General features: G+C 61.7%; 54 protein-coding genes and 2 pseudogenes (1 of these 56 cut by a window edge). 41 read left to right on the top strand and 15 right to left on the bottom strand.

Translation table 11 applies throughout. From position 1 onward, the window contains the following. The 21 genes from VDP79_RS08720 to dinD form a co-directional block, all read left to right on the top strand. On the top strand, positions 1-209 hold the 3' portion of the coding sequence (locus VDP79_RS08720; RefSeq protein ID WP_323017819.1) for an AglZ/HisF2 family acetamidino modification protein. 556 nt of this gene lie to the left of the window's left edge; only the last 209 of its 765 coding nucleotides appear in the window; its start codon lies beyond the left edge, outside the window; the stop codon is at positions 207-209. Further along, positions 206-1,354, top strand: a complete 1,149-nt coding sequence (locus VDP79_RS08715; RefSeq protein ID WP_323017818.1) for an N-acetyl sugar amidotransferase — start codon at positions 206-208, stop codon at positions 1,352-1,354. The genes VDP79_RS08720 and VDP79_RS08715 overlap by 4 nt, the downstream gene beginning before the upstream one ends. Before the next feature lie 101 nt (positions 1,355-1,455). Next, positions 1,456-2,589, top strand: coding sequence for a glycosyltransferase family 4 protein (locus VDP79_RS08710; RefSeq protein WP_323017817.1), 1,134 nt, complete (start codon positions 1,456-1,458; stop codon positions 2,587-2,589). 38 nt (positions 2,590-2,627) lie between these two features. Then, positions 2,628-4,445, top strand: a complete 1,818-nt coding sequence (locus VDP79_RS08705) for a glucosamine 6-phosphate synthetase (protein WP_323017816.1) — start codon at positions 2,628-2,630, stop codon at positions 4,443-4,445. Between the two features lie 86 nt (positions 4,446-4,531). After that, positions 4,532-5,677 (top strand): glycosyltransferase family 4 protein, encoded by a 1,146-nt coding sequence (locus tag VDP79_RS08700; protein WP_323017815.1) that lies wholly within the window; start codon positions 4,532-4,534, stop codon positions 5,675-5,677. Between the two features lie 84 nt (positions 5,678-5,761). Beyond that, the gene (locus VDP79_RS08695; RefSeq protein WP_323017814.1) at positions 5,762-6,358 is read left to right on the top strand and encodes a sugar transferase; all 597 of its coding nucleotides are present in this window, start codon (positions 5,762-5,764) and stop codon (positions 6,356-6,358) included. After that, positions 6,351-6,989: an acetyltransferase gene (locus VDP79_RS08690; protein WP_323017813.1), complete on the top strand. Its 639-nt coding sequence runs from the start codon at positions 6,351-6,353 to the stop codon at positions 6,987-6,989. The genes VDP79_RS08695 and VDP79_RS08690 overlap by 8 nt, the downstream gene beginning before the upstream one ends. A 62-nt stretch (positions 6,990-7,051) precedes the next feature. Beyond that, entirely contained in the window at positions 7,052-8,227 is a 1,176-nt protein-coding gene (locus VDP79_RS08685) for a DegT/DnrJ/EryC1/StrS aminotransferase family protein (RefSeq protein ID WP_323017812.1), read from the top strand. Positions 8,228-8,237: 10 nt separating this feature from the next. Beyond that, the gene (locus VDP79_RS08680) at positions 8,238-10,058 is read left to right on the top strand and encodes a nucleoside-diphosphate sugar epimerase/dehydratase (RefSeq protein ID WP_323017811.1); all 1,821 of its coding nucleotides are present in this window, start codon (positions 8,238-8,240) and stop codon (positions 10,056-10,058) included. A gap of 27 nt (positions 10,059-10,085) precedes the next feature. Beyond that, entirely contained in the window at positions 10,086-10,310 is a 225-nt protein-coding gene (locus tag VDP79_RS08675) for a hypothetical protein (RefSeq protein WP_323017810.1), read from the top strand. Then, a complete protein-coding gene (locus VDP79_RS08670) occupies positions 10,307-10,978 on the top strand; it encodes a DUF433 domain-containing protein (protein ID WP_323017809.1) in 672 nt (223 codons plus the stop codon). Before VDP79_RS08675 ends, VDP79_RS08670 begins: the two co-directional genes overlap by 4 nt. Next, complete coding sequence (locus VDP79_RS08665) at positions 10,975-11,388, top strand: hypothetical protein (RefSeq protein ID WP_323017808.1); 414 nt, start codon at positions 10,975-10,977, stop codon at positions 11,386-11,388. The genes VDP79_RS08670 and VDP79_RS08665 overlap by 4 nt, the downstream gene beginning before the upstream one ends. 21 nt (positions 11,389-11,409) lie before the next feature. Then, positions 11,410-12,396: a putative phage abortive infection protein gene (locus tag VDP79_RS08660; protein ID WP_323017807.1), complete on the top strand. Its 987-nt coding sequence runs from the start codon at positions 11,410-11,412 to the stop codon at positions 12,394-12,396. Positions 12,397-12,791: 395 nt separating this feature from the next. Beyond that, positions 12,792-13,217 (top strand): transposase, encoded by a 426-nt coding sequence (locus tag VDP79_RS08655; protein ID WP_323017806.1) that lies wholly within the window; start codon positions 12,792-12,794, stop codon positions 13,215-13,217. After that, entirely contained in the window at positions 13,214-13,546 is a 333-nt protein-coding gene (gene tnpB, locus VDP79_RS08650; RefSeq protein ID WP_323017805.1) for an IS66 family insertion sequence element accessory protein TnpB, read from the top strand. The genes VDP79_RS08655 and tnpB overlap by 4 nt, the downstream gene beginning before the upstream one ends. A 77-nt stretch (positions 13,547-13,623) precedes the next feature. Continuing rightward, positions 13,624-15,162, top strand: a complete 1,539-nt coding sequence (tnpC, locus tag VDP79_RS08645) for an IS66 family transposase (protein WP_416233086.1) — start codon at positions 13,624-13,626, stop codon at positions 15,160-15,162. A 97-nt stretch (positions 15,163-15,259) separates the two neighbouring features. Continuing rightward, complete coding sequence (locus VDP79_RS08640) at positions 15,260-15,949, top strand: hypothetical protein (protein WP_323017804.1); 690 nt, start codon at positions 15,260-15,262, stop codon at positions 15,947-15,949. A gap of 159 nt (positions 15,950-16,108) precedes the next feature. Beyond that, a complete protein-coding gene (locus VDP79_RS08635; protein ID WP_323017803.1) occupies positions 16,109-16,456 on the top strand; it encodes a two pore domain potassium channel family protein in 348 nt (115 codons plus the stop codon). 17 nt (positions 16,457-16,473) lie between these two features. Continuing rightward, positions 16,474-16,983, top strand: coding sequence for a cupin domain-containing protein (locus VDP79_RS08630; protein ID WP_323017802.1), 510 nt, complete (start codon positions 16,474-16,476; stop codon positions 16,981-16,983). Between the two features lie 115 nt (positions 16,984-17,098). After that, a complete protein-coding gene (locus VDP79_RS14925; protein WP_416233085.1) occupies positions 17,099-17,464 on the top strand; it encodes a hypothetical protein in 366 nt (121 codons plus the stop codon). A 217-nt stretch (positions 17,465-17,681) separates the two neighbouring features. Further along, the gene (gene dinD, locus VDP79_RS08625; RefSeq protein ID WP_323017801.1) at positions 17,682-18,542 is read left to right on the top strand and encodes a DNA damage-inducible protein D; all 861 of its coding nucleotides are present in this window, start codon (positions 17,682-17,684) and stop codon (positions 18,540-18,542) included. Positions 18,543-18,692: 150 nt separating this feature from the next. On the opposite strand, the gene VDP79_RS08620 is transcribed toward dinD, so the two are convergent. Then, positions 18,693-19,688, bottom strand: a complete 996-nt coding sequence (locus tag VDP79_RS08620) for a DUF4105 domain-containing protein (protein ID WP_323017800.1) — start codon at positions 19,686-19,688, stop codon at positions 18,693-18,695. An 85-nt stretch (positions 19,689-19,773) separates the two neighbouring features. On the opposite strand from VDP79_RS08620, the gene VDP79_RS08615 reads away from it, so the two are divergent. The 3 genes from VDP79_RS08615 (at position 19,774) to VDP79_RS08605 (ending at position 21,560) form a co-directional block, all read left to right on the top strand. Further along, a complete protein-coding gene (locus tag VDP79_RS08615) occupies positions 19,774-20,103 on the top strand; it encodes a YegP family protein (RefSeq protein WP_323017799.1) in 330 nt (109 codons plus the stop codon). A 108-nt stretch (positions 20,104-20,211) separates the two neighbouring features. After that, on the top strand, positions 20,212-20,400 hold the full coding sequence (locus tag VDP79_RS08610; RefSeq protein ID WP_323017798.1) for a YqaE/Pmp3 family membrane protein: 189 nt from the start codon (positions 20,212-20,214) through the stop codon (positions 20,398-20,400). A gap of 20 nt (positions 20,401-20,420) precedes the next feature. Further along, complete coding sequence (locus VDP79_RS08605) at positions 20,421-21,560, top strand: hypothetical protein (RefSeq protein ID WP_323017797.1); 1,140 nt, start codon at positions 20,421-20,423, stop codon at positions 21,558-21,560. An 18-nt stretch (positions 21,561-21,578) separates the two neighbouring features. Here the strand turns inward: VDP79_RS08605 and VDP79_RS08600 are convergent, their stop codons facing one another. Continuing rightward, complete coding sequence (locus tag VDP79_RS08600) at positions 21,579-22,046, bottom strand: DUF1854 domain-containing protein (protein WP_323017796.1); 468 nt, start codon at positions 22,044-22,046, stop codon at positions 21,579-21,581. Continuing rightward, positions 22,036-24,262: pseudogene (locus tag VDP79_RS08595) on the bottom strand (ABC transporter ATP-binding protein). Before VDP79_RS08595 ends, VDP79_RS08600 begins: the two are co-directional and overlap by 11 nt. 244 nt (positions 24,263-24,506) lie before the next feature. On the opposite strand from VDP79_RS08595, the pseudogene cphA (VDP79_RS08590) reads away from it, so the two are divergent. Together cphA (VDP79_RS08590) and cphA (VDP79_RS08585) are read left to right on the top strand one after the other, a co-directional pair. Further along, positions 24,507-26,642, top strand: a pseudogene (gene cphA, locus VDP79_RS08590) (cyanophycin synthetase); the annotation flags it as partial. A 14-nt stretch (positions 26,643-26,656) separates the two neighbouring features. Beyond that, a complete protein-coding gene (gene cphA / locus VDP79_RS08585) occupies positions 26,657-29,236 on the top strand; it encodes a cyanophycin synthetase (protein WP_323017834.1) in 2,580 nt (859 codons plus the stop codon). Between the two features lie 10 nt (positions 29,237-29,246). Here cphA (VDP79_RS08585) and VDP79_RS08580 read toward each other — a convergent pair whose 3' ends face one another. Continuing rightward, complete coding sequence (locus tag VDP79_RS08580) at positions 29,247-31,061, bottom strand: methyl-accepting chemotaxis protein (RefSeq protein ID WP_323017795.1); 1,815 nt, start codon at positions 31,059-31,061, stop codon at positions 29,247-29,249. 286 nt (positions 31,062-31,347) lie between these two features. Between VDP79_RS08580 and VDP79_RS08575 the strand changes: the two genes are divergently transcribed. From VDP79_RS08575 to VDP79_RS08530, 10 genes are all read left to right on the top strand, one after another. Continuing rightward, positions 31,348-32,556 carry a PLP-dependent aminotransferase family protein gene (locus tag VDP79_RS08575; RefSeq protein WP_323017794.1) on the top strand — a complete coding sequence of 403 codons (1,209 nt, stop codon included), beginning with the start codon at positions 31,348-31,350 and terminating at the stop codon, positions 32,554-32,556. 106 nt (positions 32,557-32,662) lie between these two features. Next, positions 32,663-33,553 carry a 4-hydroxybenzoate octaprenyltransferase gene (gene ubiA / locus VDP79_RS08570; protein WP_323017793.1) on the top strand — a complete coding sequence of 297 codons (891 nt, stop codon included), beginning with the start codon at positions 32,663-32,665 and terminating at the stop codon, positions 33,551-33,553. Positions 33,554-33,701: 148 nt separating this feature from the next. Continuing rightward, positions 33,702-35,315, top strand: a complete 1,614-nt coding sequence (locus tag VDP79_RS08565) for a GMC family oxidoreductase (protein ID WP_323017792.1) — start codon at positions 33,702-33,704, stop codon at positions 35,313-35,315. A gap of 75 nt (positions 35,316-35,390) precedes the next feature. Next, a complete protein-coding gene (locus tag VDP79_RS08560) occupies positions 35,391-36,665 on the top strand; it encodes a putative Na+/H+ antiporter (protein WP_323017791.1) in 1,275 nt (424 codons plus the stop codon). A 43-nt stretch (positions 36,666-36,708) separates the two neighbouring features. After that, positions 36,709-37,053: an FmdB family zinc ribbon protein gene (locus tag VDP79_RS08555; protein WP_323017790.1), complete on the top strand. Its 345-nt coding sequence runs from the start codon at positions 36,709-36,711 to the stop codon at positions 37,051-37,053. Positions 37,054-37,071: 18 nt separating this feature from the next. After that, positions 37,072-37,719 carry a DUF502 domain-containing protein gene (locus VDP79_RS08550; RefSeq protein WP_323017789.1) on the top strand — a complete coding sequence of 216 codons (648 nt, stop codon included), beginning with the start codon at positions 37,072-37,074 and terminating at the stop codon, positions 37,717-37,719. A gap of 46 nt (positions 37,720-37,765) precedes the next feature. Beyond that, the gene (aspS, locus tag VDP79_RS08545) at positions 37,766-39,556 is read left to right on the top strand and encodes an aspartate--tRNA ligase (protein ID WP_323017788.1); all 1,791 of its coding nucleotides are present in this window, start codon (positions 37,766-37,768) and stop codon (positions 39,554-39,556) included. A 13-nt stretch (positions 39,557-39,569) separates the two neighbouring features. Continuing rightward, positions 39,570-40,424, top strand: coding sequence for an endonuclease/exonuclease/phosphatase family protein (locus tag VDP79_RS08540; RefSeq protein ID WP_323017787.1), 855 nt, complete (start codon positions 39,570-39,572; stop codon positions 40,422-40,424). A gap of 143 nt (positions 40,425-40,567) precedes the next feature. Beyond that, positions 40,568-41,473, top strand: coding sequence for an RNA polymerase sigma factor RpoH (gene rpoH, locus VDP79_RS08535; RefSeq protein ID WP_323017786.1), 906 nt, complete (start codon positions 40,568-40,570; stop codon positions 41,471-41,473). Between the two features lie 291 nt (positions 41,474-41,764). Further along, entirely contained in the window at positions 41,765-44,386 is a 2,622-nt protein-coding gene (locus tag VDP79_RS08530; protein ID WP_323017785.1) for a cation:proton antiporter, read from the top strand. Here VDP79_RS08530 and VDP79_RS08525 read toward each other — a convergent pair. From VDP79_RS08525 to VDP79_RS08505, 5 genes are read right to left on the bottom strand one after another with little or no spacing between them, the layout of a single operon-like run. After that, positions 44,370-44,981 carry an SCO family protein gene (locus VDP79_RS08525; protein WP_323017784.1) on the bottom strand — a complete coding sequence of 204 codons (612 nt, stop codon included), beginning with the start codon at positions 44,979-44,981 and terminating at the stop codon, positions 44,370-44,372. The two genes, VDP79_RS08530 and VDP79_RS08525, sit on opposite strands and share 17 nt — an antisense overlap. Positions 44,982-45,032: 51 nt before the next feature. Continuing rightward, a complete protein-coding gene (gene cyoE, locus VDP79_RS08520) occupies positions 45,033-45,938 on the bottom strand; it encodes a heme o synthase (RefSeq protein ID WP_323017783.1) in 906 nt (301 codons plus the stop codon). Between the two features lie 9 nt (positions 45,939-45,947). After that, a complete protein-coding gene (locus VDP79_RS08515) occupies positions 45,948-46,961 on the bottom strand; it encodes a COX15/CtaA family protein (RefSeq protein ID WP_416233084.1) in 1,014 nt (337 codons plus the stop codon). Between the two features lie 3 nt (positions 46,962-46,964). Continuing rightward, positions 46,965-47,576 carry a hypothetical protein gene (locus tag VDP79_RS08510; protein WP_323017782.1) on the bottom strand — a complete coding sequence of 204 codons (612 nt, stop codon included), beginning with the start codon at positions 47,574-47,576 and terminating at the stop codon, positions 46,965-46,967. Between the two features lie 2 nt (positions 47,577-47,578). Next, the gene (locus VDP79_RS08505) at positions 47,579-48,367 is read right to left on the bottom strand and encodes an SURF1 family protein (protein ID WP_323017781.1); all 789 of its coding nucleotides are present in this window, start codon (positions 48,365-48,367) and stop codon (positions 47,579-47,581) included. 115 nt (positions 48,368-48,482) lie between these two features. Here VDP79_RS08505 and VDP79_RS08500 point away from each other — a divergent pair, with 115 nt between their 5' ends. Beyond that, positions 48,483-48,695, top strand: a complete 213-nt coding sequence (locus VDP79_RS08500; RefSeq protein WP_323017780.1) for a twin transmembrane helix small protein — start codon at positions 48,483-48,485, stop codon at positions 48,693-48,695. A 21-nt stretch (positions 48,696-48,716) separates the two neighbouring features. On the opposite strand, the gene VDP79_RS08495 is transcribed toward VDP79_RS08500, so the two are convergent. The 5 genes from VDP79_RS08495 to coxB all read right to left on the bottom strand — a co-directional run bounded on the left by VDP79_RS08495 (position 48,717) and on the right by coxB (position 52,789). Then, the gene (locus VDP79_RS08495) at positions 48,717-49,595 is read right to left on the bottom strand and encodes a cytochrome c oxidase subunit 3 (RefSeq protein WP_323017779.1); all 879 of its coding nucleotides are present in this window, start codon (positions 49,593-49,595) and stop codon (positions 48,717-48,719) included. 21 nt (positions 49,596-49,616) lie between these two features. Continuing rightward, a complete protein-coding gene (locus tag VDP79_RS08490; RefSeq protein ID WP_323017778.1) occupies positions 49,617-49,808 on the bottom strand; it encodes a DUF2970 domain-containing protein in 192 nt (63 codons plus the stop codon). Next, on the bottom strand, positions 49,805-49,921 hold the full coding sequence (locus tag VDP79_RS08485) for a cytochrome oxidase small assembly protein (RefSeq protein ID WP_323017777.1): 117 nt from the start codon (positions 49,919-49,921) through the stop codon (positions 49,805-49,807). Before VDP79_RS08485 ends, VDP79_RS08490 begins: the two co-directional genes overlap by 4 nt. Positions 49,922-49,945: 24 nt before the next feature. Beyond that, entirely contained in the window at positions 49,946-51,547 is a 1,602-nt protein-coding gene (gene ctaD / locus VDP79_RS08480; RefSeq protein WP_323017776.1) for a cytochrome c oxidase subunit I, read from the bottom strand. A gap of 81 nt (positions 51,548-51,628) precedes the next feature. Beyond that, positions 51,629-52,789, bottom strand: coding sequence for a cytochrome c oxidase subunit II (gene coxB, locus VDP79_RS08475; RefSeq protein WP_323017631.1), 1,161 nt, complete (start codon positions 52,787-52,789; stop codon positions 51,629-51,631). A 252-nt stretch (positions 52,790-53,041) separates the two neighbouring features. On the opposite strand from coxB, the gene VDP79_RS08470 reads away from it, so the two are divergent. From VDP79_RS08470 to VDP79_RS08455, 4 genes are all read left to right on the top strand, one after another. Then, positions 53,042-53,875 (top strand): NUDIX hydrolase, encoded by an 834-nt coding sequence (locus VDP79_RS08470; protein WP_323017630.1) that lies wholly within the window; start codon positions 53,042-53,044, stop codon positions 53,873-53,875. A 43-nt stretch (positions 53,876-53,918) separates the two neighbouring features. Beyond that, positions 53,919-54,560, top strand: a complete 642-nt coding sequence (locus VDP79_RS08465) for a PhaM family polyhydroxyalkanoate granule multifunctional regulatory protein (RefSeq protein WP_323017629.1) — start codon at positions 53,919-53,921, stop codon at positions 54,558-54,560. Positions 54,561-54,650: 90 nt separating this feature from the next. Further along, a complete protein-coding gene (gene glmU, locus VDP79_RS08460) occupies positions 54,651-56,018 on the top strand; it encodes a bifunctional UDP-N-acetylglucosamine diphosphorylase/glucosamine-1-phosphate N-acetyltransferase GlmU (RefSeq protein WP_323017628.1) in 1,368 nt (455 codons plus the stop codon). 62 nt (positions 56,019-56,080) lie between these two features. Further along, a complete protein-coding gene (locus tag VDP79_RS08455) occupies positions 56,081-57,136 on the top strand; it encodes a glycosyltransferase family 4 protein (protein ID WP_323017627.1) in 1,056 nt (351 codons plus the stop codon). 28 nt (positions 57,137-57,164) lie between these two features. Here VDP79_RS08455 and VDP79_RS08450 read toward each other — a convergent pair. After that, positions 57,165-57,358: gamma carbonic anhydrase family protein (locus VDP79_RS08450; protein ID WP_416233083.1), on the bottom strand; the 194-nt coding region annotated here is incomplete at its 5' end.

Genomic DNA, 57,358 nt, shown 5'->3' with positions numbered 1-57,358 from the left:
TGATTTCAAGGATCTCAGCGTCCGTCTCTCTGCCCGTTGTGGCGTCTGGAGGGGCTGGATCTGTCGAGGACATGAGGCATGCGGTAATGGCTGGGGCTTCTGCGGTGGCTGCGGGCAGCATGTTTGTTTTTCATGGAAAGTGGAAGGCGGTATTAATTACATATCCGAAGTATTCGGATCTCTTGGCCGCCTTTAAGGAACGAGAGTGAAAGTGGAAAGGCAATACCAGGTATGTTCACGCTGTGTGATGGATACATCTGATCCAGAGATCGATTTCGATGATGTTGGTGTATGCAGTCATTGCCACAAATTTGATGCCGAGACATCAAAAAATTGGTTCCCAGGAAAGGATGGTGAGCAAAGATTGTCGGTTATTTGTGATGGAATCAGGAAGGAAGGCAAGAATCAGGAATACGATTGCATTATGGGCCTGAGTGGCGGCATAGATAGTTCCTATCTTGCATTGAAGATCAAGGATTATTCACTGCGTCCGTTGGTGGTTCACGTTGATGGTGGGTGGAACAGCGAGCTTGCTGTACACAATATTGAGCGTGTTGTTGACTATTGCGGATATGATTTGCATACGCAAGTAATCCAATGGGGGGAGATGAGGGATCTACAGGTTGCGTATCTGAGATCGGGTATCGCCAACCAGGACGCACCTCAAGATCATGCCTTCTTTGCCGCGCTGTATAAGTTCGCTGTGAAAAACCGGATTAGGTATGTGATTAGTGGAGGTAATATTGCTACTGAGTCTGTTTTTCCTGGCGCGTGGCATCATTCAGCCATGGATTTGGATAATCTGATGGCTATTCATAAAAGATTTGGTACTGCGCCACTACGTACTTTTCCGCTCATGAGTTTTTCTCAGTATTATTTTTATTTTCCGTTTATTCGCAAGATGAGGACTGTCCGTCCGCTTAATTATATGGCGTATGATAAGAATGAGGCGTTGGGCTATCTTAAGGGGAGGATTGGATATAAGGACTACGGGAGAAAACACGGGGAGTCGATCTTTACTAAATTTTTTCAAAATTACTATCTTCCGAAGAAATTTGGTTATGATAAGCGCCGACCGCATTTGGCCAGCCAGGTTCTCAGTGGCCAAATGGGGCGGGATGAGGCGTTACTGTTGCTAGAGCAGCCGCTGTATGATTCGCATGAGCTCGTGGAAGATAAAACGTACATCGCCAAGAAGCTGAGAATTTCGGTGGAAGAGTTAGATGCGCTTTCTACCCCTCCCGGAAAAGACTATGCGGAATATAAGAACTGGGATAGAAAGTACATGGCTGTCAAAAAAGCACAACAATTGGTGGAACAGTTCTCTCGCAAAAGAATTGGAAACTATTCATAGATCATGCTGCGTTGGCAGAAAGCGAACAAGTTTGATGAGGTTCGCTTTTGATGGGAAACAACAATCCATCATGATTCCTAATTTGTAATTTGAGAAAATTTATGCGGGTTGTCCATATCACCTCAGCTCACTCGCGCGGTGACGTCCGTATTTTCCTGAAAGAGTGCGCCAGTCTGGCTCGGTATGGACATGAAGTGACCCTGCTCGTGGCGGATGGTCTAGGAGATCAGCCCTGTCAGGGAACCGACATGGTATCCATTGTGGATGCCGGTCGATTTGATGGCCGAGTCAGGCGAATGCTTAAAGCACCCAAGCGGTTGCTGAAATTGGCGAAATCGATCCATGCCGATGTCTATCACTTGCATGATCCAGAGCTCCTGATCATTGCGCTTGCATTGCGAAAGGGCGGTTGCAAGGTTATTTTTGATGCTCATGAAGATGTACCCAAACAGATTCTAACCAAGCACTACCTTCCACCTTGGACACGCCACGCTATTTCTCGCGTGGTTTCCGTGTATGAGCGCTATGTGTGTAGCCGATTGAGCGGAGTGGTTGGTGCGACGCCGACGATACGGGATAAGTTTATGGTTTGCGCTCAACGAGCCGTGGACGTGAACAACTTTCCTCTGTTGGGGGAGTTGGATTCCGTGGGTGATTCTTTACGTACCGGCATGGATATCTGCTATGTCGGAGGAATGGCGGCCATTCGAGGGATCCAGGAAATTGTGCGAGCTATGGGATATGTGACGCAGCGTGATGTTTGCCTCAATCTCGTCGGCTCATTTATCGAACCGGAAGTAGAAGCCCGGCTACGGGCATCTCCTGAGTGGTCTAGCGTCAAGGCGTGGGGGCAACAGAACAGGACAGGAGTTCGCCAGGTACTAGCTCGTTCCAGTATCGGCCTGGTCACACTGCATCCAACCGTGAACTATGTGGATGCCCTGCCTATCAAGATGTTTGAATACATGGCGGCGGGGATTCCTGTCATCGCTTCGGATTTTCCGTTGTGGCGTAGCATCATCGAATCTGCGGGGTGCGGCGTTTGCGTCGATCCGCTTGATCCACGAGCTATTGCGCGGGCCATTGACGACTTGCTGGCGGACCCGGATCGCGCTGTGAAGATGGGAATGAATGGTCGCCAAGCTGTCCTTGAACGCTTTAACTGGGGCATAGAAGAGAAAAAGTTGCTGGACTTTTATCAGGGACTTTCAAAAACAGAAAGAGCGTCCAGCTGACTGCCGCGGCTTCTTTTTATCATATTGGAACTAAAAAAATGTGTGGAATTTTTGGGGTCGTTGGTGCAGGCTCTCTGGCAGAGAGTGATTTGCGTTGCCTGGTGACTCATGCCCAGCAACGCGGCATGGACTCCAGCGGATTGATGCGCTATGACGGGCATGGTTATCGAGTTGACCGTGCCGATTTTGGGGTGGTGCGCCTCTGGAAGCAGCTGGGCAGGCCATCCGGCCCCGTGATTTTTGGCCACAGTCGTCTGGTTACCAATGGGCAGGCGGATAATCAGCCGGTCGTGCGTGACGATGTCTGTGTGTTCCACAATGGAATCATTGTCAATGTTGAAGAATTATGGCCTCTGTCGAGAGAGCCCAGGCGCCTGTTGATTGATACGGAGATCATTGCGGCGCTGACGTTGCAATCGCTGAAGGACGGTGTGCCGGTAGAGGAACTGCCGGAGAAGATTCTTGCAGTGTGCGAAGGCGTGGTCGCATGTGCGCTGGTGCTGCCGCGACAGGGGAAATTGTGCCTGTTTTCAAATAACGGCAGTTTATTCCTTGGTCAGAAGAATGGTGTGCAGGTTTATGCTTCCGAATCGTATCCCTTGGAGGAAATGCATTGCACCGATGTGCGGCAGGTGCGCGATGCGGTGTTTATTGACATTCCGGTTTCAAATACGCCGGTTGCCGTGTCCGATCAGGCTGGGACGCGTCCGGCTTTGATACCGGCTCTGGGCTCGACCGCCAGCGAGGAATGTCTGCTGGAGTACCCTGAGTACAAGCTGAAGCGCTGCAACAAGTGCTTGTTGCCAGAGAGCATGCCGTTCATTCGTTTCGATGCGGCTGGGGTCTGCAATTATTGCCATAACTACAAACCCAGAAATAGGCCAAAGCCGAAAGAGGAGTTGCTTGCCCTGTTGGGACCCTATCGACGGACTCAGGGCGCCGAGTGTATCGTGCCTTTTTCAGGTGGTCGGGACAGTTGCTATGGGCTGCATCTGATCGTCAATGAGTTGAAGATGCGCCCCATTACCTATACCTATGATTGGGGTATGGTCACAGATCTTGGGCGAAGGAATGTCAGCCGCATGTCCGCCAGCCTGGGCGTCGAGAACATCATTGTTGCCGCGGATATTAGGAAGAAACGCAGAAATATTGCGATGAATTTAAAGGCTTGGTTGAAGGCCCCCCATCTGGGCATGATCAGTGTGCTGACCGCAGGGGACAAACATTTCTTCAAGCACGTAGAAACCATCAAGAAACAGACTGGCGTTTCCCTGAATTTGTGGGGTGTGAATCCGCTGGAGGTCACTCATTTCAAGGCCGGATTTCTTGGAGTGCCGCCTTACTTCGAAGAGGAGCGGGTGTATTCCCATGGTCTTATGAAACAGTTGCGTTATCAGCGGCTACGGTTTCGGTCCATGTTGCAAAGTCCGGGCTACTTTAATAGTTCCCTATGGGATACGTTGTCGGGGGAATACTACCGCAGCTTTACTAAAAAGAGCGACTATTTTCATCTGTTCGACTATTGGCGTTGGGATGAGAAGCAAGTGGATGCTACTCTGGATCAATATCAATGGGAGAGAGCGCCTGATACATCGACTACATGGCGTATCGGTGACGGCACGGCTGCTTTCTATAACTATGTCTACTACACAGTGGCTGGCTTTACAGAACATGACACCTTCCGCAGCAACCAGATCCGTGAGGGAGACCTGACGCGCGAAGAGGCGCTGGAAATGGTCAGGGAAGAGAATCAGCCGCGCTATCCGAACATCAAGTGGTATCTGGATACGCTGGGTATGGATTTCAAGGAGGTGATCTCCGTGGTGAACCGCATTCCTCGTCTGGTGAGCGCGTGAGTCATTCCGGGCGCTGCATCTGGTATGTTTCCAAATATGTGTCTCCACCTGCCAATAACAGTTCGGGGGGGCGCGGATACTTGCTCATGCGCGAGTTGGCACGCGTGGGCAACAGATGTGTGATCTTGACTTCCGATTCTAATCAATTGGCACGGGTGCCCAGCCTGACTCAATCCGTATTGGTTCAGGAAGTCGAAGGTATGACCCTATGCTGGATTCGCACGATGAAATATTCGGTGGCCAAGTCGATGCGGCGAATCCTGAGCTGGCTGGATTTTGAATTCCGGTTGTGGCGGATGCCTAAGTCATCTCTGCCGAAGCCGGATGCGATCGTGGTTTCCAGTTTGTCCCTGTTGACGATCCTGAACGGCTTCTGGCTTCGCCGGAAATATCGGTGTCGGCTCGTCCTGGAAATTAGGGACATTTGGCCCCTGACCATTACGGAGGAAGGCGGCTTCAGCCGTTGGAATCCTTTGGTGCTGGGCCTGGGGATGATAGAGCGGCTGGGATACCGCCACGCTGATGAGGTGGTGGGCACGATGCCCAACCTGGGTGAGCATGTGCGGAATGTGTTGGGTTATGCCCGTACGGTTCACTGCATCCCGATGGGCGTGGATGAGGCTTCTCTTGCAGAGGCCTCCCCTTTGTCTCAGGAGTATATTGATGCCTATCTGCCTGAGGGCAAGTTCATTGTTGCGCATGCGGGGACGATTGGAATCACCAACGCCCTGGATGTGTTCATGGAGTGCGCCCAATCCTTTCAGCACCATCCGGACATTTGTTTCGTGATTGTGGGGGATGGTGATCTCCGAGCCGGCTACCAGCAGAAATATGCGCATGTGCGTAATCTGATCTTTGCGCCCAGAGTGCCAAAGCAGCAGGTTCAGTCCGTATTGTCCCGATGCAGCCTGCTGTATTTTTCGGTGCATCCTTCCAAGGTCTGGCGTTATGGGCAGTCCTTGAACAAGGTCATCGACTACATGCTTGCTGGTAAACCGGTGGTGGCATCCTATACCGGGTATCCGTCGATGATCGACGAAGCTGACTGCGGGTGTTATGTTCCTGCCGGAGATGCAGAGGCGCTCAGACGGGAGATCCTGCGTTATGCGGCCATGCCGGTCGATCAGCGGCAGGCTGTGGGCCAAAAGGGCCGGGACTGGGTTCTGCAGCACCGGCGATATCCTGTGCTGGCCGCCCGGTATCTGGATATCTTGTTCCCGGTCGAGCGCTAGTACAGCCAGCAGTGTCGTGGTCTGCAGGAGCTCTCAGGCTGTCGGTGTTGAGTGGATGTACCCTTCGAGAGCATAGAGAGCTTCGTGTTGAAAAGATTATTAGACATGTTGGGAGCAAGCTTGGGGTTATTGATCCTGTCACCAGTGATCCTGATCCTGGCATGGATGATCAGACGCCGCTTGGGCAGCCCCGTGCTGTTCCATCAAGTGCGCCCAGGCCTGCAGGGCCGCCCCTTCCGCATGACCAAGTTCCGCACGATGCGGGATGCTATAGGCGCTGACGGCCAGCCATTGCCGGACGCGGAACGGATGACGCCGTTTGGCCGCTGGCTGCGTGCGACCAGCCTGGATGAATTGCCCGAACTCTGGAATGTGCTGAAGGGCGACATGAGCCTGGTGGGGCCGCGCCCCTTGCTGATGGAATATCTGCCGCTTTATTCGTCGGAACAGGCGCGCCGCCACGAGGTGCGCCCTGGCGTCACTGGCTGGGCGCAGATCAATGGGCGCAATGCGCTCAGTTGGGAAGAAAAATTCCGTCTGGATGTATGGTACGTAGATAATCAGTCGCTGGGGCTGGATCTCAAGATCCTCTACCTGACGGTGAAAAAGGTGCTGGTCCGCGACGGGATCAGTGCGGCGGGCGAGGCGACGATGTCAAAATTTACGGGGCGTCATGAATAGGCAAGCTCAGGTTGGTCAGACCTTGGCGATCGTGGGGGCCAGCGGCCACGGCAAGGTCGTGGCCGAAGCCGCGTTGGCGGCAGGCTGGGGCGCGGTGGAATTTTATGATCGGGCCTGGCCGGGCAAGCGGCAGGTCGGTCGCTGGGCGATTACGGGGGACGATGCGGCATTGTTGAGCGCATTGAGTCGCCTGGATGGGGTAGTGGTCGCCATTGGGAATAATCAGATCCGCCTGGACTTGTTGACGCAGTTGCGACAGGCGGGGGCCAAGGTGGTGTCCATCCTGCACCCGAAGGCCTGCATCTCCGGGTCTGCCGATGTGGGGGTGGGCACGGTGGCCCTGGCGGGCGTCGTGGTGAATGCCGATGCGGTGATCGGTTCGGGCGCGATTTTGAACACGGCATGCAGCGTGGATCATGATTGCATCCTGGGTGAAGCCGTGCACATCAGCCCAGGCGCCCATCTGGCTGGCGATGTGCGGGTCGGTGATCGTTCCTGGGTCGGGATTGGCGCGTCGGTGCGCCAGGGGGTGCGCATCGGTTCTGGCGCCATGGTGGGCGCCGGTGCCGCCGTGGTGTCGGATGTCGCCGATGGCTTGACGGTGGTCGGGGTTCCGGCCCGGCCCCTCTAAGTCGGGGGAAATTGTCCGTGCCCGGCTTACAATGGCTTACCTCAGAATAGCTGGATGCCGATGTGCTGAACACCCCCTTTCCCCCTTGGCCTTCGTTCACGGCTGAAGAAGCCGACGCCGCCCGCGATGTGGTCCTGTCCAATCGCGTGAACTACTGGACCGGCCAGGAATGCCGTGAATTCGAACGCGAATTCGCCGCCTGGGCGGGCACCCGCCACGCGATTGCGCTGGCCAACGGCACAGTGGCGCTGGATCTGGCCCTGCAGGGACTGGGCATCGGAGCGGGGGACGAGGTCATCGTCACGCCCCGCACGTTCCTGGCGTCCGCATCCTGTATCGTCAATGCGGGGGCGGTCCCCGTGTTTGCCGACGTCGATCCCGATTCCCAGAACATCACCGCCGACACGATCCGTGCCGTGCTGACCCCGTGCACCCGGGCGGTGATCTGCGTGCACCTGGCGGGCTGGCCCTGCGACATGGATTCCATCATGGACTTGGCGCGCGAGCGCAATCTGCTCGTGATCGAGGACTGCGCCCAGGCGCACGGTGCACGCTGCAAGGGCCGCCCGGTGGGCTCCATCGGCCACGTGGGGGCCTGGTCGTTCTGTCAGGACAAGATCATGACCACAGGCGGCGAGGGCGGCATGGTCACGACCGACGATACCGACCTGTGGAAGCGCATGTGGGCCTACAAGGATCACGGCAAATCCTGGGATGCCGTCTACGAACGGCAGCATCCGCCCGGCTACCGCTGGCTGCACGAATCGTTCGGCACCAACTGGCGCATGATCGAGGTCCAGGCCGCCATCGGGCGCATTCAGCTGCGGCGCATGGCGGATTGGCAGGCGGCGCGTCTGCGCCATGCCCGGCGGATCTGGGAACACGCCCGGACGCTGCCTGGTCTGCGGGTGCCCGCGGTGCCGGATTCCATCGATCACGCAGCCTATAAATGCTATGTTTTCCTGGACCTGGGCGCGCTGGCGCCGGGGTGGACGAGGGAACGCATCCTGCAGGCCATCGCGGACCAGGGCGTGCCGGTGTATTCGGGATCCTGTTCCGAGATCTATCTGGAAAAAGCATTTGACGGCACGGACTTCCGCCCGATGGATCGTCTGCCGGTGGCCCGTGAATTGGGCGACACCAGCCTGATGTTCCTGGTGCATCCGACTTTGCAGGATGAACATATCGACAAGACATGCAAGGCCCTGAGCGCCGTGATGGCGCAGGCAACGGCATGAGGGCCGCCGCATGATCAATGTCCGGTCGCTTTTGGTCTTCGCATTCGACCTGGTCGCGGTGCTCGTGGCTTGGGTGGGTGCCTTTCTGCTGCGCTTCAATCTGGAATGGCCGCATGTGTTTGATGCGGAGATCTACTATGGCGTGCTGGTCTTGATGTTTGTCCAGCTGATTGCATGCCGTTGGGCAGGTTTATATCGGGGGATGTGGAGTTTCGCCAGTCTGCCGGACTTGAGCCGCCTGATCCGGGCGGTGGCGGTGTCTGTGGTCGCGGTACTGGCCTTGGCAGCCTTTGGCGGCGCCTGGCTGTTGATCCCCCGATCGATCGTGCTGCTCTATCCCTTGCTGTTGATCATGATCATGGGCGGCGGGCGGATCGCCTGGCGCCTGTGGAAGGAATCCCGGTTGGCGCCGGTGTCCGACGCCGAGCGCAAACCGGTGGTGCTTGTCGGGGCGGGGACGGCGGGCGCCATGTTGATGCGTGAACTGGCGCGCAGCCCCAGTTGGAGGGTCGTGGCGCTGGCGGATGATGATCGGCATAAGCGCGGTCTGGACCTGAACGGCTGCCGTGTCGAAGGGCCAACGACGGACTTGCCCGCTATCCTGAAACGGCATGGCGCCCGGCATGTCATCCTGGCGATGCCCTCTGCATCCGCCGAGGCCTTGCAGGCGGTGACGCGGCTGGCGACCGAGGCCGGTGCGGCGTTGTTCACGATTCCCGGGTTGGCTGAACTGATGAGTGGCCGCGTCGCCATCAACATGATGCGCCCGGTCAAGATCGAGGACCTGCTGGGTCGGGAGTCCGTCCGGATCGACAACGAAAATGTCCAGGCCATGCTGACCGGCAAGCGCATTCTGGTGACGGGGGCAGGCGGATCCATCGGCAGTGAATTATGCCGTCAATTGTCGCGTTTCCAGCCGGCCAGTATCGTCCTGCTGGAAACCAGCGAATTTGCCCTGTACATGATCGAGCAGTGGTTTGGCGAACATCGACCGGAGATCCCCATCGTGCGCCTGGCGGGCGATGTGAAGGACGCTGCGCGTATGGCCCAGGTCTTTGTTGATCATCATCCCCAGGTGGTGTTTCATGCGGCTGCTTACAAGCATGTCCCTTTGATGGAGATCGGCAATGCCTGGCAGGCCGTGCGCAACAATGTCGCCGGTACGCTGACCGTGGCGCAAGCGGCTCGTGATGCCGGCGCGGAACGCTTCGTGCTGATTTCCACAGACAAGGCCGTCAATCCCACCAATGTGATGGGCGCCACCAAGCGCGTGGCCGAAATGGTCTGCGAGGTCCTGCAGAACGGCCCGGGCACGACACGATTCCATATTGTGCGCTTTGGCAATGTACTGGGCAGTACCGGCAGCGTGATCCCTAAATTCCAGTCCCAGATCGCGCATGGGGGCCCGGTGACTGTCACGCACCCGGAAATCAACCGGTATTTCATGTCCATCCCCGAAGCCGCCCAATTGGTCCTGCAGGCGGCAGCCATGGGCAAGGGTGGCGAGATTTTTGTTCTGGATATGGGTGAACCGGTCCGGATCGTGGACCTGGCCCGCAACATGATTCGCCTGTCAGGCTTCACCGAAGACGAGATCAGTATCGAGTTCACCGGCCTGCGCCCCGGCGAGAAGCTGTACGAGGAACTGCTGGCCGACGCAGAGGAAACCTTGCCGACCCCGCACGAAAAGCTGCGTATTGCGAGATCCCGGGCAGTGCCGGAGGGGTTCTATGAGGAAGTGCAAGGGTGGTTGGCGCAGGAGCCTCAGATGGATGATGATGTGCGCACAGGGCTGAAGCGCTGGGTGCCGGAGTATGAGCCTAGGGGGTGATGTTTTGGGAGAAATGCTAAACACCTCATGAGCCAAATCGACGATTTCTTCCGCAGCCGTCTGGAACAGATGATCGATCTGCGTAAACCGCTGGCGGTGCGGTTTCAACGCAGGCTGCCCATGTCTACCAATGTGGCAGGCTATCTGGGGCTGGAAATGCAAAATCCCGCTTGTGTGACCGCAGCGTGCCTGTCTCGACAGCGTCCTAGTATCAATTGCCCTACTGGGGGTGGTGATCGTACACTCGCATGATGGATCTTACCGGCATTGGCCTCTACACGCTGACTCAGGCGTCCCGCTTATCTGGCGCCAAGGCGACGGAGGTCAGTCGCTGGCTGTTCGGGTACAAGACCAATGGTGGGAAAAAAATCCCGCCGCTATGGCAGTCTCAGGTGCAAGAACCTGACGAAAAGGTCATTGGTTTCCGCGATTTGCTGGAACTGCGTTTCATAAAAGCTTTTGTCAACCATGGCGTGCCCGTGCAAGTGATTCGAGCAGCTCTGACGAGCGCCAAGGAAATCTTCAAAACGGACTACCCGTTCACGTCTCATCGATTTCTGACCGATGGCCGATCGATCTTCTATGAAACTCTGAATCAAGAAGAGCACGAACTGACAGACTTGGCTAGGCGTCAACTGGTGTTTGAAAGCATCATCCGACCCCAGCTCTATCGGGGCATCGAATTCTCGGCACAAGGAACCGCCATCAGGTGGTACCCAGGCAAAGCGAAAACTGTCGTCCTAGACCCAGAAATTTCCTTTGGCCGACCCATACTTTCCGCCTTTGGGATCCCCACGGAAATCATCGCCCAAGCGATGAAAGCGGAGCAGAACATCAAGGCGGTTGCAGCGCAGTTCGAAATCCCTGTCGCTCAAGCGCGCGCGGCAGTGCGGTTCGAAGAGCAACTGTTAGCCGCTTGAACTTCCTTCTTGACAACAACCTGCCCCCCGCACTCGCCAGCGGATTAGACGCTCTTTGTCAAGGAAACAACAACGCTGTGCGCGTTATACATCTGAAATCTAAGTTTCCTCAGGATACCGCCGACCACGTCTGGATCAGAACTCTGGCCGACGAAGGCAATTGGGCCATCGTGTCCCAAGATGGATTCCGCAAAAACGACCTGGAAAGAGAAGCGATCCGCAGATGTGGACTGCCGGTCTTTGTGCTTTCAAAGCAATGGAGCGGTCGGAAATATTGGGACAAGGCCCAAAATCTCGTTCGGTGGTGGCCGGCCATCGAAGACTACACGCAGAGGGTCCAGGGGGGCGCAGCAGTCAGAGTGCCATGGAGATTTGGAACAGTCGGTAGATTCGAGCAAATTCGTCTATGACAGGGAGCTTGGCTGGACTTCATGAGCGCTAAGACAAAAAAGCATTCATTCCTTGGGCTAGAAATTGGCCGCATCGGTTGGTGGGGTTCGCTTATCGCGTTTCTGGCTACTCCCACCGTGGCTCTGCCCTATATGCTTTGGTTCTGGACAATAAAGGGACAAGAATTATCTGACAATCCCGAGCGATGGGCGCAGTTCGGTGACTACCTAGCCGGAACAGTTGGGCCGATCATGGGCTTCGCGTCAATTATGCTGTTGGTAGCCACCCTCCACTTGCAGCGCACAGAGCTTGAGGAACAGAGGCAGCAGTTGGTTAAATCCACGCAAGAGGTCGCCGAGCAAAACAGAATTCTGCTTCGTCAGTCGTTCGAGCAAACGTTCTTTACCTGGCTGTCGAGTTACAAAGACATTGTTGATCGATTCTCGTACCCCTCCAGCGCCCCAGAGAGGGCTAATCTGACCTCCGGCGTACGCGCCCTTGCTAACTGCATTGGGGATCTTACCAACGTGAACCGTATCGCTACACATTTATTATCGCTCGACGACTATCGCTGTATTCAACAGGGGAAAATTGACTCCTTATCCCATGAGGGTATTGAATCAATCAAGAATGAAGCTATGGATAGTTGGCGTCGCATTTTTCAAACATATAGCGATGACCTTGGAACCATGTTCCGCACGCTCTATGGATTAATGCGTTGGGTAGACGAACACCCACTTCTGTCGGCAGACGAAAAATATCACTATACAAGTATTGCGCGTGCGCAACTTTCAAATGCGGAGCTGAGAGCGCTGTTTCTTAATGGATGGACCGAGATGGGCGGAAAATTCGCTCTGCTGATCAACAAATATGCTGTATTCGATAACCTTCCTAATCCGGATGTTCGCATGCTCGAGTGCCTAAAAAGGCATTCTATGCACCCATATGAGCAGGCAGCCTATTCTTCCGATATCGCAGCAGCCTTACAGTCAGCGCGACACAAACAGGACGGCTCTCCTGCCATTTGATGCAATCCAAAGAAGCAGAGGGTTTATTTTCAGAAATGATGTTTTAAATATTGATTCGATAAAAAGCACCATTGGCTCGGAAATTTAATGTGATCTGGGGATGTGCTAAGAAAAGTCGCATACAACAGAAAAATTAGAATGGCTTGGGTGTTATGTGGCCAACAAATAAGGGCTGCTTGTGGGGATGTGTTGCGCCACATTCATTTGTCTTCCTGGGTGTATTTAAGAAATCGTAGATACGAACATACTCCACTTAAGAAATTCTCATTGATATTTAGAGGGATTTATCATGATTGATGTTGGGTGCGTTGCTTCGTATCTGTCCGGTGAACGCACCTTGAGCCCATCCGGCATCCGATAGAGCATACGTGTCCGCTAAAACATCGTGGACACGTATGCACCAAGAACCCGTCAGCACGCCGCGTCGGCGGCGTCGCACCTATACCGCACAGTTCAAGACCGATCTGGTCGCCCAGTGCCTGGATCCGGCCGTCTCTCTGGCGGCGGTGGCCATCGCACATGACCTGAACCCCAACGTCCTGCGCCGCTGGGTCATCGAGCATGAACGCCTGGGCCTGCATGATGCCGATGTCCAGGCTGGCGAAGCTCGAAGCATCACGGCACCAGCCCCAGCGCCCGCGAACTGGCTGCCCTTCGTGCCGGTCCAGCCGGTCGCCACTGAACGACGGCTTGCAAGTCCGTCACAGCCTGCTGCCAGGATTGCGCTGACGCTCAGTGGCCAGGGCCTGACCCTCACGCTGGACTGGCCGATGGCAGAACACCAGGCGCTGGCCCAGTGGACACGCCTGGTGCTGGCATGATCCGCATCGAACGCATCTGGCTGGCGGTCGACCCCATGGACATGCGCGCCGGCCTGGATACGACGCTCGCCCGTGTGGTGCGCGTCTTCGGCGCTGCCCACCCGCATCATGCTTACATCTTTGCCAACCGCCGCGCCACGCGTATCAAGGTGCTGATGCACGACGGCATCGGCGTGTGGCTGGCTGCCAGGCGCCTGAACCGGGGCAAGTTCGTCTGGCCCGCGCCCGGTAGCACGCACCTGACGCTCACCGACGAGCAAGCCAGCGCCCTGGTACTGGGCCTGCCCTGGCAGCGCCTGGGCGATGCCGGCGTCATCGACTGCATCTGAGCCTGCACACGCCTGGACTGTGCAATCGGTGCTGATGCCGATGGTGCGATGCAGCACCTGCTGGCATACTGCCCGTCATGACAGCCGAAGCATCCGACTCACTGCAGGACATGGACGCCGCGCAATTGCGCGAGCTGGCGGCCAGCCTCATGCACACGCTCGGGCGCACACAGCAGGAATTGCACACCAGCAAGACCTTGAACGAGAAGTTGACCTTCGAGATCGCGATGCTGCGCCGCTTTCGCTTTGGCAAGCGCGGCGAGCAGTTGCTGCCCGGCGTACAAGGCAGCCTCTTGGAGGAAGCCGTCGACGAAGACCTGGTCGAGATCGAAGCGCAACTGGCGGCCCTGAACCCCAAGGCCGATCCCGCGTCCGACCCCAAGGACAAACCCAAGCGCACGGCGCTCCCCCCAGATCTGCCCCGCATCGAGATCCGGCACGAACCGCACAGCGCCACCTGCACGTGCGGTTGCCAGTTGAAGTTCGTGCGTGACGAGGTCAGCGAGAAGCTGGACTACACGCCCGGCACCTTTACCGTTGAGCGCCATGTGCGCCCGATCCTGGCCTGTCCGCAGTGCGAGACCATCACTCAGGCACCGATGCCCGCCTACGTGATCGACAAGGGCCTGGCCACCCCGGGCCTGATGGCCCATGTGCTGGTGGCCAAGTACGCCGACCACCTGCCGCTGCACCGCCAGGAAGGCATCTTTGCCCGGGCGGGTCTGCGCATTGCACGATCAACGCTGGCCGAGTGGGTCGGCGCCTGCGGCTTTGCCCTGCAGCCGCTGGTCGCGGCGCTGCGCGAGGAGATCCTGGCGCACCGGGTGCTGCATGCCGACGAGACGCCGGTCAAGCTCTTAAAGCCCGGCAGCCGCGCCACCCACAAAGCCTATCTGTGGGCCTACACCCCGGGCGCCTTCGAGGCCCTGCAGGCCGTCGTCTACGACTTTACCGAAGGCCGTGCCGGGGCGCACGCCCGGGAATTCTTCGGCGATTGGGCAGGCAGCCTGGTCTGTGACGACTACGTGGGCTACAAGGCGTGCTTTACCGCCGGCATCACGGAAGTGGGCTGCATGGCGCATGCCCGACGCAAGTTCTTCGATCTGCATGCGGCCAGCCAAAGCCCGGTGGCTGCCCAGGCCTTGGAATATATCGGCAGCCTGTATGCCATCGAGCGTGAGGCGAGAGACCTGGCCCCGGATGCTCGACTGGCACGTCGCCACCAGGCGGCACGCCCACTGGCTGACAAATACCATGAATGGATGCTGGCCCAGCGATCCCGGGTACCGGATGGCTCGGGCACGGCACGCGCCTTGGATTACAGCCTAAAGCGCTGGGTGGCGCTCACGCGCTACCTGGACGATGGGATGCTGCCCATCGACAACAACCGGATCGAGCAACAGATCCGGCCCATCGCCGTGGGCCGCAACAACTGGCTGTTTGCGGGTTCCTTGCGAGCTGGTAAGCGCGCTGCTGCCGTCATGAGCCTGGTGCAGTCAGCCAAACTCAACGGCCACGACCCCTATGCCTATCTGAAGGACGTGCTCACACGCCTGCCCACGCATCCGAACAGCCGGATCGGGGAATTGTTGCCGCATCGCTGGCAGCCAGTCTGAGGTCGCAGATCAGCGTCGGTTGAAAACTGACCCACCATCGCCATAGCCACCACCCGCACACCAGAAAGGCTGCGGCCGATTACCGGCGGCCGTCAAGATGTGTTCGCTGAACGCTAACGTTGCTTCCGCTATTGTTATGCTTTTTGATGCTGGAAAAGAAAATAGAAATCTGAAGCTGCCGATGGATGATGTGGTCGGGTTGTTGGGAAGATTTATGCTGTTTGTGACATTCGCTATTTTTGTACTCGCAGCTTTGGTGCTGAAGTCTGGTTCGGAGGGTTTGAGCTATGTTTTGGTGGGGGTGATTGTTTTTTATATAGTTGGGCTTCTGGCTGGGTCTTTCTTTATAGGGGTGTGGTCTTTTGTGAAGAGAAAAGAGTTTTTGAAAATAAGAGCCAGGAACCAGATTATTGAATGGAGTGATTTAGCTGATGCTATCCGGAAGTTTTCATATGATGAGTTGGATTGTGCTTTAGCTGGGTTTCGTAGGATGACAGCTCTCACGGAAGGGCGGATAGCAGCGATTTGCGGTCCAGTGACCAAGCTAGGGATTTTGCCGACATTGTTGGCATCCATGGTCACGCTTAATCAGATTTTTCCAGGATTTGATGTTAGTGGTGTTTTGGAAAACAGAATGAGTTTTTATTTTTTGCTTTTTATTTTAGCGCTATCCTCTATGCAGATTTATGCATTCATTTCCGGTGATGTAGATGGAAAAAAGTCTGCTGTCATTGAGTTGGTTGAGAAAATTATGCACGAGAAACGGCAATCAGCTTCGGGACATTGATCGAGCATCCACTGGGAGTGGGCGCCGTTGCCCCGCTGGAAATACCAAATTTATCTTGTTGTAACTATACTTGTTTGTACCTCATGTCAGGCATTGGATAATAGGCCGCAAGCAGTGCTGCTGAGCAGCGTGTCCATCACTAAAAAGGGGGCGCTTCCCATGTACGAATCCCGCAACGAACCTTTGCTTCCACCCGCGCATTTCCGCCGCCGTCTGGCCCTGCATGTCGGCTATGCCCTGTTGCTGGTCGGCGCTACCTTGCTGGTGGGGGCGCTGGGCCACCGATGGTTCGGCGATCATGGCTGGCACGACGCCCTGATGAATGCCGCCTTTGTCATCGGCGGCATCGGCACCTACGTGATGCCGGAATCCTATGGGGGCAAGATCTTTTCCGCCGTTTATGGTTTTTTCGTCGGCCTGATCGTCATGGCGACCCTGGGCGTGGTGCTGGCGCCGATCGCCCATCGCATCATGCATAAATTCCATCTGGATGAAACAGACGACTAAGGTTGTCAGCTTATTCAATGTCGAACCACGATCCATCCCCTCAATCCTTGATCACTGCGCTGGGCCTGCAGCCGCATCCCGAAGGCGGCTACTACCGCGAAGTCTTTCGCTCAAGCCTGCAGGTGTCGTTCAAGGGCGCGGCGCGCAGCGCCGGGACGTCGATCTATTATTTGCTGGCGCAAGGCGCTTATTCAGCCTGGCATCGCATCGATGCCGACGAAGTCTGGTGCTTTCATGCCGGCGGCGTGCTGAATCTGCATGTGCTGCTGCCCGATGGCGATTGGCTGACGCATCATTTGGGTGATCCTTTGCGCCATCCTGGGGCGGTGTACCAGGCGGTGGCGCCTGCCGGCTGCTGGTTTGCGGCGGAATTGGCGAGTCCTGATGATTTCGTGCTGACCGCGTGCCAGGTCGCACCTGGCTTCGAGTTTTCTGGTTTTCAGATGGCTAGCCAGGCGGATCTGGCGGATGCCATTGCCCGTCATGGGGATGGGGTGCGAAGGCTGCTGGTGAAGGGTGCGCAGTGATTGCCCGCCGTGCCTGGTCCCTGCATCTGGGGTCTTGCCAGATAGTTGATCAGGCCTATGCAGAAAGTCGAAGAGGCATAATGCCATCTGGACGAGGCGGGCGATTGGGATTGGCATGCTGGGATTCGGGAACGATGTGATCAGGCTGGCGACGGCCCTTTGCCTGTTGCTGGCCTGCACGATTTTCAGTCTGACCGCCAATGCCGCCAACCAACCCTGCAGCGGTCGCAAGGGCGGGGTCTCTCATTGCCAGGGGGAAACCTTTGTCTGCAATGATGGTTCCGTCAGCGCCAGCAAGCGCTCGTGCAATGCTTCGCCTGCTAGCGGTAGTAATTTCGCCCCTGCGCCGGCCAAACGATCTGCTGTGCCGTCGGCGGGGGAATCGTCCTGCTCATGCCGCGCAGGCGCATACTGCACAGGCCCCCGGGGCGGGCGATACTGCTATTCAGACAGCGGCAGGAAAAGCTATTTGCGGAAGTGAGGTTGGGCGTACGAACTGGTCAATGTAGCCTGGCCTGGCGCTTTCCCGCCGTGACAAACAGGATCACGCAGCTCTCTAAACAGCCCTGCTATGCCGCATAATCAAACCCTGTTCGATCCGCAGGGAAACCAGCCTCATGGGCGATCGATGTGGCCTACCGGCGTTTGTTCCAGCACCAGAAAATTTAGAGAGCTGCTGTGTTGATGAGGATGCGACCATGGCTAAAGAGCTAATCCTGCGGATGCAGAATCACCTTGATGCAATGGCGCAGGTGATTCCCAATGAGAACATTGAGTTCTGGTATGCCCGCGATTTGCAGGAACCCCTGGGTTACGTGCGTTGGGAGAACTTCCTGACCGCTATCCGCCGAGCCATGGAGGCTTGCGCATCAACAGATTGCAGTGTGGACGATCATTTTCGTGGCATCACGAAAATGATCGGGATTGGGAAGGGAGGGCAGCGTGAGGTAGACGATTTCATGCTCACCCGTTATGCCTGTTACCTGATCGCGATGAACGGTGACCCCCGCAAAGAAGCGATCGCGTTTGCTCAGAGCTACTTCGCCACACAGACTCGCAAACAGGAACTAATCGAAGAACGCATGCGCTTACAGGCTCGGCTGGATGCTCGTGACCGCCTGCGTGAGTCAGAAAAATCTCTGTCCCAGAATATCTACGAGCGCGGTGTGGATGATGCGGGTTTCGGTCGCATCCGTTCCAGGGGTGATACCGCGCTGTTCGGCGGCAACAGCACCCAGAGGATGAAAGATCGTTTGGGTGTCGCCCCAGCCCGTCCCCTGGCCGATTTTCTGCCAACACTCACCATTGCAGCCAAGAATCTGGCCACCGAGATGACCAACCACAATGTGCATCAGGCAGATCTGCGCGGAGAGGCCAAGATCACCGACGAACATGTGCAAAACAATTTTAGTGTGCGCGGCATGCTGGGGCAGCGCGGCATCCAGCCGGAATGCCTGCCAGCCGAAGAAGACATCAAGAAGCTGGAGCGGCGGGTGAAATCAGATGAAAAGAAGCTCGAAAAGCGCTCTGGGAAACTGCCAGACGAAGCTGCTGACTGATGTGAGCTGTTTCGGCCGATGAGTGTAAAGATCGCCCCAGGCGGCTAATGCAGAAGCCTCAGCCGGGGTTTTCATATTCAGCGCCTGGTGTGGGCGCCGGTGCTTGTAAAAGCGGATCCAGCCGTCGATCACCTAGCGGGCACGTTGATCTCATTTCGGAATGAGGGCCGGCTGACGAATCCTCTGTGAGAAATCCGCCCCCGGCCCGGCCTGCGCCGCGCGTTGCGTAATATCCGCCTGCGCGCGCAGCGCAGCCAGCGGCTGGCTTGTATCCAGCCCTCCGTGCCGGTACAGGTATTCCGGCAGATATCCCGACAGGATCAGGCGGATATCCATGGGCAGGCCGGGCACGATGGGGCGGACCATGTCGTAGACCAGAGTCGTGCAATTGGCCGTCACGGTGTTGTAGAACTGCGGGCTATCGGCCAGCCGGTTGGCGCTGTCCACATAGGCCAGGAACAGTTGGCGCATTGCGGCCTGGGGCATCTGAATGGGGTACAGGGACAGCTGCTCGCCGCGCGGACCGGCGCGCACGTACAGGATGTCGCGCTCTTCGGCGGCGATGATATTGCGTTCGAACTGCTTGAAAAACCCGCCGATGGTGGAAAAGGATTCGTGGCGTTCCTTGCGGATTTCTACGGAAAACGCCAGGTGGCGGCCATCCGTAAAGCCAAAGGACACCAGGGTGTGGGCAATGGCCGGCCCCATCCAGTAGGACAGAGCCATATCCACGGACTGCAGGGTATCCAGATCGTAGGATGCGTCTTGCCAGCGGACGGTGTAGTCGGTGTCGCTGCGCCAGTCGAAGTTGCGGATGTTGTGCAGCGTGACGATGGAGCCCTGGACGCGGCCGCTTAAGCTGCGGGCGACATCGTCGGCCCAGTCGCGCTGAGCTGATGGCGTCAGGCTGATCCACCAGGCGGCCAGGATCATGGCGGCGGCGGCCAGCACCCACCGGGCCGGAACCGTATAGCGGTGCTGGATCCACATCGACGCCAGGCCCGCCAGCACACTGGCTGTCCATAAAGCCATCCAGATCAGCCGCCACCAGGAACCGCCGGGCGCCTGAATCCAGAGTGCAGCCAGGCCCCAGGCCAGGGCCAGCAGCAAAGCAAAGGACGAGAGGCTTTGGGTCAGAATGGGCATGGTCTCCACCGCTTTAGCGGTATAGTTTCTGGGTTACATCCCCTGGCGGACGCATTCCGTGTCTGCGCGACTTGGAGTCAAACCCATGAGTGGTGAATATATCCTGAAGTCCAGCGGTGACAAGTTCATGTTCAATCTCAGGTCTGGCAATCACCAGATCATTCTGACCAGCCAGCGCTATGCCAGCAAGGCATCGGCCCAAGGCGGGATTGAATCCGTCAAGAAGAATTCCCCCGACGATGCCCGCTATGGGCGGCTGATCGCCAAGGACGGATCGCATTATTTTCATCTGACGGCGACCAACGGCGAGATCATCGGCAGCAGCGAGATGTACACCACGGCCGCCGCGCGCGACAAGGGCATCGAGTCCGTCAAGACGAATGGCCCGACGGCGCCGGTGCAGGACGAAACCTGAAGCCGACCCGGCTGGGACACGTCCTACGGGAACGGCGATGAACTGGTGTGGCGGTTTTAGGTAAAAACGCCATAAAATACCGGCTTTCCATCATGACCGGATGACGATATGCGCTTGCTCATCGCCCTGTTGCTGCCCTGGCTGGCATTTTTCACGATTGGCCGACCCATCTCGGGGATCATCTGCCTGCTGTTGCAGCTGACGCTGATCGGCTGGATTCCGGCGGCGATCTGGGCCGTGTATTCCCTTAGCCAATACAACACCGATAAAAAGATCAGCAAGGCGCTGGGGCAGTAAGCACCTGCCGCGGGTAAAGCATGCAGATGGTTAGCGCCAACATGGGCGTGCGTATTCGCGGCGCCTGGCCCGATGCGCAGCAGATCCGATGCCGGCTCTGGCTGTCGGAATATGGCCTGGGCGATCTGGTCACACAGGATGCTGGTATTGACGAGCAGGGGCCCTGGCAGCGGTTTCGCTTGTCGTGGCCTCAACCGCCTGATCTGGATACCGCTGGCTTGGCCCGGGCCTTGCGCCTATCCCCCGACGACAGCGACCGGGATCTGGATACGGAAATTCTGGCGGCCCTGCTGCTGTCGCCCATCCCCTTTGATTTTCCCAGCCTGGATGAATGGCAGTCCGCCGTGCGGCTGCGGCGCTTTATTGTGCAGGCCGGGCGGCGCACGGTATTGGCCTTTGATACCGAACAGGCCGAACGCCCCGACTGCTGGCGCTGGACCGAGGCGACCGGCTTTATCCTGCAGCCGGGCCACGATCTGATCCCGTCGCTGGAACAGACGCTGTGGCCGGACGTGTCCGGGCGTCTGTATTCTTTTTCCTGCTACCGGGCGACCGAATACGTGCTGTTGTTGGCGTTGGCGCGGGAATTGCAGATCAGTCACCCGGCAGCGTTGGCGGCGTTACAGGCCCAATGGCAGCGCCAGGCCATCCAGTCGGGCCCGTTTCACGATGCCTTTTTGCACGAGTACGGATCACTGCAGGCGCCCTTGCCGCCCCGGTATTACGTGCCGGGCGACCGCCTGTGGTTTCGCAATCCGCACGAGCCTTCCGCTGATGTCGAGGGCTATGAAGGATCCTGGGTGTTTTATCTGGGGCAGGGGCGGTTCACCAATTTCTGGAAACCGGATCAGCCCTATACCTTGATCTTCAAATGCGTGGAGATCTATCACTGGCGGCACGGCCTGCGCCAGGATGGCCCTGTTGGCGTTCAGGGTGGGAGTGCAGCGGCGCAGCCGGCTGCGCGGCCCTGGATGGACGAATCCATCGTCGAGGCCCGCGTGGCGGAAACGCTGGCGGACCCGCAGGCCACCCGGCAAGTGCTGGACCGCATGATGCGTTGGCGCGATCCGGCGGGCGTCTACGATCAGGGCGGCTGCATCGATGCATCCCGCGAGGCCGTGCGCTGCGTGCGCCCGGCGACCTTTCAATTGAGTTTGTAACTGACGTCCGTTCGGTGTCTACAAAAACCGATCCAAAATTTTCCGGCTGGCGCGATCCAGCGTGGTCAGGTCGCGGACCAGGAAATGCACGCCGCAGGCATCGGCGATCAATAGCGCGTTGGCCGACAGGCGGCGGATGTCGTCTTCACTTTTCAGTGTGAGCACGGCGGGGCCGCGATCCGTGCTGATGTCCCAGCGGCTGGGCGTGGCCCAGCTGGATGCCTGGTGGATGCGCAGGATTTCGGGCTTGAAATCCCGCTGGGCCAGGTCCTCGGCGATCAGGCGCTGCGGCGTGTCGGACAGATCCTGCAGGCGTTCCACCCAGGCCTGTTCCTGGGCCTGGGCATCCACCAGCGATATGCCTTCGTCCGGGGCGCTGATGGGAAAGCTGCGCACAGGGGTGACGATCACGTCCGGTGCGCCGGGGCGCGACAGGACCAGGTGGCCAAAGGGGTCTCGGGACAGTGTGTAGGCTTCAGGCATCATCGTCGGCCTCGTGATGGGGCGCCGCCGGGGGCGAGGCCGGCAGTGCGCCTTGCAGCTGGGCCTGGTACAGCCGCGCATAGGCGCCGTCGCGGGCCAGCAGTTCGTCATGGCGGCCGATTTCGACGATGCGGCCGCTGTCCATGACCACCAGGCGGTCGGCTTCGCGTAATGTGCTCAGGCGGTGGGCGATGGAAATCGTCGTGCGGCCTTTGACCAGATTATCCAGCGCCTTCTGGATCTCGTTTTCAGTGGCGGTGTCCACCGATGAGGTGGCCTCGTCCAGGATCAGGATGGGCGGGTCGATCAGGATGGCGCGGGCGATGGAAATACGCTGGCGCTCGCCCCCCGACAGGGCCTGGCCGCGTTCGCCGACCAGGGAATCGTAGCCGTGCGGCAGGCGCAGGATGAATTCGTGCGCGTGGGCGGCGCGGGCGGCGGCGATGATCTCGGCGCGGCTGGCGTCGGGGCGGCCATAGGCGATGTTTTCCGCCACGCTGCCGTAGAACAGAAAGGGTTCCTGCAGCACCAGGCCGATATGGCGCCGGTAGTCGGTGATGGCGTAGTGGCGGATATCGACGCCGTCCAGGCGGATTGCGCCTTGCGATACATCGTAGAAACGGCAGATCAGATTGACCAGCGTACTTTTGCCCGAGCCGCTCTGGCCTACCAGGCCGACCATTTCGCCGGGGGCGATGTCCAGGCTCAGGTCCTGGATCACACTGCGGTTGCCGTAGCGAAAGCCGATGCGGCTTAATTCGATGCGCCCCTGGATCTGCTGCATGGGGCGGGGATCGGCAGGTTCCGGCACGCTGGAGACATGATCCAGAATGTCGAAGATGCGCTTGGCGCCCGCGGCCGCCCGTTGGGTGACGGACACGATGCGGCTCATGGAATCCAGGCGCACATAGAACCGGCTGATGTAGGCCAGGAACGCCGTCAGCACCCCGACGGTGATGGCTTGGCGCGACACCAGCCAGATGCCGAAGACCCAGACGATCAGCAGACCCAGTTCGGTCAGCAGCGTGACGGTGGGGGTAAACAGCGACCACAGGGCGTTGACCCGGTCGTTGATGATCAGGTTGCGGTCGTTGGCCTCGCGAAAGCGGGCGACTTCGCGTTTTTCCTGGGCGAAGGCCTTGACCACGCGGATGCCGGGGATGGTGTCGGCCAGGACATTGGTGATTTCCGACCAGACGCGGTCGGCTTTTTCGAAACCGTGGCGCAGACGGTCGCGCACCCAATGGATCATCCACAGGATGATGGGCAGCGGCGCCAGCGTCGCCAGCGCCAGCCAGGGGTCGATGGACAGCAGGATCACCGCCGTCATGACGATCATCAGCACGTCGGTGACGAAATCCAGCAGGTGCAGCGACAGGAACAGGCAGATGCGGTCGGACTCGGACCCGATGCGGGCCATCAGGTCGCCGGTGCGTTTGCCGCCGAAATACTGCAGCGACAGCTGCTGCAGGTGCTGGTAGGTGGCGGTGCGCAGGTCGGCGCCGATGCGCTCGCTGACCCAGGCCAGGATGGCGCTGCGCGCCCAGCCCAGGCCCCAGGCGACCAGGGACGAGGCCAGCAGTCCGCTCAGATACAGCATCACCAGATGCCAGTGGATGGGTTCGCCGTTCTGAAAGGGGATCAGCACGTCGTCCATCAAGGGCATGGTCAGGTAGGGCGGCACCAGCGATGCCCCGGTGGCGATCAGGGTCAGAATCAGGCCGATGGCCAGTTGCCGGCGGTAGGGGCGGGCAAAGCGCCACAGGCGAAACAGCGAACTGGCGCGCGGCGGCTGACTGGCTGCGGGGGGGGGCGTTGGCGGCGGGCGGCGGCGCATCGACGGATGGCTGGCGCAGGGCGTCGTGCAGCCCTGCCAGTTGCAGCGCCTGGGGATGCTGGTCCAGCGTGTAGCGCCAGCGCGCCAGCCGGGCATGTGCGTCCACCAGTTCCAGGCTGCCGACGCCGGCATGATCCTGCAGCTTCAGCCGCAGGCCGGGGCGCAGCGGCCAGGATCGGCAGGATTGCGCGTCGGCGCCGCAGAACAGCCAACGGCGGTCGGTCAGGACGAGCAGGCTGTCGGCGTAGTGCAGATGGCTGTCCAGGTTCAGTGGCAGCCAGCCCAGCAGATGCTCGTCTGCCGCCAGTTGGGCCGCAAGCGTGTCGTGCCATGCGACAGGCGGGCCGGGCGGGCGGCCATCGGTCGCCGGAGATTCAAGCATGGGACCTTGCATGGATGGTGGGCTGGGGGGATCGGAAGATCGGTGGGACAGCAGGAATATAAATCCGAATCGGTCTGTGCATGCGCAGAACGTTGCGCCCGCGTCACAATCTTCAACAGTTTTTCTGTGCGGCGCAACGGCGCAAGATTATGATGTGTGCCGTTGTGCGACAGGCGTGTTTTCTGCACGCCGATGTCCGGCAACGCTCGGCCCCCCGGCCAGACCCTTTTGACATGGTTCGATCATGGAAAACAAGAGTATTGAGATTCTCAATATGGTGCATTTGCGGGGGCCGAACATTTGGGCCTATCGCCCCGTCATCGAGGCGCTGGTCGATATCCATGACCTCGAAGACTACCCCTCGAATGTCATTCCCGGTTTCTACGAACGCCTCAGCGCCTGGTTGCCCACGCTGATCGAGCATCGCTGCAGCATCGGCGAGCGCGGCGGGTTTCTGCAGCGTGTGCGCGAAGGCACCTGGCCGGCGCATATCCTGGAACACGTCACCCTGGAACTGCAAAGCCTGGCGGGCATGCCCGGCGGCTTGGGGCGGGCGCGGGAAACCCCCTTGCGCGGCGTCTACAAAGTCATTGTGCGGGCCTGGTACGAGACCCTGACGCGCGAAGCCCTGTACACGGCCCGCGACCTGGTGATGGCGGCCATCGAGGATCGCCCCTTTGATGTGGCCGGCGCTGTGGACCGCCTGAAGGACCTGGCGGAATCGCTGGGCCTGGGGCCCAGCACCGCCTGCATCGTCGATGCGGCGGACGACCGGGATATTCCCTTCATCCGCCTGAGCGACGCCAATCTGCTGCAGCTGGGTTATGGCGCCCGCCAGCGCCGTATCTGGACGGCTGAGACCAGCCGTACCAGCGCGATCGCAGAGGGCATTTCCCGCGATAAGGAACTGACCCGCCAATTGCTGCAGGCCTGCGGCGTGCCGGTGCCTGAAGGCCGTCTGGTGGCCGATGCCGCTCAGGCCTGGGATGTGGCCCAGGACATCGGTCTGCCCGTGGTGGTCAAGCCATCCGACGGCAATCATGGCCGGGGGGTGTTCACCTGCCTGACGACGCAGGCGCAGGTCGAAGCCGCCTACGCGGTGGCGGTGAACGAGGGCAGCAGCGTGATGGTGGAACGCTTCATCGAAGGCGATGAACATCGCCTGCTGGTGGTTGGCGGCAAGCTGGTGGCCGCCGCCCGGGGCGAGGCCGCCATGGTGGTGGGCGACGGCGCATCGACCGTGCTGCAGCTGATCGAATCCCAATTGAATTCCGATCCCCGGCGCGGGCGGGACGAGGATCATCCTTTGAACGTCGTGCGCCTGGACTCTGCCGCGCAGCTGGAACTGGACCGCCAGGGCCTGAATGGCGATGCGGTGCCCGAGCGGGGGCGCGCCGTCATGATCCAGCGTAGCGGCAATGTGTCGATCGATGTGACCGATACGGTGCATCCCGATGTGGCCGAGCTGGTGTCCCTGGCGGCGCGGGTGGTGGGGCTGGACATTGCCGGGATCGATCTGGTGACGCGCGATGTTTCCCGGCCCTTGGCCGAGCAGCAGGGCGCCGTGGTGGAAGTCAACGCCGGCCCTGGCTTGCTGATGCACTTGAAGCCCGCCAGGGGGCGGCCGCGCCCGGTGGGGCAGGCGATCATCGAGGATCTGTTCCCGTCCCCTGAAGATGGCCGGATACCGGTCGTGGGGGTCAGCGGCAGCCGGGGCATGACGCCGGTGGTGCGCTTGATCGCTCATTTGCTGCAGCTGACCGGCAAGGCCGTGGGCCAGGCCTCAGCCGACGGCCTGTTCCTGGGCAACCGGCAGATCAGCGTTCAGGATGCGGCGTCCTGGGAGGCCGGCCGCCGCCTGTTGCTGAACCAGACGGTGGATTATGCGGTGCTGGAAAACGGCGGACGGATGATCCTGGGCGAGGGGCTGGCCTATGACCGTTGTCAGGTCGGGGTGGTGACAGGGATAGATCCCGGTCTGACCTGGCCGGAATTTCACATGCAGGAACCGGAACACCTGCTGCGCATCTTTCGCACCCAGGTGGATGTGGTCCTGCCGGGCGGCGTTGCCGTGCTCAATGCCGACGACCCGCTGGTCGCCGGCCTGGCGCCGCTGTGCGATGGGTCTGCCACGCTGTATGGCCTGCAGCCTGACGGCGGTGCGCTGCAGGCCCATCTGGCGACCGGCGCGCGGGCGGTGCTGGTGCGTGACGGCAGCGTGGTGCTGGTGGAAAAAGGGGTGGAAATCCCAGTGGCGGATTTAAGCGATCCGGCGGTGTCCGCCTTGCAGGACGATCTGGCCAGCGTGCTGGCCGCCCTTGGAACCGTCTGGGCCCTGGGCCTGGATATCGACCATATCCGGGTGGGCTTGCGCACCTGGGTCGCGAGGTGATGATGGAAATTTCCCGAGTCCGTGCCCTGCGGGGGCCGAACGTATGGTGCCGGCAGACGGCGATTGAAGCGATCGTGTCCTGCGGGGATGGCGAATGCGCCATCGATGACCTGGACGCCTTCGAGACGCGTCTGCGTGTCCGCTTTCCCGATATCGATATCCAACGCCCGGCGGGTCCGTCAGCGGATCATTCCCTGGCCCATGTCCTGGCGGGGGCGGCGCTCAGCCTGCAGGCGGTTGCCGGCTGCCCGGTGGCATTCTGCCGGACGGCGGAAACCCAGGATCCCGGCGTGTTTCAGGTCGTGATCGAATATGCCGAGGAAGCGGTGGGTCGCTTGGCCTTTGATCTGGCGGGCGTCTTGTGCCAGGCGGCCTTGCGCGATGAACCCTTTGATCTGACGGACGCCGTCGCGCAGTTGAAAGCGCTGTACGAGGACGTGCGCCTGGGGCCCAGCACCGGCGCGATCGTGCAGGCGGCGGTGCGGCGCGGCATCCCCTATCGGCGGCTGACCGACGGCAGCCTGGTGCAGTTCGGCTGGGGACGCCGCCAGCACCGCATTCAAGCGGCGGAAACCGATGCCAGCAGCGCCATCGGCGAAGCCATCGCCCAGGACAAGGCCTTGACCAAATCCCTGCTGGCGTCGGCTGGCGTGTCCGTCCCGCGAGGCCGTGTGGCGGCCGATGCGGATGATGCCTGGCAGGCGGCCCTGGAAATCGGCGGGCCCGTGGTGGTCAAGCCGCAGGATGGCAACCAGGGCAAGGGCGTGGCCGTCAATGTGCAGGGCCGCGAGCAGGTGCTGGCGGCCTATGCGGTCGCCCGCGAGCATGGTTCCAGCGTGATCGTGGAACAGTATTTTCCCGGCCATGACTTCCGCTTGCTGGTCGTGGGGGATCGGCTGGTGGCGGCGGCGCGGCGCGATCCGCCCCAGGTGGTGGGTGACGGTGTGCTCAGCATCAAGCAGCTGGCGGATTTGATCAACCAGGACCCTTTGCGGGGCGAAGGCCATGGCACATCGCTGACCCGCGTCCGACTGGATGAGATCGCGCTCAATACCCTGGCCAGTCAGGGATATCAGGCCGATTCCGTGCCGGCCCAGGGGGTGTGCGTGGTGTTGCGCAACAATGCGAATCTGAGTACCGGCGGGACAGCGACCGATGTGACCGAGCAGGTCCACCCGGAACTGGCGGCCAGCGCCGTGATGGCCGCCCGCATGGTGGGGCTGGATGTCTGCGGCATCGATCTGGTCGCCCAGGATGTCTACCGGCCCTTGACCGCCGAGACCGGCTGCATCGTGGAAGCCAATGCCGCGCCGGGCCTGCGCATGCACCTGTCGCCCTCTTACGGGGCCGGTCGCGATGTGGGCGCCGCCATGGTGGACTCGCTGTATGCCCCGGGGGACGACGGGCGCATTCCCGTGGTGGCGGTGACCGGGACCAATGGCAAAACGACCACAGTGCGCCTGCTGGCGCATTTATGCGCCCGGCCGGGGGTCTGCGTGGGGATGACGAATTCCGATGGCGTCTATGTGGGCGCCCGGCGCATCGATACGGGGGATTGCAGCGGTCCGCGCAGCGCCCGCAACGTACTCTTGCACCCGGACGTGGACATGGCGGTATTCGAGACGGCCAGGGGCGGCATCCTGCGCGAAGGCCTGGGGTTCGATCGCTGCGACGTGGCGGTGGTGACGAACATCGGCATCGGTGATCATTTAGGTTTGAACTATATCCGCACCGTGGAAGACCTGGCCGTGGTCAAGCGCGTGATCGTGGAAAACGTCGCGCCCGCCGGGATGGCGGTGCTGAATGCTCAGGACCCCATCGTGGCGCAGATGGCGGCCGCTTGCCCGGGGCAGGTGACGTATTTCGCCCGCGATGCGCGCCATCCCTTGATCGAAACCCATCGCGCCCAGGGCGGGCGGGTGGTGTTCGTGGACCAGGGGGATCTGGTGTTTTCCCAGGGCGGGACCGAAACCCGTATCCAGCTGTCGGCCGTCCCCCTGACGCGCGGCGGGACCTTGCCGTTTCAAGTGGAAAACGCCATGGCTGCGGCTGCCGCTGCCTGGGCGCTGGGAGTGGATTGGGTGCGGATTCAGGCCGGCCTGGCATCCTTTGTCAATGATGCGGCGACGGTGCCGGGGCGCTTCAATCTGTTTGATTATCGGGGCGCCACGGTGATCGCCGATTATGGTCACAACCCGGATGCGATGCTGGCCCTGGTCGATGCGGTCGAAGCGCTGCCGGCCAATCGGCGCACGGTCGTGATCAGCGGCGCAGGAGATCGCCGCGATCAGGATATCCGCCGGCAGACAGAAATCCTGGGCAGCGTGTTCGATTCCGTGATTCTGTATCAGGATCAGTGCCAGCGGGGCCGCGCCGATGGCGAGGTGCTGGCGCTGTTGCGCGCCGGATTGTCGGATGCGCCGCGTGTCAGCCATCTGCAAGAAATCCGGGGGGAATTCCTGGCCATCGACACGGCGCTGGAGGCGTTGCAGCCCGGCGACCTGTGTCTGGTGCTGATCGACCAGGTCGAGGCCGCGCTGGCCTATATCGGCCAGCGCACACAGATGCCTGTGGCAGCCTGACCGCTCGGATTCAGAATTCAGCCCATTCTTCGGTGTCCGCCGAGGCGGGCGTCGGTTTGCCCGGTGCGCGCAGCGCCGGGCGGCTGGCAGATGGCGCATCGGCGTGTTCGGCCTTGGTGTCGCGCCGGGGCCGTTGCGGGGCCGGGCTGACGACTTTTTCGGGCGCCGAAGGCAGGCGCGGCGCCTGGGCGCTGTGCTGGGCAGAGGCGCCACTGTGCTGCTGCGCCCCGGCCGATGCGCCGGCCGGGCGGCTGTTGGCGTGCGCCGTGCCCTGATGGTCGGCATCCTGAGCGCCCAGATTGAAGGTGGACACCAGTTGCGCCAGCGTATTGGCCTGGGATTGCAGGCTGTTGGCGGCGGCGGCGGATTCTTCGACCAGGCTGGCGTTTTGCCGGGTGACATCGTCCATCTGGGTGATGGCGGAATTGATTTCCTCGATGCCGGTGGTCTGTTCGCGGTTGGCCGCGTTGATCTCGCCCATGATGTCGGTGACGCGGTTGATGCTGTCGACGATCTCCTGCATGGTGTCGCCGGCGTGGGCAGCTTGTTCGTTGCCCTTTGTGGTGGCGGCGACGGAGGTATCGATCAGGTCCTTGATTTCCTTGGCGGCGCCGGCGGATCGTTGCGCCAGGGCGCGGACCTCGGCGGCGACCACGGCGAAGCCGCGGCCTTGTTCACCGGCGCGGGCGGCTTCGACGGCGGCGTTCAGGGCCAGGATATTGGTCTGGAAGGCGATGGAGTCGATCACGCCGATGATGTCGGCGACCTGCTGCGATTTGCTGTTGATTTCCCCCATGGTCTGCACGACCTGGGCGACCAGGGTGCCGCCGTCAGTGGCGGTCTTGGCGGCTGCTGCGGCCAGGGTGTTGGCCTGTTGCGTGTTGTCGGCGTTCTGGCGCACGGTGGCGGTGATCTGTTCCATGGTGGCGGCGGTTTCGGCCAGGGAGCTGGCCTGCTGCTCGGTGCGCGAGGACAGGTCCAGGTTGCCGGCGGAAATCTGGCTGGCGGCCGAAGCGATGGAGTTCGCGCCGCTGCGCACTTCGCCGACGGTGCTGTGCAGCTGCTGCGTCATGGCGCCCAGGGCGCGCAGCAATTGACCGACCTCGTCCGTGCCCTTGGCCTGGACCTGCTGGCTGAGATCACGCCGGGCCACGGATTCCGCCAGGCGGACGGCACGGCGCAGAGGATGAGTGACAGAGCGTGTGACGCGCCAGGCGAAGAGCGGGCTGATGATCAGCGCCAGCAGCGCGGCGATGCTCAGGATCAGCATGCCGATTTCATTGGCCTTCAAGGTTTGCTCAAAGATCTGGTCGGTGTATTGGTTCTGAAAGGCGCTGAGCTTGTCGATGGTGTCCGTGACGGTGCGGCTGAGGTCAGGCATGTCATGACTGAAGAACGCATTGGCCTTGCCGACGTCCCAGTTTTCCAGGTATTTGAAGGCGGCGTTGCGCTTTTCAAAGTAGATGTCCTGATCGGCGATGGCCTGTTTGAACAGGGCGATGGCCTGCGGGTTCTGGATGGTGTCGCCCAGCTGCTTGTGAAAGGCCGCGATGCGCTGATCGGATATTTCCAGGCCCTGCCGGGCTTTTGCCTGGGCTTCCGGGTCGTTCATATTGGTGGCTGCCAGCGTCAGATTGTTATTGACCTCGGTCTGGCGGGCCCACTGCATGATCGCGGCGTTATTGGCTTCGCGCCCCTGCAGCATCTGGCTGGATGTATTGCTATCCATGATGCGCCATAGGCCGATGCCGGTCATGATCACCAGCATCAGGATGACGAAACCAAAACCCAGAGCCAAACGGGTGCCGATTTTCAGGTTTTTCATGGATGCCCTTGTCCTTGTCGGAAAGTGAATGCCCCTGGCGGGTATGCAACGCCGGGATGGTGGCGGGCATGCCTGTCTTTACATATTGCAGTATTTATCATTTGCCTCGGATATTGCTGTAAACCCCTAGACGAAACAGGGACGGGCAATTGTTCTAATATAGGCAGCTTGGAATTTCCCAGCGACGGGATATTTCCTTATCCGCGCCGGCTGCCCGCCGATCCGGGCCGACCGGCATGTGCCAATCGGCCGGCTCACAAGGCAGGCTCTTATTCGGGCTTTCATCATGGACACACTGACTTCTACTCCCGCTGTATTTTCCCAACGCGCCAGGCAGCTCACCAGCTCGGCCATTCGCGAAATTCTCAAGATCACCGAACGTCCAGAAGTCATTTCTTTTGCGGGCGGCCTGCCCTCGCCTGACGGCTTCCCCATTGCCGAGCTGCGCGCCGCCTTTGACCGCGTACTGGCGACCCAGGGCGCGACGGCATTGCAGTATGGTCGCACCGAGGGCTACACCCCTTTGCGCGAATGGGTGGCGCAAGACCTGTCGCGCGATGGCGCCCCTATTGATCCCGAAGAAGTCCTGATCGTATCCGGGTCGCAGCAGGCCCTGGACATGCTGGGCAAACTCTTCATCGATCCCGGCGCGAAAGTGCTGGTCGAGGCCCCCAGCTATCTGGGCGCCCTGCAGTCATTTTCCCTGTTTCAGCCCGATTTTCAGGCTGTGCCCACGGATGCGGGCGGCCTGATCCCCGGCGCTCTGGATGCCGATCTGTGCCGCGATGCGCGCTTCATCTATGCGCTGCCCAATTTCCAGAATCCGACCGGTTTGACCCTGGATCTGGCGCGCCGCCAGGCCCTGGTCGAACGCTGCGCCGATCTGGGATTGCCCATCATCGAAGACGACCCCTATGGCGAATTGCGCTATGCGGGCGACCCGCAGCCCGGTTTGCTGGAATTGGGGCGCGCCGTCGGGGCGACAGTCATCCGCCTGGGGACGTTTTCCAAGGTGCTGGCGCCGGGCATGCGCCTGGGCTATGTAGTGGCCCCGCGCGACATCATCAGCAAACTGGTCCAGATCAAACAGGCCACCGATCTGCACACGGCCACCGTCACGCAGATGGCGGTGTATGAAACCGTGCGCAGCGGTTTTCTGCACCAGCACCTGCCCAAGGTCCGGGCGCTGTATCAGCGCCAGTGCGGCTATATGCTGGATGCCCTGCAGCAGTACTTTCCGGCGGATGCCCATTGGACGCAGCCGCAAGGCGGCATGTTCATCTGGGTCACGCTGCGCGACGGGATCGATACGACCGAATTGCTGCAACGGGCCATCGCGCGCAATGTCGCCTTTGTGCCAGGAGCCCCGTTCTATGCCGGAGTGCAGGCGCCCGTCAATACGCTGCGGCTCAGTTTCGTGACCGTGTCCGAAGAACGCATCCGCGCCGGCATCCAGGTGCTGGGAGAACTGATCGGCCCGGCCGGCAGCCGTTGATATGACGCAGCCGCCGCCCCCGGCCGATCAGTCGGCCGCATCGCGTACGCAGAGCCCAGGCGGGCCGGGCCCTGTTGCATCGGCGAGTCGCTCGGATCTGTCGGACATGCGGCCCGACGATTGGGTCGCCCGCTGGCTGCCCGACGCCTGGGGGCCGTATGCGCGGCTGTGCCGGCTGGACCGCCCGGTGGGCACTTGGCTGACGCTGTTGCCGGCCTTGGCGGCTTTGGTGCAGGCGGCCGATGGCTGGCCCACTGTCTGGCGGCTGATCATCTTTTCCCTGGGGGCGCTGCTGATGCGCGGCGTCGGCTGCACCTTCAATGATATTTTTGATCGCAATTTTGATCATCAGGTAGAACGCACCCGTTTCCGGCCCCTGACCAGCGGGCAGCTGACGCTGCGGGCGGCGTTGTGGTTCGCCGCCGCGCAACTGTTGGTCAGCGCCAGCCTGCTGCTGGCCATCAACGCCTATAGCCGCTGGCTGGCCTTGGCGCTGGTGCCGCTGGTGATCATCTATCCCTTGTGCAAACGCTTTACCTACTGGCCGCAGGCTGTGCTGGGCATGGCGTTCAACTGGGGCATGCTGATGGCCTGGACCGACACGCGCGACATCCTGCCTTGGTACGGCGTAGCCATGTGGCTGGGGGCGGTGTTGTGGCAGATCGGCTATGACGCGATCTATGCCTATATCGATTTGCGTGACGACCGCATGCTGGGCCTGAAATCCGTGGCCATGCGCTTCGGCGATCAGGGGCGGGTCTGGATCGGCGCTTTTTATGCCGTGACGGCGGCGTTATGGACCGCTGCCGGTTGGGGCATGGGCATGGATTGGCCTTATTACATCGTGATGGCGGTCATTGCCGGTCATTTCGTCTGGCAGATGGCAGTGTTCGACGTGCGCCATCCCGAACGCGGCCTGCGGATCTTTCGGTCCAATATGCAGGTCGGCGTGCTGCTGATCGTGGCCGGGCTGGCCGGGACTGTTCTGTCCGTATAGTCAGGGGGGTAGTCGATCGTGGGACTGTGGCCCCATCGGCGGTTCCTGGCGGAGCCGCTGTTCTTTTGCGTGGCGTCTGCGTGAAATTACCGCTAGACTGATTTGCAAAAATCAGGGGCTGTGTTCTTCAGGCCCCAGGAGACGCTTCATGTCCGATCACGCTTCTGCTGGTGCGCCATTGGAATTCGACTATGTCATCGTGGGAGCCGGTTCCGCCGGCTGCCTGCTGGCCAATCGCCTATCGCAGAAACACCGGGTCTTGCTGCTGGAAGCCGGTGGTCCCGATGATTGGCGCTGGATCCACATCCCCGTCGGTTATCTGTATTGCATCGGCAATCCGCGCACCGACTGGTGCTATCACACGCAGCCCGATCCGGGCCTGAACTATCGGTCCCTGGGGTATCCGCGAGGCCGGGTGCTGGGGGGCTCGTCGTCGATCAACGGCATGCTGTATCTGCGCGGGCAGGCGGCCGACTATGATCACTGGGCATCGCTGGGCAATCCCGGCTGGGCCTGGAGCGATGTGCTGCCGCTCTTTCGCGACGTGGAAGACCACCACGCAGGCGCCAATGAGTTCCACGGGGCTGATGGGACTTGGCGGGTCGAGCCGCAGCGCCTGCGCTGGGATGTGTTGGACGCCTTTCGCGATGCTGCTGCCCAGGCCGGCATCGCGCGCACGGATGATTTCAACCGGGGCGACAACGCAGGCTGCAATTATTTCGAGGTCAATCAGCGCCGAGGCGTGCGCTGGAGCGCCGCCAAGGCCTTTCTGCATCCGGTCATGGAGCGGGCCAACCTGCAGGTGCTGACCGGCGCCTGCGTCGAGCGCATCGAGTTTTCCGGGCGCCGCGCCACCGGGGTGGCCTTTGTGCAGGATGGCATGCGCCGCCACGCGGTGGCGCGCCGCGAACTGATTCTGGCGGCGGGCGCCATCGGTTCGCCGCAACTGCTGCAGGTGTCCGGCATCGGCGCCACCGACCGGCTGCGCCATCTGGGCGTTCCTCTGGTGCATGATCTGCCGGGCGTGGGCGAAAACCTGCAGGATCACCTGCAGCTGCGCATGATCTACCGCCTGCAAAAAGGTCTGACCCTGAACACGCTGGCCCACGCCTGGTGGGGCAAGGCATGGATGGGCCTGCAGTACGCCTTGTGGCGGCGCGGGCCGCTGTCCATGGCGCCTTCACAGTTGGGCGCGTTCGCTCGGTCCGATCCGTCTCGTTCCCGCGCCAACCTGGAATACCATGTGCAGCCGCTGTCGCTGGATAAATTCGGCGATCCCCTGCATACCTTTCCAGCCATGACGGCATCGGTGTGCAATCTGCAGCCCAGCAGCCGGGGCCATGTGCGCATCACGTCGCCCAATGTCGCTGACCACCCGGATATCCTGTGCAATTATCTGCAGACTCCTGAAGATCGCGCCGTGGCGGCCGATGCGCTGCGCTTGACGCGTCGCATCATGGCGCAGCCTGCGTTGGCGTCCTATCAGCCGCAGGAATATCTGCCCGGAGACGCCTTCCAGACCCAGGAAGCGCTGGAATCTGCCGCCGGCGATATCGGCACGACGATCTTCCATCCAGTGGGGACATGTAAAATGGGCGTCGATCCGTTGGCGGTGGTCGATCCCGAACTGCGTGTTCGGGGGGTCGAAAACCTGCGGGTGATCGACGCATCCATCATGCCTGTCATCACCTCGGGCAACACCAATTCGCCAACCATCATGATTGCCGAAAAGGGCGCCCGCCTGATACTGGGCGGCGCCTGAACCCCTGTGGGCCTGTGCTGCCGTTTTCGGACGGACAGTGCGGGCCTTTGTCTAGCCTTATTTTTGGACTCGGATATGGTCAGTCACACCGAGGTCGTGGCCAGCGCACTGTTCGCCATTGCCATCATTCACACGTTTTCCGTGCCGGTTTTTGCACGCCTGGCCAATCAGGGCGGGCGTCACGCCGGCTTGTGGCACCTGCTGTCCGAGGTCGAGGCCGTCTTTGGCGTGTGGGCCTGTGCACTGTTCGTCTGGATGAGTCTGACGCTGGGGGTGCATGGCGCGGTCGAATATCTGGATACCCGCAATTTCACCGAACCGGCTTTTGTGTTCGTCATCATGGTGGTGGCCGCCAGCCGGCCTATTATCGAACTGGTGCATCTGGGCGTGGATGGCGTGGCCAGAGTGTTGCCGGTACGCGGCGAACTGGCGCGGTTTTTCGTCATCATGACGCTGGTGCCTGTGGCGGGCTCGCTGGTCACGGAACCCGCCGCCATGACGCTGGCGGCGCTGTTGCTGCGCCAGGCGTACTTCCGCCGGCCAGGGCAGGATGGCTTCAAGTATCTGACGATCGGGGTGCTGTTCGTCAATGTGTCCATCGGCGGGGTCCTGACAGCCTATGCCGCGCCGCCCGTGCTGATGGTCGCGCAGACCTTTGGCTGGGATACGACCTTCATGGCCACGCATTTCGGCTGGAGAGCGGTCACCGCTGTGCTGATCAATGGCCTGGTCCTGACATGGATCTGCCGCCCGTTCCTGCTGAATGGCGAACTGGGGCACACGACGGGCGAGGAGTCCCGTGAACCAGTGTCGCGGGTGGTGATGGCCGTACACGTGCTGTTCCTGGTCGGGGTGGTGCTGGCCTCGCACCACATCAAGATCTTCATGGCGCTGCTGGTGTTGTTCATCGGTTATGCGCATGCCTACAAGCGTCACCAGTCCCCGCTGCTGCTGCGCGAAGGCCTGATGGTCGGCTTCTTCCTGGCTGGGTTGGTGGTGTTGGGCGGCCTGCAGCAGTGGTGGCTGCAGGATCTGCTGGGGGGGCTGTCGCCCTTTGTCCTGTATCTGGGCGCCACGGCCTTGACGGCCGTGACCGACAATGCGGCCCTGACCTATCTGGGTTCGCTGGTGGAAGGCACCAACGAACTATGGCGCTACATGCTGGTGGCCGGGGCGGTGACGGGTGGCGGGCTGACCGTGATCGCCAATGCGCCCAATCCGGCCGGCTTTTCCATCCTGAAGGGCTGCTTTGGCGACGGCACGATCTCGCCGCTGAAGCTGTTGGGCGCGGCGGCTATCCCGACGCTGGTGGCGGCCGTGATGTTCCTATTGCCCAATTCCTTCAGCTAAAAGGACTAAAATTCAGACAGTTGAGATTTCCAGGACCTGAGTTGTGCCTATTTATGTCTATCGTTGCAGCCACTGCGGTCATCAGCAGGACGTGCTGCAGAAAATGTCCGATCCGCGCCTGACGGTATGCCCGGCGTGCGGCCAGGAAGCCTATGAGAAACAGGTGACGGCTGCCGGGTTCCGCTTGAAAGGCTCGGGCTGGTATGAAACGGATTTCCGAGGCGGCAAGTCCAATTCGCACTCCGAAGGGGTGCTGGGATCTGCTGCTCCGTCGCCCGCCGGGGGGGCGTCCTCTGCGGGGGGTGCGTCGGGCGGTTCCTCATCCGGTGGCGCGTCGTCCGGTGCGGCGTCAGCCGGCAGCGCCGCGCCGGCCGCTACGCCGGGCTGATGCCCAGGCCCCGTATACATGCGATTTTTTAAACGCTACTTCATTACCGGCCTGCTGATCTGGTTGCCGCTGGTGACCACCGTTTGGGTGTTGCTGGTGCTGGCCCGCACCCTGAATTCCCTGGTGCCGTCGTTTCTGTCGCCCGAAGTCCTGTTCGGTGTGGCGATTCCCGGTTTCGAATTGGTGCTGGTGCTGCTGATCATTTTGCTCACCGGCCTGTTCTGCGCCAATTTCATCGGCCGCGCGATTCTGTCGCGCTGGGAATCCCTGCTGGGCCGCATCCCTCTGGTGCGCTCCATTTATAATTCGGTCAAACAGGTCGGCGATACCGTCTTCGCGCCCAATGGCCAGGCCTTTCGTCAGGCCATCCTGGTGCAGTACCCGCGCCAGGGCGCCTGGACCATCGGTTTCCTGACCGGTACGCCGTGCGATGAAATCGCCGGCCTGCTGGCGGGCGATTTCATCAGCGTGTATGTGCCGACGACGCCCAACCCCACATCCGGGTTCTTTCTGATGATGCCGCGCGCCGACGTCCAGGTGCTCGATATGTCGGTTGAAACCGCCCTTAAATACGTGATATCCATGGGCGTCGTGGCGCCGCCCGCGTCGATGCCGCCGGTCGCTGTCCGGCCGGTCCAGGCTGTCGGCGTTGACGCGTCGCAGTAATTTCGATCATCCGCAGCATTGCCCTTACATATATTCGGAGCCATTCTTGAACCGTACCTGCTACACCGGCGAGGTGTCCAAAGCCCATCTTGACCAGACCGTCACCCTGTTCGGCTGGGTCCATCGCCGCCGCGATCATGGCGGGGTGATCTTCATCGACTTGCGCGACCGGGCTGGGCTGGCTCAGATCGTGGTGGATCCCGACAACCAGACGGTGTTCGCCACGGCGGAACGCATCCGCAACGAATACTGCTTGCGCATCACCGGCCTGGTCCGGCTGCGCCCCGAAGGCACGCGCAACCCGGATCTGTTGTCGGGCGATGTGGAAATCCTGTGCCGCGAACTGGAAATCCTGAACGCATCGCTGACGCCGCCGTTCCAGCTGGATGACGACAATCTGTCGGAAACCACCCGCCTGACGCATCGGGTGCTGGATCTGCGCCGCCCGCAGATGCAGCGTAATCTGATGCTGCGCTACCGCGTGTCGATGGTGGCGCGCAATTACCTGGACGCACTGGGCTTCATCGATATCGAGACCCCGATGCTGACCCGCAGCACGCCGGAAGGCGCGCGCGATTATCTGGTGCCTTCCCGCGTCAATCCGGGTGAATTCTTTGCCTTGCCGCAGTCGCCGCAGCTGTTCAAGCAGATGCTGATGGTGGCGGGCTTTGACCGCTATTACCAGATCACGAAATGTTTCCGCGACGAAGACCTGCGGGCGGACCGCCAGCCGGAATTCACGCAGATCGATTGCGAAACCTCGTTCCTGGATGAAGTCCAGATCCGCGAAATTTTCGAAGGCATGGTGCGCGAAGTCTATCAGCAGGTGATGAATGTCGCCTTGCCTGAGTTCCCCGTCATGAGCTGGTCCGAAGCCATGCGCCGCTATGGGTCCGATAAGCCCGATCTGCGGGTGAAGCTGGAATTCACCGATATCGCCGACCTGATGCAGAACGTGGATTTCAAGGTCTTCGCTGGTCCGGCAAAAGACCCCGCCTGCCGCGTGGTCGCCATGCGCGTGCCGGGCGGCGCCAGCCTGCCGCGCAGCGAAATCGACGCCTACACACAGTTTGTGGGCATCTATGGCGCGCGTGGCCTGGCCTACATCAAGGTCAATGACGCCGCCGCCATCCCCGAAGGCCTGCAGTCGCCCATCGTCAAGAACATCCATGTCGATGCGCTGCGGGCCTTGATCGAGCGCACCGGTGCGCAAAGCGGCGACCTGATCTTCTTTGGCGCCGACCGCACCAAGGTCGTCAACGATGCGATCGGCGCCTTGCGCGTCAAGCTCGGCCTGAGCGAATTCGGTCGTGCCAACGGTCTGTTCGAGGCGGGCTGGCAGCCGCTGTGGGTGGTGGATTTCCCCATGTTCGAATACGACGAGGGCGAGGACCGCTACACGGCGGCGCATCACCCCTTCACCTGCCCCAAGCCCGGTCACGAGGATCTGCTGGAAACCGATCCGGGCAGCGCCCTGGCGCGCGCGTACGACATGGTCATGAATGGCTGGGAAGTCGGCGGCGGGTCGGAACGTATCCACCGCGCCGATGTGCAGACCAAGGTATTCAAGGCGCTCAAGATCGAGGAAGAAGAAGCCCGCGAGAAATTCGGTTTCTTGCTGGACGCGTTGCAGTTCGGCGCCCCGCCGCATGGCGGGCTGGCCTTCGGTCTGGACCGTCTGGTGACGCTGATGGCGGGCGCGGAATCCATTCGTGACGTGATCGCGTTTCCCAAGACGCAACGGGCTCAGGATCTGTTGGTGCAGGCCCCGTCGCCGGTGGATGAAAAGCAATTGCGCGAACTGCACATCCGGCTGCGTCAGACCGAGGCGAATTAACGGGGGCTGCGGTATGGCAATCCTGAGGGTCGTCAGCTACAACATCCACAAGGGCCGTTCGGCCACGGGTGGGCGGGAATCGCTGGCGGATCTGCGCCTGGGCCTCTATGGCCTGCGCCCCGATCTGCTGTTCCTGCAGGAAGTGCAGGGGCGCAACCAGTTGCATGGCAGTCTGGACGCTCAGCACGAATCCCTGGCGGCCAGCATGCATATGCAGGCCGCCTACGGCTGCAATGCCGTGCGCACCGCCACCGATCACGGCAATGCCCTGCTGTCGCGCTACCCGATCCTGTATCACGAAAACCAGGATATTTCCGATCACCGCCTGGAACAGCGCGGCCTGCTGCACGGGGTCGTGCAGGTAGGGGATGCCCATGTGCATTGCCTGGTCGTGCATCTGGGCTTGCTGGCGGGCGGCCGTTCCCGCCAGGTGCATGCCCTGGTGGACCGTATCCGGCGGCTGGTGCCCGATTCCGAACCCCTGCTGATTGCCGGGGATTTCAATGACTGGACCAATCGCCTGGCCCCCTTGTTCGTGAAACAGCTGGGCTTGGTGGAAGTCTTTGCCGCTGCGCCCCAAGGGGCCGATGAAATCTACCGCCTGCGCCACCGGGTGGCCCAGTTGCGCCAGCGCATGTTCTGGCTGCCGGGTCAGCCGCTGGGCCATGCGCCCGCCTTGTCGATGACGGGGCAGGCCGCCCGTCTGACGCCGCCGCCGCGCACGTTTCCATCGGTGTTTCCCTGGCTGCGCCTGGACCGCATCTATCAGCGCGGCTTTGCCGTGCGCCGCGCCAGGGTCTTGCACGGGGCGCCCTGGAAAAAATTATCCGATCACGCGCCGCTGGTGGCGGATCTGGAATTGCCCTGACCGTCGGGGGCTGGCGGATCGGACGGCGGCTGCGGCAGCAGGAACTTTCTTTGATTCCGGCAGTCCAAGCTGTATCGTTCAAGAATTAGCACTCTGTTCCATAGAGTGCTAACATCAATGGGTATGATCCCGAGGATTTTGCCATGAGCCACACTGCTTCATCCCTGGTGTTGGCGCCGTCCCAGCTTGCGCAGGCCATTTCCAATCCAGGCGCCCTAGGCTCTATAGAAGCCTACATCGGCGTGGTCAACCGCCTGCCCTTGCTGACCGCCGAACACGAGTCCGACCTTGGCCGCCGCTTGCGCGACGGCAATGATCTGGAAGCCGCCCGCGAACTGATTCTGTCCCATTTGCGGCTGGTGGTATCCGTCGCCCGCCAGTACCTGGGGTATGGCTTGGCGCACGCCGACCTGATCCAGGAAGGCAATATCGGCCTGATGAAGGCCGTGCGCCGTTTCGACCCTGATCGCGGGGTGCGTTTGGTGTCGTTTGCGGTGCATTGGATCCGCGCTGAAATCCACGAATATGTGGTGCGCAATTGGCGGCTGGTGAAAATCGCCACGACCAAGGCGCAGCGCAAACTGTTTTTCAATCTGCGGCGCATGCGCCCGGACGGGCAGACGCTGGCGCCGGATCAGATATCCGATATTGCGCGCGAACTGAACGTGCGCCCCGAAGACGTATCCGAAATGGAAGTCCGTCTGTCAGGCGGGGATTGCGCGCTGGAAGCGCAGGCGGACGACGAAGACCGTTACGCTCCGATCGCCTGGCTGGCCGACGATAGTCAGGAACCAGCCCAGATCCTGGCCCGCCGCCGGATGGATAGCCTGCAAAGCCAGGGTTTGGCCGATGCGCTGGATACGCTGGATGATCGGTCGCGGCATATCGTGCAGGCCCGTTGGCTGGCCGACGATGGCGCGACGACTTTGCACGAACTGGCGGCCGAATACGGCGTTTCCGCCGAACGCATTCGCCAGATCGAATCCGCCGCCCTGAAAAAGCTGAAAAGCGCGTTGGCCGATCAGCAGCCGGATTTCCTGGCAGCGTGATCCGCCCTGTCAATAATTTGTTTCATTTATAGGGCGAACCAGGCTGAACTTTTGCGTCAGCTAGCGGACTAAGCTTTCATGGACGGACGTCCGGCCTTCGTGGCCGCGCCGCCCTGTCGTCCGCTTCTGCTTCTCCTCTTCCCCTCCCTATCGAAGCGGATGTTCAAGGGATGCCTTCACGGCATCCCTTTTTTTATGCCGCTGACCCGCAGCATCCATTATTTTGTTTCAGACAAGGCCGGCCCATCTGTAACATAATGGGGACCACGGTTTTGTTAATGTGCTTCGATCATGAAAATAGGCCTCCTGGTCTTTGGCCTGGCCGGGTTGCTGGCCCTGGTTTCCTTCATGCCGCCGCTGGCGGGGCGTCTGCGCTTGCCGTATTCCGTGTTGCTGGCCATCGTCGGCTTTGTGCTGGGCGTGATCATCCATGTGCATGGCTGGGCGCCGGGGGTGGTGGCGGATTTTCTGGATTCGCTGCAGCACTTTGAAATTTCATCCGAGACGTTCCTGTACGTCTTTTTGCCGGTGCTGTTGTTTGAAACGGCGCTGGCGATGAATATCCGGCGATTGCTGGACGATATCAGCCCGATTCTGGTGATGGCCATCGTGGCCGTGGTCGTGTGCACGGTGGCGGTGGGCTTTTCGCTGGCGGCGATTTCCCCCTATGGCCTGGTGGTCTGCCTGATGCTGGGCGCCATCGTGGCGACGACGGATCCGGTGGCAGTGGTGGGCATTTTCCGCGAGGTCGGCGCGCCGCGCCGTCTGACCACTCTGGTCGAGGGCGAATCCCTGTTCAACGACGCGGCATCCATTGCCCTGTATTCCGTGCTGCTCAGCGTCTTGTTCAGCGGCGGGGAATTGTCCGTGGGCAAAGTCGCCAGCAGTTTCCTGATCAGTTTCATCGGCGGCGGTCTGGCGGGCCTGGTCATGGGGCGGCTGGCGACTGCGCTGTTTCGCTGGCTGCGCGGCTGGCCGGCAGCCGAGATCACCCTGACCGTGGCCCTGGCGTACCTGACATTTTTCGTGGCGGAACACTATCTGGGCGTATCGGGTGTGGTCGCCACCGTGATTGCCGGGCTGGTGGTGGGGTCCAATGGCCGCACCCGCATGTCGCCCACGACATTCGAACAACTGGAGGGCGCCTGGGCGCAGTTCGGTTTCTGGGCCAATTCCCTGATCTTCCTGTTCGCGGCCATGCTGATTCCGCGCATGATGGCGGAAATCACCTGGATGGAAGTCTTCCTGATCCTGGTGGTCTTTATCGTCACATTGGGCGCGCGCGCCGTCATGGTCTATGGGCTGTTGCCGGTGCTGGGGCGGCTGCGCCTGAGCACCCAGGTCAGTCCGGCCTACCGGGCCGTGATGCTGCTGGGCGGCTTGCGCGGCGCGGTTTCGCTGGCTTTGGCGCTGGCCGTGACCGAACAGCCGGCCGTGCCGCACGAGGCCCGCCAGTTCATCGCCGTGGCAACCACCGGCTTTGTGCTGATGACGCTGTTCGTCAACGGACTGACGCTGCGGCCGCTGATTGCCCGCCTGGGCCTGAATCAGTTGTCGCCGGTGGACCGCACCTTGCGCGACCAGGCGCAAATCGTGGAATTGGAGGCGCTGCGTCTGCGGATCGATGAAATCGCCCGGCACGAACATATCGGTCCGGAAGTGCTGGATCGCTTGCATGCAGTGTTCGACGCCAGCCAGACCAGCATGGATGCGGCGCAGGTGCTGCAGCTGTCCATGGATCAGAAAGTGGCTGTCGGCATGGGGATACTGGCCGGCCGCGAAGAAGAAATGTTTTTCGAGACCCTGAAGGCGCAGGTGGTGGACTGGCGCACCGCCGAAGCCCTGCTGGCCCGCGCCGAGCGCCTGGGAGACGCCGTGCGCGCAGGCGGCCTGGCCGGGTTCGACTCCGCGATCGAAGGGGATCTGCGCTACTCGAACACCCTGCGACTGGTCCTGCGTTTACATTATCTGACCGGACGGCCGTTCTGGCTGGGGCGGGAACTGGCCCGGCGCTTTACCAATCTGATGTGCAAATGGGCGGTGGCCCGCCGCCTGATCCAGTTTGCCCGCACCGACGTGCAGCCTTTGCTGGGGGCGGAAGTCACCGACATCATCGTGGCGGCCCATCAGCGCCGTCTGACGCTGCTGGAGGGCGCCTTGCAAGCCCTGGCGCTGCAGTACCCCAGCTATGCCCGGCACTTGCAGGAAGCTTATCTGGCACGGATGGCAAGGTCCATGGAGCGCATGCACTATCGGGATATGCTGGCGCACAACCTGATCAGCGGCGAGACCTATTCCGATCTGATCGAACAGGTCGAGATGCGTTGGGGGGCGCTGGAAAAGCATGACGGCCTGGATATCGCCTTGAGCGCGGCGGTCATGGTGCAGCGGGTCAGTTTGTTCGAGGGGCTGGACGATGCCACCATGACCGCCATCTGCAAGGTCCTGAAGCCTCGTCTGGCGGTGCCGGGGCAGGATATCCCCACCCGCATCGGGCGCAGCCATGCCATGTACTTCGTGGCCTCCGGCGCCGTGGTGCTGGATCTGCCCGACGGCACGACAGCCGAATTGGGCAGCGGCCAGATCTTCGGTGAAATGGCCTTGGTCATGAATCATGATTTCCAGGCGCGGGTCCGGTCGATCAGCTATAGCCGTTTGCTGATGTTGCAGGAAAAGGATTTCAGGAAATTGCTGACGCAGTTCCCGGCTTTGCGTGACAAAATCGACGCCATTGTGCATCAGCGCTTGCGGGCGGTGGAAGTCTGGCAGCAATTTGAATCCGGGCAGCGCCAGTACGAGCCGCTGCCCGAGCTGCCGTCGGGCGGGCCGGCAACGCCGGATCAAGAGGCTCGGGCGGATACGGCGTCATCCGGCACGCCCGCCGCGCCGGACGGGCCTACAGCAGCAGTTTGATGTCGTGCGCCATGTCTTCCGGCGTCAAGGACGGCCCCAGCAGAGCGCGGGCTTCGCCGTCCTGATCCATCAGGTAGAACGCGGCTGAATGGTTCATGGCGTACTGTTCGGGAGTAGGGCCGGGTTCCTTGGCGTAAAAGGCCTTGAACGAGCGTGCGGTCTTGTCCAGCTGTTCCGGCGTGCCCGTCAGGCCGATAAAGGACGGATCAAAGGCCTGCATGTAGGCGCTCAGGATGTCCGGGGTGTCGCGGGCCGGGTCGACTGAAATCATGATGACCTGGACTTTGGCGGCCTGCTCGCCCAGCAGTTCCAGCGCCTGGGCCGCCTGGGCCATGGCGGTCGGGCAGACGTCGGGGCATTGGGTATAGCCGAAGAACACCAGCAGGACCTTGCCTTTGAAATCCGCCAGCGTGCGCAGGGCGCCGCTGTGATCGGTCATGGACAGGTCCTTGCCCAGATGGGTGCCGCTGATGTCGTTGCCCTCGAAGGGCAGGGGTTCGGCGGCTTTCGGGCTGCAAGCGATCAGGGCCAGGGGCAGGGTGGCGGCGATGCCCGCCAGCAGGGTGCGGCGGGACACGGAAAACGGGACGGTCATGCTTTTACCTATCGGGGTCAGGGGGCCGGACCCTGACAGGAAAGCATCACATCAGATGGTGCCCAGTGCCAAGCCGACCCAGTGATCCAGCAACAGCGCTGCGAACAGCAGGGCCAGATACAAAATTGAATACCAGAACAGTTTACGCGCTCTGGCGTCGGAATAGTGGCGGTAGAGCATCACCGCCTGCCAGACGAAGCGGCCGCTGAGCAGGCAGGCGGCGGCCAGATAGGCCGGACCGCTCATGCGGATGACGTAGGGCAGCAAAGACGCGGCAAACAGCGCGATGCTGTAGAGCAGTACGTGCAGCTGGGTGAAATTCTGGCCGTGCGTGACCGGCAGCATGGGCAAGCCGGATTCCTCGTATTCGTGGTGGCGGTACAGGGCCAGCGCCCAGAAATGCGGCGGGGTCCAGATAAAGATGATCAACACCAGGATCCAGGCTTCGGCCGGGACGGCATCGGCCATGGCGGCCCAGCCCAGGGCCGGCGGCATGGCGCCGGAAAAGCCGCCGATGACGATGTTCTGGGGCGTCAGGGGTTTCAGGATGGCGGTGTAGATCAGCGCATAGCCGACAAACGTCGCAAAGGTCAGCCACATGGTCAGGGCGTTGACCCAGACGTTCAGGATGAACATGCCCGCGCCGCCCAGCACCCCGGCCATGATCAGCACCTGAGGCGGGGTGATCTGGCCGGAAGCCGTGCCACGACGGGCCGTGCGCCGCATGCGGGCATCGGTTTCGCGTTCGATCAGGCAATTGACGGAAAACGCGGCGGCGGCCAGCAGCCAGATGCCCAGGGTGGCGGCGGCCGCCCGGCCCAGGTCGGGCATGCCCGGCACCGCCAGGAACATGCCGATGACCGCGCAGAAGACTGCCAGTTGGGTGACGCGCGGCTTGGTCAGGACCAGGTATTGGCGCAGGAGGGAGGGGTGATGGGATGCAGCGGCAGTCGTCATGGGGTCATTCTAGGCGTCCTGGCGGCGGCTGCCGCTAGGGGGTTTCCCTGCTTGAGCCAGCCGCCACAGCAGGGTGACGCTGACCAGCACCAGGCCGGCTGCGCCGCCGTTATGCATCACGGCGATCAGCAGCGGCCACTGGAAGAAGATCGTCGTCAGGCCGGTGATCAGCTGCAGGGCCAGCAGGGCCAGCAGCAGGAGGGCCGGCCCGCGCAGACCGGGCACGCGGCGCCAGCGCCAGGCCAGGCAGCCCAATAAGGCCAGGACGACGAGCGCGAAATTGCGGTGGGTCCAGTGGATCGCGGTCAGGGCGTCCTGGGAAATCGGCTCGCCGCTGGTTTGCTGGCCCAGGCTGCGCAGCAGGGAAAATCCCCCCTGGAAATCCATGGGCGGGACCCAGGCGCCGTGACAGGTCGGGAAGTCCATGCAGGCCAACGCCGCGTAATTGGTACTGACCCAGCCGCCCAGCGCCAGCTGCAGAAACAGCACGGCCAGGCCTAGAACCATCCAGGGGCGGCCGCTGGTCAGCGCCGCCGGAACCGGATCGTGGGCCTTTTCGCGAGCGGCCAGCCAGGTCATCATGGCCAGCAGGCTCATGCCTAAGACCAAGTGGGTCGTGACCACCAGCGGCATCAGGCGATGGGTGACGGTCCAGGCGCCGAAGGCGCCTTGCAGGCAGACCAGGCCCAGCACAGCGGTCGCCAGCGCCGGGCTGCGCGCCAGGGTTTGGCGCAGGCGCCAGGCCAGGACGGTAAAGGCGATGATCAGCATGCCCAGAAAGGCCCCGGCATAGCGGTGGATCATTTCAACCCAGGCCTGGAAGGCGCTGACCGGGCCGTAGGGCATGGCTTCCAGAGCCTGGCGGATGGATTCATGCGCCCCCAAGGGGCTGAAATGCCCGTAGCACCCGGGCCAGTCAGGACAGCCCAGCCCGGAATCTGTCAGGCGCACGAAGGCGCCGAACATGATCAGGTCCAAGGTCAGGAACCAGGCCAGAAAGACCAGGCGACGGTAGATCCTCACGGCTTACCCGATCCGGGAATTCTTGAGCAGGGCGCGGATGTCGTCGCGCACCCCTTCGGGGTCCTGTCCGTCAGGAAACTGCATCATCAGGTGGCCCAGTGGATCCACGATCCACAGGCCCGTGGTCAGCGCGGCGGCTGGGTCAGCGGCGCCAGGCGCCAGCCAGGCAGCCAGTTCCGCCGGGTCGGCGCGCAGCACATGGGTGCCGATATAGGCTTCGCCCACCACCGGGGCGATGGGCGCGTCGTCGGTGACGAACAGGATGCGTTCCAGTCGTTCGACGTTCTTGCCCTGGCTGGCATGTGAATTGCGCAGCACGAACAGGCCGCGCACGCAGGATTCAGGGCAAGCGCCGGGGCCGGTGCTGATCAGCAGCCACTGGCCTTTCAGTTGATTCAGGTCGTAGGGTTGGCCCTGCTCGTCGCGCAGGGTCAGGGCATCCGGAATTGGGCGCTGCGGTTCGATCAGCTGACCGTAGTTCGTCTGGACGGCGGGCCGCAGACCCAGCGCCGGCACATAGTAGGCCAGCAGAGCGAACACCACGGGCGCCAGGGCGATCAGGAGAATGGCAATGACCGGAGTCAAGGAGCGGGGGCGGGCAGGAGCGGTCGTCATGGTCAGCTTGCGTCGGATTCAGAAGAGGCGGCGGGTTTCCGCCGGGTGCGCCACAGGATTACGGCTGCGGCAATCAGGGCAATGGCGGCGAAACTGAACCATTGCCCGGCGTAGTTGTAGTTCTGGCTGGCGTTGTCGGATGGGCCGGGCCATTCCTGAATCAGGCCGGCATCCTGCGTGGGAGCCTGCTCCAGCACGACGGGCAGCAGGCGCAGGCCGGATGCGGCCGCCAAAGCGTCCAGATCCAGGTTTTGCACCCTGAGCAGAGCGCCGTCGGCGGGCGGGAAGGGGCGGGGCAGCCCGGCAGGGGTATCGCCGGTCAGATTCCCCAGATCCAGCAGTCTGGGAACGTGGTGCAGCAAAGTGCCTTGTACCTGGACGGGTCCGTCGACCGCCCGCAGGTCAGGCAGTGTGGCGGGCGGCATCGGTCTGGCGACCCAGCCACGCAGCACCAGCACGGCGGCGCCAGGGTCGTCCTGCAGCGCCAGCGGGGTTGCCACCCAGAGACCAGGCCGACCTTTGAGGTTACGATTATCCAGGAGTACAGTAAGCGGATTGAGCCATTGCCCTTGGGCGCTGGCACGGCGCCAGTCGGGGCCGTCGGGAGTCTGGGTCGTCAGGGTCAGGGGGGGCGCTTGCTGCCCCGCCAGGCGGGCGGCGCGGATGGTTTCGCGGTCGTGGGCGCGGCGCAATTGCCATTGGCCCGCCGCGATGCAGATGCCGGCCAGCAGGATCAGCAACAGGATGGCCGCCAGGGCTTTTTTTCGTGAGGCGGTGTGTTGCTGAATCATGGACGGAACGACATTAAGAAAGCAGGCTGCAAATCAAGCGGCGCGAAGATTGAAAACCATTTCGCCACCAGGGGTGGCTGTTCAGTGTGACGGATAGAAAGGCGGGAATCCATCCATGAAAGTGCTGATTGTCATTCTGTTTCTGGCGATTGTCGCCAGCCTGGGCTCGGCCCTGGTGTTTCTGATGCAGGATCAGGGCCGTAGCGGCCGGATGGCCTGGGCTCTGACCTGGCGGGTTGGCTTGTCCATCCTGCTGTTTCTGTTTTTGCTGCTGGCGCATGCCCTGGGGTGGATCGATGCCGCCGGGGCGCCGGCTACCATGGGGTAGGCCGGCGCCGGGCAGCCAGCATCACACCCAGTAGACGAAGATATACAAGCCCAGCCAGACGACGTCCACAAAGTGCCAATACCAGGCAGCGCCTTCGAAGCCGAAGTGATGTTCGGGCGTGAAGTGGCCGCGCACCAGGCGGAACCAGATCACGGTCAGCATGGTAGCGCCCAGGATGACGTGAAAGCCGTGGAATCCGGTCAGCATGTAGAACAGGGCGCCGAATGCACCTGAGGTGAAGCGCAGATTCAGTTCGGTATAGGCGTGGTGGTATTCGTAGGCCTGGCAGGCCACAAAGGTAAAGCCCAGGACGACCGTCAGCCCCAGCCAGAAAATGGCTTTCTGCCGCTGGGCGGCCCGCAGGGCGTGGTGGGCGATGGTCAGGGTCAGGCCGGATGTCAGCAGCAGGGCCGTGTTGATGGTGGGCAGCCAGAACGGCCCGACAGACTCAAACGGGGCGACGGTGCCCGCCGGGCCGAAATTGGGCCAGACGCCGGTGAAGCTTGGCCACAGCAGTGTCTGGGAATCCAGTGTGCTCAGCCATGGGGTGGACACGTCGCGCGTGTACCAGAGTGATCCGAAGAAGGCCGAAAAAAACATGACTTCGGAAAAAATGAACCAAGCCATGCTCCAGCGGTAGGAATGGTCGATGCGCTGGCTGTTCATGCCGCCTTCGGATTCGCGGATGGCATCCCCGAACCAGCCGAACAGCACCATGAACATGCACAGGATGCCGGCGATGCACAGCCAAGGGCCGAAAGCATAGCCGTTGACCCAGAATGCCGCGCCCAGCAGCGTGGCCAGCATGCTGAGGCTGCCCCGGATGGGATGGGCGGAATGGGGCGGGACGTAGTAGTAAGGAGCCTTGCCGCTATCCGCTGTCTGTGCAACTGCTGTCATGTTGTTCTCCTCTTTCTAGTTCTAGGCTGTGACCAGCCGGACGGCCAGTAGCAGCAGCAATACGAATATCAGCCCGCCCAGCAGGCCTGCGACGATCAGGTGCGCAGGACCGATGCGGTCCAGGTCGTCGTCATGGCCCGAGCGTTTGCGCAGGCCTAGAAACGCCCAGGCGATGGTGCGTACCGATCGCAGAAAAGCGCCTGGCCCGCTCAATCGGCGACCCCGTACAGGTTGGCGCGGACAAAGGTCCAGACCAGGATGGCCAAGGCAAACAGAGCCAGGAGCCATCCGGTGCGGCGGTTGCGGCGACGTTGTTCAGGTGTCATGACGAGTGTTCCAGGTGTGAGCCTTTATTTATATTCGGGCGGGGTGACGAAGGTGTGGTAGGGCGCCGGTGACGGCACGGTCCATTCCAGACCCTCGGCGCTTTCCCAGGGGCAGGCCGCCACGGTGGGGCCGGTGCTGCGGACTGCCTTGATCACGGCGTAGACGAAAATCAGCTGTGACAGGCCGAACCAGAAGGCCCCGATCGTCGCCACCTGGTGGAAGGTCGTGAATTGCGAGGCATAGTCTGCATAGCGTCGCGGCATGCCGGCCAAGCCCAGGAAGTGCATGGGGAAGAAGGTCAGGTTGAAGGAAATCATGCTGTTCCAGAAATGCAGTTTCCCTATTTTTTCGTCATACATGTGGCCGCACCACTTTGGCAGCCAGTAGTAGGCGGCGCCAAACAGAGCGAACAGCGATCCGGCCACCAGCACATAGTGGAAGTGCGCCACGACGTAATAAGTATCCTGGGCCTGGATGTCGATGGGGGCGATGGCCACCACCAGACCGGTAAAGCCGCCGATCGTAAACACGAAGATGAAACCGATGGCCCATAGCATCGGGGTTTCAAACGTCATGGACCCGCGCCACATGGTGGCTGTCCAGTTGAAGACCTTGACCCCGGTGGGGATGGAAATCAGCATGGTGCCGTACATGAAGAACAGCTGGGCCGTGACCGGCATGCCGGTGGTGAACATGTGGTGCGCCCACACCAGGAAGGACAGGATGGCGATGGCGCAGATGGCGTAGACCATCGACGCATAGCCGAACAGGCGCTTGCGGGCAAAGGTGGGGATGATCTGCGACACGATCCCGAAGGCCGGCAGAATCATGATGTAGACCTCGGGGTGTCCGAAGAACCAGAATACGTGCTGGTACAGCACCGGGTCGCCGCCGCCGGCGGCATTGAAGAAGTGGGTGCCGAAATGACGGTCGGTCAGCAGCATGGTGACAGCGGCGGCCAGCACCGGCATCACGGCCAGCAGCAGGTAGGCCGTGACCAGCCAGGACCAGCAGAACATCGGCATTTTCATCAGCGACATGCCGGGCGCGCGCATGTTCAGGATGGTGACGATGATGTTGATCGCCCCCATGATGGACGAGGCCCCCAGGATATGGACGGCGAAGATCGCGAAGTCCATGCCTGGGCCCATCTGCAGCGACAGCGGCGCGTACATGGTCCAGCCGGATGCGTTGGCGCCGCCGGGCACGAAGAACGACGTGGTCAGCAGGATGGCGCCGACGGGCAGCAGCCAGAAACTGAAGTTGTTCATGCGGGCGAAGGCCATGTCGGATGCGCCGATCTGCAGCGGGATCATCCAGTTAGCGAAACCCACGAAGGCCGGCATGATGGCCCCGAAAATCATGATCAGCCCGTGCATGGTCGTGAACTGGTTGAACAGTTCGGGCTGGAAGAACTGGATGCCGGGCTCGAAGAGCTCTGTGCGCAGCAATAGCGCCAGAGTGCCGCCTTCGAGCAGCATGCAGAACGAAAAAATCAGGTACATCGTTCCGATGTCTTTGTGGTTCGTGGCGAACACCCAGCGCCGCCAGCCTGTGGGGACGTGGTGTGCATGTTCGTCATGTCCCGTGCTGGGCGGGATGTGGTCTGCGGTAACGCTGCTCATGAATGCCTCCTTGGAGGGCGCGCCGCACGCAGGGCGGCGCGGATAAATAGGATGTGGGATGGGGCCGTAGTGCGGCGGACGTTAGCGCAGTGCCTTGACGTCCGAGGGCTGCACGACGGGATCCGGACCTTTGCCGGCATTGTCCCAAGCGTTACGGGTGTAGGTGATGACGGCCGCCAGCTGGACATCGCTGAGCTGATCGCGGAACGCCGCCATGGCGGTACCCGGGTGGCCGTTGAGTTCCGTCAGGATCTGATCCTTCATGGGCGCCAACACATATTTGGTGTCGCCGTTCAGCGCCGGGAAAGTGCCCGGGATGCCCTGGCCGTTGGCCTGGTGGCAGGCTACGCAGTTGGCGCCGAAGACTTCCTTGCCCTTGGCGATCAGTTCGTCTTTGGTCCAGGCCTTGTTGGGGTCTTCGGTGGCGGAGGCCATGGCGGCCTTCTGGTCTTTGACCCACTGGGCGTAGTCTTCGGCGGATTTCACCTCGACCACGATCGGCATATAGGCGTGGTTCTTGCCGCACAACTCAGCGCATTGACCGCGGAAGGTGCCGGTTTTTTCAGCCCGGAACCAGGTGTCGCGCAGGTAGCCGGGCACCGCGTCTTGCTTGACGCCGAAATCAGGCACCATCCAGGAATGGATGACGTCGGATGCCGTCAGGACGACGCGGACTTTTTTATCGACGGGCACCACCATCGGATGGTCGACTTCCAGCAGGTAGGTATTGCTTTTGGGGGCCTTGCCGTCGATCTGGTCCTGAGGGGTGGACAGGTTCGACAGAAACTGCACGCCGGCTGCGGAGCCGTCGAGATATTCGTAGCCCCACTTCCATTGGTAGCCAGTCGCCTTGATCGTCAGATCGGCGCCCGAGGTGTCTTTCATGGCGACGATCGTGCGGCTGGCCGGAATGGCCATGGCGACGATGATCAGAAAGGGGATGACGGTCCAGGTCAGCTCGATCGACAGGTTTTCGTCGAACTTGGCGGCCTTGTAGCCCCGGGACTTGCGGTGGTGGATGATGGAATACAACATCACCCCGAAGACCCCGATGAAAATGATCGTACAGACGATCATGATCATCCAGTGCAGTTCATAAATTTCTTGGGAGATCGGCGTGACCCCCGGGGTGACGTTCAGCTGATTGACCGCCGGTCCCCCCGGTACGTCCTGAACCTGCGCGCTTGCGACTGTCATCCATGACAGCGCGATCATGCCTAACAACCCTCTGACCATCTTCATGTCGTCCCTCTGGTTTGTGTGTGTTCTTCGGGGCGGGTAGACCTTCGTCAAAGACACACGAGGGGAACGGGCCCTGCACACATGATCGGATCGTCAGGTCGTGCGCCCATGGAAGCGGCGGCCTGCGATGTCCTTATAAGCTTGAAGGGATTATAGCCAAGCGTTTCCGCTTGTACAGGCAGGGTTCTGCCCTATTCATGCGCTTTCGCGGGTTTCCACCTATCCCGTTCGGGCTTCCACTACAATGCTTTGATGGATTCCACCTCTGCGGTTTTCACCCCGGACGATCTGGCGATGCGCTGTGCGCGTCTGGTGCGTCGTACCCAGCAATTACCGCCGATCGGCGCTCGGCCGGTCACGGTCGCGGGGCGGGTGGCCGGATGGATCGGCGCCACGGCGCTGGCCGCCATTGCTGATCGGCCCGGTGTGCACATCGAAGCCGAAGCCGCCCACCTGACGGCGGCCCCTGCCGCACGCCTCAGCCTGGACGGGGTGTTGCGCGATCTGGCGCTGGCCTTGCGCGACGCAGGCTGCATCCGCAGCTGGCGCGACGAATTGCTGGATGTGGTGGCCGAAGGCCGCCTGCTGGGGCGTATCGAACGCGGCGCCGTGCGCCCGCTGGGGCTGCTGACCCAGGCGGTGCACCTCAATGGCTGGGCGCCGGATGGCCGGTTGTGGGTGGCCCGCCGCGCCCTTGGTAAATCGACCGATCCGGGTTTGTGGGACACCTTGTCCGGGGGGCTGGTCGCTGCCGGCGAAGACCCCGAATCCGCCCTGTTGCGTGAATCCCACGAAGAAGCCGGCCTGGCGCCGGTGGCTTTGGCGGCGCATGGCCCTTTGCGCACGGTGCTGCGCATGCATCGCCGTTTGCCGGACGGGTATCAGGTCGAAACCGTGTGCCTTAGCGACTGCGTGCTGGATGCGGCTGCCGCGCCCGCCAATCTGGATGGCGAAGTCATGGAATTCCGTTGCGTCGACATGGCCGATCTCTGGGACATGATCGAGCACGGCGCTTTTACCCTGGAAGCCGAATTGTGCATTCTGGATTCCTTGCGGCGGCGGCTAGGCGCGCCGCCGTCCCCTTGACCGATTGATTGATGCCGGTCCGATCCGGCGGAGGTACACCATCATGGCTCAGGACTCTACCAATCCCTTTGTGTTGCCCGGCTTCGGCCAGCAGGGCGAATCGGCCGGCAATCCGCTGCTGGCCGGCCTGGATATGATGCGCCAGGCTTGGCAGAATCTGGCGGGCGCCGGGCGGATGGACGCCCCCGCCATGCCGACGGTTTCCCTGGAAGACCTGGATCGGCGCATCCGCGAATTGCAGACGGTGCAGAACTGGCTGCAGCTCAATGCCACGATGCTGTCCAGTACGATCCAGGGGCTGGAAATCCAGCGCAGCACGCTCAAGACCTTCCAGTCGTTTACCGGAAGCGTCTTTCCGGATGCGGCAAAGTCATCCGCATCGACGCGCCAAGCCGCCTCGGCGGACGCTTCGGCGGATGATGCCGGCCAGGCCTATGCCCAGGCCGCCGGCGACTGGTGGAACATGGTCCAGCAACAGTTCGAGCAGCTGCGGGATGCCACCACCGCCAGCCTGAGCGGCATGGCCGAGGCTGCCGACACGGCAACGGGCGCCACGAAAAAGAAGCGCGCGCCTACGGCAAAATCCGCTGCTCCCAAGACTGCTCGCAAGACGGCGTCCAAAGCGTCCCCGGCTCGCAAGACCACGGCTTCCCGGGCCGCTTCGACCCGCAAACCCCGCGCCTGATATGTTCGGCGCCCAGGACGCCCGCCGGCCCTGGTCGGGGGGCTGGCGTCCGGCGCCAGGGTCTCATCGTCAACTTTCGCTTCCGCTTCTATGTTGAATATCATCATTCTGGCTGCCGGCTTGGGCAAGCGCATGCAATCCGACCTGCCGAAGGTCCTGCATCCGATTGCCGGGCAGCCCATGCTCAGTCACGTATTGGGTGCTGCGCGCGCGCTGAACCCCGATCGGGTGGTGGTCGTGGTGGGCCACGGCGCCGATCGCGTCCAGACCGCCTATGCGGGCCAGGGCCTGACGTTCGCCCTGCAGCAGCCCCAGCAGGGCACCGGTCATGCGGTCATGCAGGCTTTGCCCCATCTGCTGGAAGGCGATGCGGACGATACCTGCCTGGTGCTGTACGGCGATGTGCCTTTGGTGCAGGCCGCCACCTTGCAGGCTTTGTTGCAGGCGCGCGGCGACGGTTTGGCGCTGCTGACGGAAACCCTGCTGGATCCCGCCGGTTATGGCCGCATCGTGCGCGATGACCGGGGCCGCGTGCAGCGTATCGTCGAACATAAAGACGCGACCGATGCCGAACGCGCGATCACCGAGGTCAATACCGGCATTCTGGCGGCCCCCACGGCCGCCTTGCGGCGCTGGCTGGGGCAGATCGACAATCGCAACGCTCAAGGTGAATACTATCTGACCGATATCGTTGGCCTGGCGGTGCGCGACGGCATGGCGGTGGCGCATGCCCAGCCGGCGGCGCACTGGGAAACCCTGGGTGTGAACAGCCGCGTGCAGCAGGCGCAGCTGGAGCGCATCTGGCAAGGCGAACAGGCCCGCCGCCTGCTGGAACAAGGCGTGACGCTGGCGGATCCGGCCCGTTTCGATCTGCGCGGTGATCTGCGGTGCGGACGCGATGTCTTCATCGACGTGGGCTGCGTGTTCGAGGGCAACGTCCAGCTGGCCGATGGCGTGCGTATCGGGCCGCATTGCGTGATCCGCCAGGCGGATATCGGCCCCGGCGCCACGCTGGACGCCTATACGCACGTCGAAGGCGCCCAGGTGGGGGCATCCGCCCGGATCGGCCCGTATGCCCGCCTGCGGCCGGGGGCCGATGTCGGCCCGGAAGCGCACGTCGGCAATTTCGTCGAGCTGAAGAAAACCCGCCTGGGGCGGGGCTCCAAGGCCAATCATCTGAGCTACCTGGGTGACGCCGTGATCGGCGAACGGGTCAATATCGGCGCCGGGACCATCACCTGCAATTACGATGGCGTGAATAAATTCCAGACGGTGATCGAAGACGATGTCTTCATCGGATCGGATACCCAGCTGGTTGCGCCGGTGCGAGTGGGCCAGGGCTCGACGCTAGGGGCGGGCACCACGTTGACGCGCGATGCACCGGCGGGGGAACTGACCCTGTCGCGCGCCCGCCAACAGATCGTGCCGGGCTGGAAGCGTCCAGAGCGCAAGGCGTGATGCCGGTGCGTCCGGCAAACCGCATGCCGGCGTTGGCCGGGTTCGCGTCATAAGGCGGGGCGATGCGCGTATTGCAGCTGAATCTGGAAAAAGGCTGGCGCGGCGGTGAGCGCCAGACCCTGCTGACGCTGCAGGGTCTGCAGTCGGCGGGTCATCAGGTGGCGCTGGCGGCGCGGGCGGGCGGGCCCTTGGCCCAGCGCGCCCAGGCGGCGGGCATGATCGTGCATCCCTGCACGGGCAGTGTTGCGCTGGCGCGTCTGTTGCTGGCCCAGCGCGGCGCCTACGATGTGGTGCACGCCCAGACGGCCCAGGCCATGAGCGTGTTGGCGGTGTTACGGCCCTGTTTGCGGGCTGCGCTGGTCTTTACCCGGCGGACGGCCTTTGATGCCTCAGGCAAGGCGCAGCGCCAGCGGTGGAAATGGTCGCGGGCGGATGCGCTGGTGGCGATCAGCGAGGCCGCCGCCGCAGCGCCCAGGGCGCTGGGACTGCACGCGCAGGTGATCCCCAGCGCTGTTCAGGCGCCGCTGGTGGATCCTCGGCAGGTATCGGTTCTGCAGCAACAGTTCGCTTTGGCGGGGCGGCGCGTTCTGGTCACGGCAGCGGCGCTCAGCCCTGAAAAAGACCCCTTGACCCTGATCGAGGCCGTAGATCGGCTGCGCGCCGATCATCCGGATATTGTCTGCCTGCATTGCGGGGCGGATGGCGCAGCGGCGGATGTCGCCCGTGCACGGGTGCAGGCCCTGGGTTTGCAGGATCACTACCGCTTCGTCGGTTTTCAGACGCAGGTGGGCGATTTTCTGGCGCTGGCCGATGTCTATGCCAGCAGTTCCCGGTTCGAGGCGCTGGGCACCAGCGTGCTGGACGCCTGCCTGGCCGGTCTGCCGGTGGTGGCGACCGATGTCGGCGGCCACCGGGAAATCCTGGCCCCGGATCGTGGCTTGCTGGCGCCAGCCGGAGATGCCGTGACCTTGGCGCGGCGCATTGCGTGGGTATTGAGTCATGCCGATGCCGCCCAGGCCATGGCGTTGCGCGCGCGCGTGCATGTAGAACAAGTCTATTCCGTACCGGCCATGGTGGCTGCGTACGAACGCTTGTACCATCAGCTGGGCGCCGCCTGACCCTTGCGTGTGCGGCCTGAGCGGCGCCTTATAGCGGGTGCAGAGACGTCTGATAGTGCGCGGCGCGGGCGGCGTAGTCTTTGGCGCTGCGCTGCAGGGCGGCGACTTCTTCGTCGGACAGCGTGCGCACGGCCTTGGCGGGCGCGCCCAGGATCAGTGATCGTTCAGGAAAGACCTTGCCTTCGGTGACGAGCGCCCCGGCGCCCACCAGGCTGTGACGAC

The sequence above is a fragment of the Castellaniella sp. genome (genome assembly GCF_034675905.1).
Taxonomy (GTDB): Bacteria; Pseudomonadota; Gammaproteobacteria; order Burkholderiales; family Burkholderiaceae_B; genus Castellaniella.
The sequence above is the reverse complement of the archived record's forward strand: the minus strand, read 5'-3'. Positions and strand labels throughout refer to the sequence as shown.

Coding starts and splice junctions, on each gene's coding strand:
- VDP79_RS08710 (WP_323017817.1), top strand. CDS start 1,456: ATGCGGGTTGTCCATATCACCTCAGCTCACTCGCGCGGTGACGTCCGT.
- VDP79_RS08705 (WP_323017816.1), top strand. CDS start 2,628: ATGTGTGGAATTTTTGGGGTCGTTGGTGCAGGCTCTCTGGCAGAGAGT.
- VDP79_RS08700 (WP_323017815.1), top strand. CDS start 4,532: ATGCGCGAGTTGGCACGCGTGGGCAACAGATGTGTGATCTTGACTTCC.
- VDP79_RS08690 (WP_323017813.1), top strand. CDS start 6,351: ATGAATAGGCAAGCTCAGGTTGGTCAGACCTTGGCGATCGTGGGGGCC.
- VDP79_RS08680 (WP_323017811.1), top strand. CDS start 8,238: ATGATCAATGTCCGGTCGCTTTTGGTCTTCGCATTCGACCTGGTCGCG.
- VDP79_RS08675 (WP_323017810.1), top strand. CDS start 10,086: ATGAGCCAAATCGACGATTTCTTCCGCAGCCGTCTGGAACAGATGATC.
- VDP79_RS08670 (WP_323017809.1), top strand. CDS start 10,307: ATGATGGATCTTACCGGCATTGGCCTCTACACGCTGACTCAGGCGTCC.
- VDP79_RS08660 (WP_323017807.1), top strand. CDS start 11,410: ATGAGCGCTAAGACAAAAAAGCATTCATTCCTTGGGCTAGAAATTGGC.
- VDP79_RS08655 (WP_323017806.1), top strand. CDS start 12,792: ATGCACCAAGAACCCGTCAGCACGCCGCGTCGGCGGCGTCGCACCTAT.
- tnpB (WP_323017805.1), top strand. CDS start 13,214: ATGATCCGCATCGAACGCATCTGGCTGGCGGTCGACCCCATGGACATG.
- tnpC (WP_416233086.1), top strand. CDS start 13,624: ATGACAGCCGAAGCATCCGACTCACTGCAGGACATGGACGCCGCGCAA.
- VDP79_RS08640 (WP_323017804.1), top strand. CDS start 15,260: ATGTGTTCGCTGAACGCTAACGTTGCTTCCGCTATTGTTATGCTTTTT.
- VDP79_RS08635 (WP_323017803.1), top strand. CDS start 16,109: ATGTACGAATCCCGCAACGAACCTTTGCTTCCACCCGCGCATTTCCGC.
- VDP79_RS08630 (WP_323017802.1), top strand. CDS start 16,474: ATGTCGAACCACGATCCATCCCCTCAATCCTTGATCACTGCGCTGGGC.
- VDP79_RS14925 (WP_416233085.1), top strand. CDS start 17,099: ATGCTGGGATTCGGGAACGATGTGATCAGGCTGGCGACGGCCCTTTGC.
- dinD (WP_323017801.1), top strand. CDS start 17,682: ATGGCTAAAGAGCTAATCCTGCGGATGCAGAATCACCTTGATGCAATG.
- VDP79_RS08620 (WP_323017800.1), bottom strand. CDS start 19,688: ATGCCCATTCTGACCCAAAGCCTCTCGTCCTTTGCTTTGCTGCTGGCC.
- VDP79_RS08615 (WP_323017799.1), top strand. CDS start 19,774: ATGAGTGGTGAATATATCCTGAAGTCCAGCGGTGACAAGTTCATGTTC.
- VDP79_RS08610 (WP_323017798.1), top strand. CDS start 20,212: ATGCGCTTGCTCATCGCCCTGTTGCTGCCCTGGCTGGCATTTTTCACG.
- VDP79_RS08605 (WP_323017797.1), top strand. CDS start 20,421: ATGCAGATGGTTAGCGCCAACATGGGCGTGCGTATTCGCGGCGCCTGG.
- VDP79_RS08600 (WP_323017796.1), bottom strand. CDS start 22,046: ATGATGCCTGAAGCCTACACACTGTCCCGAGACCCCTTTGGCCACCTG.
- cphA (WP_323017834.1), top strand. CDS start 26,657: ATGGAAATTTCCCGAGTCCGTGCCCTGCGGGGGCCGAACGTATGGTGC.
- VDP79_RS08580 (WP_323017795.1), bottom strand. CDS start 31,061: ATGAAAAACCTGAAAATCGGCACCCGTTTGGCTCTGGGTTTTGGTTTC.
- VDP79_RS08575 (WP_323017794.1), top strand. CDS start 31,348: ATGGACACACTGACTTCTACTCCCGCTGTATTTTCCCAACGCGCCAGG.
- ubiA (WP_323017793.1), top strand. CDS start 32,663: ATGCGGCCCGACGATTGGGTCGCCCGCTGGCTGCCCGACGCCTGGGGG.
- VDP79_RS08565 (WP_323017792.1), top strand. CDS start 33,702: ATGTCCGATCACGCTTCTGCTGGTGCGCCATTGGAATTCGACTATGTC.
- VDP79_RS08560 (WP_323017791.1), top strand. CDS start 35,391: ATGGTCAGTCACACCGAGGTCGTGGCCAGCGCACTGTTCGCCATTGCC.
- VDP79_RS08550 (WP_323017789.1), top strand. CDS start 37,072: ATGCGATTTTTTAAACGCTACTTCATTACCGGCCTGCTGATCTGGTTG.
- VDP79_RS08540 (WP_323017787.1), top strand. CDS start 39,570: ATGGCAATCCTGAGGGTCGTCAGCTACAACATCCACAAGGGCCGTTCG.
- rpoH (WP_323017786.1), top strand. CDS start 40,568: ATGAGCCACACTGCTTCATCCCTGGTGTTGGCGCCGTCCCAGCTTGCG.
- VDP79_RS08530 (WP_323017785.1), top strand. CDS start 41,765: ATGAAAATAGGCCTCCTGGTCTTTGGCCTGGCCGGGTTGCTGGCCCTG.
- VDP79_RS08525 (WP_323017784.1), bottom strand. CDS start 44,981: ATGACCGTCCCGTTTTCCGTGTCCCGCCGCACCCTGCTGGCGGGCATC.
- cyoE (WP_323017783.1), bottom strand. CDS start 45,938: ATGACGACTGCCGCTGCATCCCATCACCCCTCCCTCCTGCGCCAATAC.
- VDP79_RS08510 (WP_323017782.1), bottom strand. CDS start 47,576: ATGACGACCGCTCCTGCCCGCCCCCGCTCCTTGACTCCGGTCATTGCC.
- VDP79_RS08505 (WP_323017781.1), bottom strand. CDS start 48,367: ATGATTCAGCAACACACCGCCTCACGAAAAAAAGCCCTGGCGGCCATC.
- VDP79_RS08500 (WP_323017780.1), top strand. CDS start 48,483: ATGAAAGTGCTGATTGTCATTCTGTTTCTGGCGATTGTCGCCAGCCTG.
- VDP79_RS08495 (WP_323017779.1), bottom strand. CDS start 49,595: ATGACAGCAGTTGCACAGACAGCGGATAGCGGCAAGGCTCCTTACTAC.
- VDP79_RS08485 (WP_323017777.1), bottom strand. CDS start 49,921: ATGACACCTGAACAACGTCGCCGCAACCGCCGCACCGGATGGCTCCTG.
- ctaD (WP_323017776.1), bottom strand. CDS start 51,547: ATGAGCAGCGTTACCGCAGACCACATCCCGCCCAGCACGGGACATGAC.
- coxB (WP_323017631.1), bottom strand. CDS start 52,789: ATGAAGATGGTCAGAGGGTTGTTAGGCATGATCGCGCTGTCATGGATG.
- VDP79_RS08470 (WP_323017630.1), top strand. CDS start 53,042: ATGGATTCCACCTCTGCGGTTTTCACCCCGGACGATCTGGCGATGCGC.
- VDP79_RS08465 (WP_323017629.1), top strand. CDS start 53,919: ATGGCTCAGGACTCTACCAATCCCTTTGTGTTGCCCGGCTTCGGCCAG.
- glmU (WP_323017628.1), top strand. CDS start 54,651: ATGTTGAATATCATCATTCTGGCTGCCGGCTTGGGCAAGCGCATGCAA.
- VDP79_RS08455 (WP_323017627.1), top strand. CDS start 56,081: ATGCGCGTATTGCAGCTGAATCTGGAAAAAGGCTGGCGCGGCGGTGAG.